This is a genomic window from Streptomyces sp. DF42 (assembly GCF_058267695.1).
In genome coordinates this window covers 5,245,073-5,301,519 of sequence record NZ_CM177859.1, presented here as the reverse complement: position 1 = coordinate 5,301,519, position 56,447 = coordinate 5,245,073, and the positions used below count along the sequence as shown (strand labels likewise).

General features: G+C 70.2%; 51 protein-coding genes and 5 pseudogenes (2 of these 56 running past the window's edge). 21 read left to right on the top strand and 35 right to left on the bottom strand.

Annotated features, from left to right (window positions below; genetic code table 11):
* Window positions 1–1,035: the 3' portion of an RNA-guided endonuclease InsQ/TnpB family protein gene (locus tag ACYUED_RS24295; RefSeq protein WP_491284965.1), read on the top strand. The gene continues 33 nt to the left of window position 1, outside the view; 1,035 of the gene's 1,068 nt are visible here — the last part of the coding sequence; the start codon falls outside the window, past its left edge; it ends in the stop codon at window positions 1,033–1,035.
* A gap of 57 nt (window positions 1,036–1,092) precedes the next feature.
* On the opposite strand, the gene ACYUED_RS24290 is transcribed toward ACYUED_RS24295, so the two are convergent.
* From ACYUED_RS24290 to ACYUED_RS24280, 3 genes are read right to left on the bottom strand one after another with little or no spacing between them, the layout of a single operon-like run.
* Window positions 1,093–1,755 (bottom strand): DUF5063 domain-containing protein, encoded by a 663-nt coding sequence (locus ACYUED_RS24290; RefSeq protein ID WP_491284963.1) that lies wholly within the window; start codon window positions 1,753–1,755, stop codon window positions 1,093–1,095.
* The gene (gene recR / locus ACYUED_RS24285; protein ID WP_266518689.1) at window positions 1,748–2,347 is read right to left on the bottom strand and encodes a recombination mediator RecR; all 600 of its coding nucleotides are present in this window, start codon (window positions 2,345–2,347) and stop codon (window positions 1,748–1,750) included. Before recR ends, ACYUED_RS24290 begins: the two co-directional genes overlap by 8 nt.
* Before the next feature lie 59 nt (window positions 2,348–2,406).
* Window positions 2,407–2,751: a YbaB/EbfC family nucleoid-associated protein gene (locus ACYUED_RS24280; protein WP_491284961.1), complete on the bottom strand. Its 345-nt coding sequence runs from the start codon at window positions 2,749–2,751 to the stop codon at window positions 2,407–2,409.
* Window positions 2,752–3,019: 268 nt separating this feature from the next.
* Between ACYUED_RS24280 and ACYUED_RS24275 the strand changes: the two genes are divergently transcribed.
* Complete coding sequence (locus ACYUED_RS24275) at window positions 3,020–3,769, top strand: SLATT domain-containing protein (protein ID WP_491284959.1); 750 nt, start codon at window positions 3,020–3,022, stop codon at window positions 3,767–3,769.
* Window positions 3,770–3,775: 6 nt separating this feature from the next.
* Here the strand turns inward: ACYUED_RS24275 and ACYUED_RS24270 are convergent, their stop codons facing one another.
* The gene (locus tag ACYUED_RS24270; RefSeq protein WP_491294402.1) at window positions 3,776–4,348 is read right to left on the bottom strand and encodes a hypothetical protein; all 573 of its coding nucleotides are present in this window, start codon (window positions 4,346–4,348) and stop codon (window positions 3,776–3,778) included.
* A 104-nt stretch (window positions 4,349–4,452) separates the two neighbouring features.
* Here ACYUED_RS24270 and ACYUED_RS24265 point away from each other — a divergent pair, with 104 nt between their 5' ends.
* Window positions 4,453–4,692, top strand: a complete 240-nt coding sequence (locus ACYUED_RS24265; protein WP_491284957.1) for a hypothetical protein — start codon at window positions 4,453–4,455, stop codon at window positions 4,690–4,692.
* The gene (locus ACYUED_RS24260) at window positions 4,689–4,874 is read left to right on the top strand and encodes an IS3 family transposase (protein WP_491284955.1); all 186 of its coding nucleotides are present in this window, start codon (window positions 4,689–4,691) and stop codon (window positions 4,872–4,874) included. Before ACYUED_RS24265 ends, ACYUED_RS24260 begins: the two co-directional genes overlap by 4 nt.
* A gap of 98 nt (window positions 4,875–4,972) precedes the next feature.
* Here the strand turns inward: ACYUED_RS24260 and ACYUED_RS24255 are convergent, their stop codons facing one another.
* The 13 genes and pseudogenes from ACYUED_RS24255 to ACYUED_RS24195 all read right to left on the bottom strand — a co-directional run bounded on the left by ACYUED_RS24255 (window position 4,973) and on the right by ACYUED_RS24195 (window position 19,837).
* Complete coding sequence (locus tag ACYUED_RS24255) at window positions 4,973–6,388, bottom strand: FGGY-family carbohydrate kinase (RefSeq protein ID WP_491284953.1); 1,416 nt, start codon at window positions 6,386–6,388, stop codon at window positions 4,973–4,975.
* On the bottom strand, window positions 6,385–7,080 hold the full coding sequence (locus ACYUED_RS24250; protein WP_491284951.1) for an HAD family hydrolase: 696 nt from the start codon (window positions 7,078–7,080) through the stop codon (window positions 6,385–6,387). Before ACYUED_RS24250 ends, ACYUED_RS24255 begins: the two co-directional genes overlap by 4 nt.
* Window positions 7,077–7,859, bottom strand: coding sequence for a class II aldolase/adducin family protein (locus ACYUED_RS24245; protein WP_491284949.1), 783 nt, complete (start codon window positions 7,857–7,859; stop codon window positions 7,077–7,079). Before ACYUED_RS24245 ends, ACYUED_RS24250 begins: the two co-directional genes overlap by 4 nt.
* The gene (locus tag ACYUED_RS24240) at window positions 7,856–8,998 is read right to left on the bottom strand and encodes an ABC transporter permease (protein ID WP_491284948.1); all 1,143 of its coding nucleotides are present in this window, start codon (window positions 8,996–8,998) and stop codon (window positions 7,856–7,858) included. Before ACYUED_RS24240 ends, ACYUED_RS24245 begins: the two co-directional genes overlap by 4 nt.
* Window positions 8,995–9,987, bottom strand: coding sequence for an ABC transporter permease (locus ACYUED_RS24235; RefSeq protein ID WP_491284946.1), 993 nt, complete (start codon window positions 9,985–9,987; stop codon window positions 8,995–8,997). The genes ACYUED_RS24240 and ACYUED_RS24235 overlap by 4 nt, the downstream gene beginning before the upstream one ends.
* The gene (locus ACYUED_RS24230; RefSeq protein ID WP_491284944.1) at window positions 9,984–11,573 is read right to left on the bottom strand and encodes a sugar ABC transporter ATP-binding protein; all 1,590 of its coding nucleotides are present in this window, start codon (window positions 11,571–11,573) and stop codon (window positions 9,984–9,986) included. Before ACYUED_RS24230 ends, ACYUED_RS24235 begins: the two co-directional genes overlap by 4 nt.
* Window positions 11,574–11,630: 57 nt before the next feature.
* Window positions 11,631–12,662 (bottom strand): autoinducer 2 ABC transporter substrate-binding protein, encoded by a 1,032-nt coding sequence (locus ACYUED_RS24225; protein WP_491284942.1) that lies wholly within the window; start codon window positions 12,660–12,662, stop codon window positions 11,631–11,633.
* Window positions 12,663–13,018: 356 nt separating this feature from the next.
* On the bottom strand, window positions 13,019–14,446 hold the full coding sequence (locus tag ACYUED_RS24220) for a rhamnulokinase (protein ID WP_491284940.1): 1,428 nt from the start codon (window positions 14,444–14,446) through the stop codon (window positions 13,019–13,021).
* The gene (locus tag ACYUED_RS24215; RefSeq protein ID WP_491284939.1) at window positions 14,443–15,198 is read right to left on the bottom strand and encodes a DeoR/GlpR family DNA-binding transcription regulator; all 756 of its coding nucleotides are present in this window, start codon (window positions 15,196–15,198) and stop codon (window positions 14,443–14,445) included. Before ACYUED_RS24215 ends, ACYUED_RS24220 begins: the two co-directional genes overlap by 4 nt.
* 711 nt (window positions 15,199–15,909) lie before the next feature.
* Window positions 15,910–16,728: pseudogene (locus ACYUED_RS24210) on the bottom strand (PstS family phosphate ABC transporter substrate-binding protein); the annotation flags it as partial.
* A 57-nt stretch (window positions 16,729–16,785) separates the two neighbouring features.
* A complete protein-coding gene (locus ACYUED_RS24205; protein ID WP_491284937.1) occupies window positions 16,786–18,687 on the bottom strand; it encodes a serine/threonine-protein kinase in 1,902 nt (633 codons plus the stop codon).
* Between the two features lie 86 nt (window positions 18,688–18,773).
* The gene (locus ACYUED_RS24200; RefSeq protein WP_491284935.1) at window positions 18,774–19,232 is read right to left on the bottom strand and encodes a MarR family winged helix-turn-helix transcriptional regulator; all 459 of its coding nucleotides are present in this window, start codon (window positions 19,230–19,232) and stop codon (window positions 18,774–18,776) included.
* Entirely contained in the window at window positions 19,229–19,837 is a 609-nt protein-coding gene (locus ACYUED_RS24195) for a type 1 glutamine amidotransferase family protein (protein ID WP_491284933.1), read from the bottom strand. Before ACYUED_RS24195 ends, ACYUED_RS24200 begins: the two co-directional genes overlap by 4 nt.
* 383 nt (window positions 19,838–20,220) lie before the next feature.
* Between ACYUED_RS24195 and ACYUED_RS24190 the strand changes: the two genes are divergently transcribed.
* From ACYUED_RS24190 to ACYUED_RS24175, 4 genes and pseudogenes are all read left to right on the top strand, one after another.
* On the top strand, window positions 20,221–21,576 hold the full coding sequence (locus ACYUED_RS24190) for an aspartate aminotransferase family protein (protein ID WP_491284931.1): 1,356 nt from the start codon (window positions 20,221–20,223) through the stop codon (window positions 21,574–21,576).
* 138 nt (window positions 21,577–21,714) lie between these two features.
* A complete protein-coding gene (locus ACYUED_RS24185; protein ID WP_491284930.1) occupies window positions 21,715–22,416 on the top strand; it encodes a GntR family transcriptional regulator in 702 nt (233 codons plus the stop codon).
* A gap of 57 nt (window positions 22,417–22,473) precedes the next feature.
* A pseudogene (locus ACYUED_RS24180) lies at window positions 22,474–22,898 on the top strand (glycosyltransferase family 2 protein); the annotation flags it as partial.
* Window positions 22,899–22,982: 84 nt separating this feature from the next.
* Window positions 22,983–23,633 carry a putative DNA-mimic protein gene (locus ACYUED_RS24175; protein WP_266592414.1) on the top strand — a complete coding sequence of 217 codons (651 nt, stop codon included), beginning with the start codon at window positions 22,983–22,985 and terminating at the stop codon, window positions 23,631–23,633.
* 3 nt (window positions 23,634–23,636) lie between these two features.
* On the opposite strand, the gene ACYUED_RS24170 is transcribed toward ACYUED_RS24175, so the two are convergent.
* From ACYUED_RS24170 to ACYUED_RS24155, 4 genes and pseudogenes are all read right to left on the bottom strand, one after another.
* A complete protein-coding gene (locus ACYUED_RS24170; protein WP_491284927.1) occupies window positions 23,637–23,930 on the bottom strand; it encodes a DUF3303 family protein in 294 nt (97 codons plus the stop codon).
* Window positions 23,931–24,042: 112 nt separating this feature from the next.
* Window positions 24,043–24,860, bottom strand: a pseudogene (locus ACYUED_RS24165) (sigma factor-like helix-turn-helix DNA-binding protein).
* Window positions 24,861–24,914: 54 nt separating this feature from the next.
* A complete protein-coding gene (locus tag ACYUED_RS24160) occupies window positions 24,915–26,732 on the bottom strand; it encodes a bifunctional metallophosphatase/5'-nucleotidase (RefSeq protein ID WP_491284926.1) in 1,818 nt (605 codons plus the stop codon).
* Between the two features lie 156 nt (window positions 26,733–26,888).
* Window positions 26,889–28,172 (bottom strand): adenylosuccinate synthase, encoded by a 1,284-nt coding sequence (locus ACYUED_RS24155; protein ID WP_491284924.1) that lies wholly within the window; start codon window positions 28,170–28,172, stop codon window positions 26,889–26,891.
* A gap of 195 nt (window positions 28,173–28,367) precedes the next feature.
* On the opposite strand from ACYUED_RS24155, the gene ACYUED_RS24150 reads away from it, so the two are divergent.
* Entirely contained in the window at window positions 28,368–29,219 is an 852-nt protein-coding gene (locus ACYUED_RS24150; protein WP_491284922.1) for a diacylglycerol kinase family protein, read from the top strand.
* Here the strand turns inward: ACYUED_RS24150 and ACYUED_RS24145 are convergent.
* The 3 genes and pseudogenes from ACYUED_RS24145 to ACYUED_RS24135 form a co-directional block, all read right to left on the bottom strand.
* Window positions 29,211–29,480, bottom strand: a pseudogene (locus tag ACYUED_RS24145) (Uma2 family endonuclease); the annotation flags it as partial. The gene ACYUED_RS24150 and the pseudogene ACYUED_RS24145 overlap by 9 nt on opposite strands.
* A 38-nt stretch (window positions 29,481–29,518) precedes the next feature.
* A complete protein-coding gene (gene eutC, locus ACYUED_RS24140; RefSeq protein ID WP_491284920.1) occupies window positions 29,519–30,289 on the bottom strand; it encodes an ethanolamine ammonia-lyase subunit EutC in 771 nt (256 codons plus the stop codon).
* Window positions 30,286–31,677, bottom strand: coding sequence for an ethanolamine ammonia-lyase subunit EutB (locus tag ACYUED_RS24135; RefSeq protein WP_491284918.1), 1,392 nt, complete (start codon window positions 31,675–31,677; stop codon window positions 30,286–30,288). The genes eutC and ACYUED_RS24135 overlap by 4 nt, the downstream gene beginning before the upstream one ends.
* Window positions 31,678–31,827: 150 nt before the next feature.
* Between ACYUED_RS24135 and ACYUED_RS24130 the strand changes: the two genes are divergently transcribed.
* On the top strand, window positions 31,828–33,339 hold the full coding sequence (locus ACYUED_RS24130) for an APC family permease (RefSeq protein ID WP_491284916.1): 1,512 nt from the start codon (window positions 31,828–31,830) through the stop codon (window positions 33,337–33,339).
* A 285-nt stretch (window positions 33,340–33,624) separates the two neighbouring features.
* Here the strand turns inward: ACYUED_RS24130 and ACYUED_RS24125 are convergent, their stop codons facing one another.
* Complete coding sequence (locus ACYUED_RS24125; protein WP_491284914.1) at window positions 33,625–34,014, bottom strand: hypothetical protein; 390 nt, start codon at window positions 34,012–34,014, stop codon at window positions 33,625–33,627.
* A gap of 268 nt (window positions 34,015–34,282) precedes the next feature.
* On the opposite strand from ACYUED_RS24125, the gene ACYUED_RS24120 reads away from it, so the two are divergent.
* Together ACYUED_RS24120 and ACYUED_RS24115 are read left to right on the top strand one after the other, a co-directional pair.
* Window positions 34,283–35,386, top strand: a complete 1,104-nt coding sequence (locus ACYUED_RS24120) for an alpha/beta hydrolase (protein WP_491284912.1) — start codon at window positions 34,283–34,285, stop codon at window positions 35,384–35,386.
* The gene (locus tag ACYUED_RS24115; RefSeq protein ID WP_491284910.1) at window positions 35,383–37,638 is read left to right on the top strand and encodes an NACHT domain-containing protein; all 2,256 of its coding nucleotides are present in this window, start codon (window positions 35,383–35,385) and stop codon (window positions 37,636–37,638) included. The genes ACYUED_RS24120 and ACYUED_RS24115 overlap by 4 nt, the downstream gene beginning before the upstream one ends.
* A gap of 12 nt (window positions 37,639–37,650) precedes the next feature.
* Here ACYUED_RS24115 and ACYUED_RS24110 read toward each other — a convergent pair whose 3' ends face one another.
* Window positions 37,651–38,145, bottom strand: a complete 495-nt coding sequence (locus ACYUED_RS24110) for a GbsR/MarR family transcriptional regulator (RefSeq protein ID WP_491284908.1) — start codon at window positions 38,143–38,145, stop codon at window positions 37,651–37,653.
* Between the two features lie 73 nt (window positions 38,146–38,218).
* Here ACYUED_RS24110 and ACYUED_RS24105 point away from each other — a divergent pair, with 73 nt between their 5' ends.
* Both ACYUED_RS24105 and ACYUED_RS24100 read left to right on the top strand, forming a co-directional pair.
* A complete protein-coding gene (locus tag ACYUED_RS24105; protein ID WP_491284906.1) occupies window positions 38,219–39,133 on the top strand; it encodes an ABC transporter ATP-binding protein in 915 nt (304 codons plus the stop codon).
* Window positions 39,130–40,737 (top strand): ABC transporter permease, encoded by a 1,608-nt coding sequence (locus ACYUED_RS24100; RefSeq protein WP_491284904.1) that lies wholly within the window; start codon window positions 39,130–39,132, stop codon window positions 40,735–40,737. The genes ACYUED_RS24105 and ACYUED_RS24100 overlap by 4 nt, the downstream gene beginning before the upstream one ends.
* Before the next feature lie 6 nt (window positions 40,738–40,743).
* On the opposite strand, the gene ACYUED_RS24095 is transcribed toward ACYUED_RS24100, so the two are convergent.
* From ACYUED_RS24095 to ACYUED_RS24085, 3 genes and pseudogenes are all read right to left on the bottom strand, one after another.
* Window positions 40,744–41,337: a Uma2 family endonuclease gene (locus tag ACYUED_RS24095; RefSeq protein WP_491294400.1), complete on the bottom strand. Its 594-nt coding sequence runs from the start codon at window positions 41,335–41,337 to the stop codon at window positions 40,744–40,746.
* 87 nt (window positions 41,338–41,424) lie between these two features.
* A complete protein-coding gene (locus tag ACYUED_RS24090; RefSeq protein WP_491284902.1) occupies window positions 41,425–42,630 on the bottom strand; it encodes a cytochrome P450 in 1,206 nt (401 codons plus the stop codon).
* A gap of 46 nt (window positions 42,631–42,676) precedes the next feature.
* Window positions 42,677–42,895, bottom strand: a pseudogene (locus tag ACYUED_RS24085) (transcriptional regulator); the annotation flags it as partial.
* A gap of 1,440 nt (window positions 42,896–44,335) precedes the next feature.
* Here ACYUED_RS24085 and dacB point away from each other — a divergent pair.
* Window positions 44,336–45,664, top strand: coding sequence for a D-alanyl-D-alanine carboxypeptidase/D-alanyl-D-alanine endopeptidase (gene dacB, locus ACYUED_RS24080; protein ID WP_491284900.1), 1,329 nt, complete (start codon window positions 44,336–44,338; stop codon window positions 45,662–45,664).
* An 83-nt stretch (window positions 45,665–45,747) separates the two neighbouring features.
* A complete protein-coding gene (locus ACYUED_RS24075) occupies window positions 45,748–46,158 on the top strand; it encodes a class I SAM-dependent methyltransferase (protein ID WP_491284898.1) in 411 nt (136 codons plus the stop codon).
* A 32-nt stretch (window positions 46,159–46,190) separates the two neighbouring features.
* On the opposite strand, the gene ACYUED_RS24070 is transcribed toward ACYUED_RS24075, so the two are convergent.
* Together ACYUED_RS24070 and ACYUED_RS24065 are read right to left on the bottom strand one after the other, a co-directional pair.
* Entirely contained in the window at window positions 46,191–46,376 is a 186-nt protein-coding gene (locus ACYUED_RS24070) for a DUF397 domain-containing protein (RefSeq protein WP_491284896.1), read from the bottom strand.
* Window positions 46,373–47,227, bottom strand: a complete 855-nt coding sequence (locus ACYUED_RS24065; protein WP_491284894.1) for a helix-turn-helix domain-containing protein — start codon at window positions 47,225–47,227, stop codon at window positions 46,373–46,375. The genes ACYUED_RS24070 and ACYUED_RS24065 overlap by 4 nt, the downstream gene beginning before the upstream one ends.
* 223 nt (window positions 47,228–47,450) lie before the next feature.
* On the opposite strand from ACYUED_RS24065, the gene ACYUED_RS24060 reads away from it, so the two are divergent.
* Genes ACYUED_RS24060 through ACYUED_RS24050 form a run of 3 tightly spaced genes read left to right on the top strand, consistent with a single transcriptional unit; the run spans window position 47,451 to window position 49,638 of the window.
* Window positions 47,451–47,870, top strand: coding sequence for an ATP-binding protein (locus ACYUED_RS24060; RefSeq protein WP_266588842.1), 420 nt, complete (start codon window positions 47,451–47,453; stop codon window positions 47,868–47,870).
* Window positions 47,867–48,979, top strand: coding sequence for a sensor histidine kinase (locus ACYUED_RS24055; RefSeq protein WP_491284892.1), 1,113 nt, complete (start codon window positions 47,867–47,869; stop codon window positions 48,977–48,979). Before ACYUED_RS24060 ends, ACYUED_RS24055 begins: the two co-directional genes overlap by 4 nt.
* Window positions 48,976–49,638: a response regulator gene (locus tag ACYUED_RS24050; RefSeq protein ID WP_491284890.1), complete on the top strand. Its 663-nt coding sequence runs from the start codon at window positions 48,976–48,978 to the stop codon at window positions 49,636–49,638. The genes ACYUED_RS24055 and ACYUED_RS24050 overlap by 4 nt, the downstream gene beginning before the upstream one ends.
* Here the strand turns inward: ACYUED_RS24050 and ACYUED_RS24045 are convergent.
* Both ACYUED_RS24045 and ACYUED_RS24040 read right to left on the bottom strand, forming a co-directional pair.
* Window positions 49,635–51,287 carry a transposase family protein gene (locus ACYUED_RS24045; RefSeq protein ID WP_491284888.1) on the bottom strand — a complete coding sequence of 551 codons (1,653 nt, stop codon included), beginning with the start codon at window positions 51,285–51,287 and terminating at the stop codon, window positions 49,635–49,637. The genes ACYUED_RS24050 and ACYUED_RS24045 overlap by 4 nt on opposite strands.
* A complete protein-coding gene (locus tag ACYUED_RS24040) occupies window positions 51,280–51,867 on the bottom strand; it encodes an IS607 family transposase (protein WP_491284886.1) in 588 nt (195 codons plus the stop codon). Before ACYUED_RS24040 ends, ACYUED_RS24045 begins: the two co-directional genes overlap by 8 nt.
* A 254-nt stretch (window positions 51,868–52,121) precedes the next feature.
* Between ACYUED_RS24040 and ACYUED_RS24035 the strand changes: the two genes are divergently transcribed.
* Window positions 52,122–52,760: a GOLPH3/VPS74 family protein gene (locus tag ACYUED_RS24035; protein WP_491284885.1), complete on the top strand. Its 639-nt coding sequence runs from the start codon at window positions 52,122–52,124 to the stop codon at window positions 52,758–52,760.
* Between the two features lie 65 nt (window positions 52,761–52,825).
* Window positions 52,826–54,403 carry a carboxylesterase/lipase family protein gene (locus ACYUED_RS24030; RefSeq protein ID WP_491284883.1) on the top strand — a complete coding sequence of 526 codons (1,578 nt, stop codon included), beginning with the start codon at window positions 52,826–52,828 and terminating at the stop codon, window positions 54,401–54,403.
* Between the two features lie 57 nt (window positions 54,404–54,460).
* Here the strand turns inward: ACYUED_RS24030 and ACYUED_RS24025 are convergent, their stop codons facing one another.
* Together ACYUED_RS24025 and ACYUED_RS24020 are read right to left on the bottom strand one after the other, a co-directional pair.
* A complete protein-coding gene (locus ACYUED_RS24025) occupies window positions 54,461–55,126 on the bottom strand; it encodes a response regulator (RefSeq protein ID WP_491284881.1) in 666 nt (221 codons plus the stop codon).
* On the bottom strand, window positions 55,123–56,447 hold the 3' portion of the coding sequence (locus tag ACYUED_RS24020) for a sensor histidine kinase (protein WP_491284879.1). The gene runs 43 nt beyond the window's last position; only the last 1,325 of its 1,368 coding nucleotides appear in the window; the start codon falls outside the window, past its right edge; its stop codon occupies window positions 55,123–55,125. The genes ACYUED_RS24025 and ACYUED_RS24020 overlap by 4 nt, the downstream gene beginning before the upstream one ends.

Below are 56,447 nucleotides of genomic sequence, written 5' to 3'. Positions count from 1 at the left end.
GAGCCGATACGGGCCTGGCTGGGTGAGGTCTCCGCGGTCGTGCTGCAGCAGGCGCTGCGCGACTGCGAGCACGCCTACACCAACTTCTTCGCCTCCCTCAAAGGGGAGCGCACGGGGGCGCGGGTGGGTGAGCCGCGCATGAAGTCCCGTAAGGACGCACGGCAGTCGATCCGTTTCACCGCGAATGCCCGTTGGTCGCTCACCGCGTGCGGGAAGCTGAACTTGCCCAAGATCGGTGCGGTGAAGGTGAAGTGGTCCCGCGCGCTGCCCGCCGTGCCTTCCTCGGTGACCGTCGTCAAGGACGCGGCCGGCAGGTATTTCGCCTCCTTCGTCATCGACACCGATCCGGCCGCCAACGCGACCCGGATGCCAAAGACCGACCGCACCATCGGCATCGATCTCGGTCTCATCCACTTCGCGGTGCTCTCCGACGGGACGAAGATCGACTCTCCGCGCTTTTGGCGGCGTGCGGAGAAGAAGCTGAAGAAGGCCCAGCGGGAGCTGGCCCGCAAGCAGAAGGGATCAAAGAACCGGGCCAGGGCCCGCCTCAAGGTCGCCCACGCCCACGCCGAAGTTGCGGACGCGCGCCGTGAGTTCCACCACCAGCTCTCCACGAAGCTGATCTCCGAGAACCAAGGGATCGCGGTGGAGGACCTGTCGGTGAAAGGACTCGCGCGCACGAAGCTGGCCAAGTCCGTGCACGACGCCGGATGGGCATCGTTCCTCAGCATGCTGGCGTACAAAGCCCAGCGCTACGGCCGTACATTGGTCAAGATCGGCCGCTACGAGCCGACCTCCCAGACCTGCTCCACCTGCGGCGCCGTGGACGGACCCAAACCCCTGAACGTCCGGGAATGGACCTGTGCCGCCTGCGGCACCGTCCACGACCGGGACACCAACGCCGCGATCAACGTGAAAACGGCCGCCGGACTGGCGGTATCGGCCTGCGGAGCGCCGGTAAGACCGGGAGTGATCCCGGCACAGCGCGAAGAAACAGGAAGCCACGGACTCCCGACCGAACCCCGTGCCGCGTAACGGCACAGCAACGATCGAGAAGGCCAGAATCCCCGGGCTTCAGCCCCGGGGAGCAAGTCAATTGCCCGGCTGCATCCCCAGCGGCCCGCCGATCTCCTCCGCCATCACCTTGCCGGCCTCGAACTCCAGCGTCTCGTCGCCCATGGGGGCCTGGTCCGTGTCCAGGCCGTCCAGCTCCTCCAGGGGCTGGTTCAGGCGCACGTGGGCGACGATCGACTGGAGCGCGCGCAGCGTGGCCGACGCCGTGGAGCCCCAGTTGGAGAAGTAGGAGAACTGCCACCACCACAGGGCCTCCGTGGTGCGGCCCGCACGGTAGTGGGCCATGCCGTGGCGGAGGTCGGTGATGACGTCGGTCAGGTCGTCGGAGATACGGGCCGGGACCGGTGCGGTACGGGGCTCGTACGGGTCGAAGACCTCGGAGTAGACGTCGATCGGCTCCAGCAACCGGGCCAGGTTCTCGCGGAGTTCGTCCACGTCGGCGTCCGGGCCCGTGTCGGGTTCGTAGCGCTCGTCGGGGACGATGTCCTCGTGCGCGCCGAGGCGGCCGCCGGCCAGCATCAGCTGGGAGACCTCCAGGAGGAGGAAGGGGACCGCCAAGTCCGGCTCGTCGCCCTTGGCCACCTCGGTGACGGCCACCAGGAAGCTCTCCATCTGGTCCGCGATCTGGACCGCGAAGTCGTCCGGGTCATGCGTCGTGGCATGCAGCGTCGCGTCAGACATCTAGGAGTCGTCTCCCCTCGAAGGCGCGGCCGAGGGTCACCTCGTCCGCGTATTCCAGGTCGCCACCCACCGGGAGGCCGCTGGCCAGGCGGGTGACCTTGAGGCCCATGGGCTTGATCATGCGGGCGAGGTAGGTGGCTGTGGCCTCGCCCTCCAGGTTCGGGTCCGTGGCCAGGATCAGTTCCGTGACCGTCCCGTCGGCCAACCGCGCGAGAAGTTCTCGTATACGCAGGTCGTCGGGACCCACACCCTCGATGGGGCTGATCGCTCCGCCCAGGACGTGGTAGCGGCCCCGGAACTCACGTGTGCGCTCGATGGCGACCACGTCCTTCGGCTCCTCCACCACGCAGATGACGGAGGCGTCGCGGCGCGTGTCGCGGCAGATGTTGCACAGCTCCTCCTGCGCGATGTTGCCGCAGGTCGCACAGAAGCGGACCTTCGCCTTGACCTCCATGAGGGCCTGGGCGAGGCGCCGTACGTCCGTCGGTTCCGCCTGCAGGATGTGGAAGGCGATCCGCTGGGCGCTCTTGGGACCGACGCCGGGCAGCCGCCCCAGTTCGTCGATCAGGTCCTGCACCACGCCTTCGTACAACGGACTGCCGTCCTTCCTGGGGTTCCTTCAGTGCGTACGGTAGTTGGCGGAGACCCGTCTTAGAAAGGCAGGCCGGGAATACCGCTGCCGCCGCCCAGGCCCTGCGCGAGTGGGCCGAGCTTCTGCTGCTGGAGGGTCTGGGCGTTCTCGTTGGCAGCCTGGACCGCCGCGACGACGAGGTCCGCGAGGGTCTCGGTGTCGTCGGGGTCCACCGCCTTCGGGTCGATCTTCAGCGCACGGAGCTCGCCGGAGCCGGTGACGGTGGCCTTCACCAGGCCGCCGCCCGCCTGCCCGTCGACCTCGGTCCGCGCCAGTTCCTCCTGCGCACGCTGCAGGTCCTCCTGCATCTTCTGGGCCTGCTGGAGCAGCTGCTGCATATTGGGCTGGCCACCACCGGGAATCACGATCAGCTCCTGGTTTCGTACGGCTGTCTGGGCGAGTTTTTCCCGCCTGGCACGAGCCTACGTGGTCCCGGCAGCCATCGCCCCAGCACTCTTTCGAGTGAGTCTTTGCCGAGTCCCATACCTGATCAAGGCCCACTTCCGGGCGGAAAAGATGCGAATCCCGGGGCTTCGCCACCCATTGGGCGGTAGGAAGGATCCGGCACATCAGCATCGGATGTCACGCAACGTGTTCGTTTGTGATCAGTCTCGTGATCAGTAGGGAGTGCCGGTGGGTCAGCCGGAGATGCAGCCCGAGGGTCCGCCCCAGGACGGGTGGGGTGAGGGTGCGGCCGGACTGCGGCCGGGCGATCTGACCGGGCGCGCGATGCCCCTCGGGGACTGGGGCGAGCCTGCCGAGCGGCTGCACGAGCTGTACCGGTGGGTGGAGCAGGGGGCGCTGGAGACGGCGGCCTGGTATCTCGCGGACCGGGCGTGGAAGCGGCGGGGCGCGCGGACGCTGCGCGCGGGGGCCGCGGCGGGGGCCGTCACGGGGGCCGCGCTGCCGCTGCTGGATCTGACCGGGATGGTCGCGGGGCTGGCCGCGTGGGGGTACCTGGCGCTGCTCCTCGCGGTGGCGTGCGTGGCCGTGGACCGGTTCTTCGGCGTGACGTCGGGATGGATAAGGGACGTCGCGACCGCGCAGGCCGTGCAACGACGGCTGCAGGCGCTGCAGTTCGAGTGGGCCTCGGAGAGTGTGCGGGAGGTGCTGGGGCCCGCGGAGGGGACGGCGAGCGAGGCCGCGGAGCGGTGTCTCGGGGTGCTGCGGCGGTTCTCGGAGGACGTGACCGAGCTGGTGCGCACGGAGACAGCCGACTGGATGGTGGAGTTCCGGACGGGGACCGCGCCGATGAGTATCCAGTCCGCCGGGACCGGCGCCGGGCGCCAGGAGATCGGCAGCGCGCAGGGCCGTTTCCCGCTGCCGCCGGGCGCGGGCGCACGACCCAACATGCCACGCCAGCGGCCACCCGAGCCGAGGTGAGCGCGGCTACCGCGGCGACAGCGGCTCCAGGCCCACCACCACGTTGACCACGGCGCACCGCTCCGCGAAGCTCGGGGCCACGAGGCACTTGGGACGTGCCGGCCGCGGGTGGCCGAAGTCCCGGACGCCGTGGAAGAACCAGCACACCGCCACCGTCGCCGCGTGACGCTCGGCGAGACCGCGCGGCGGTGATCGGCTCCGGCGCGCCGGCCGGACACAGCGCGGCTGTGAGCGCGGGCCAGGGCTACGGATCGAGTGGTGGTCGCCGCAACGCGCTCCGTCCGATCCGCACAGGCCCGAGGTCCGCGCCGCCGAGCACGGCAGGTGGCCGTGGGTGCGGATGACGTTCTCGTTGACGCCCTCGTCGAGGTAGGCGAGGAAGGCGGAGGCCAGGGAGCCGAGCGGCGGGTCGTCGTAGGTGTAGGCGTACTCCACGCCTCGGTAGGGGTACGCGCTGCGGCCGTACTCGATGTCCGCGACACTGGCCGAAGCCCTCCAGTACACCGACCAGGACAACGCCCCCACCCCGGACACCGACACCGACGCCCCGGAGACGACCGATCCGGCGTCCGACGCCACGGTGGACAACGACGGGATCGAGGCCCTCCGCCCGCGCGCACAGCGAGACTGTCCTGCGCGGTTTCTACGACTTCCACCTCGACCGCGGCACGGACACCGTGCTGGTGAACCCGTTCCCGCTGGACCGCTCGCGCCGGGCCCACGAGCACCACAACCCGATGGACACGTTCGCGCCCACCCGCACCGGCCGCTACCGCCCCAAGGTGTCCAGGCGGATCCCGAAGCGGATCCCGAAGCGGATCCCGGACGACAAGTTCAACGAGATCTTCGCCGGTCTACGCTCGAACCGCGACCGTGCCCTGCTGGCGTCCTGGGTCTCCACCGGCGCCCGGGCAACGCGATGATGGAGTCCTTCTGGGCGCGGGTCCAGGTTGAACTGCTCATCCGCAGACGGTGGAGGACGCGGCTGGAGCTGTCCACCGCGCTCTTCGAGTACCTGGAAACCTTCCACAACCGACAGCGCAGACACTCCGCCCTGGGCATGCTCCGCCCGGTGGAGTACGAACTCCGCACCCACCACCAGTAGCCTGAAACCAAGCAACTCGACTCCACCCAACTCGGGGCAGTCCGATGTCTCCATCAAACCCGGGGCGGTTCACTTCCACCGCCCAGCGTTTCCCCAGGTCAAGCCTCAAAATCCTGCTGGAGTACTGGGGGTGAGGTGAGCCAGCCGCGTCGTTGCAGTTCCCCGGTGAACTGCCGGTATCCCTCCTGAAGTGCGGAGAGTTGGGCGGGATCGGGTTCAGCGGTCACGGCCGTGCGGACCATGTGGTCAACCGCCTCCCCGATGTCGTCGTACAGGGTTCCCGCGGCGGCGAGCACCGCCGCCCCGAATCCGCTCGACGGCTCGGCGGGGACTTCCAGCGGACGGTCGAGGACCGTGGCCCGGATACGGAGCCACGCTGTGCTGCGGCTGCCGCCGCCCACGGCACGCAACGGTCCGGAGATGGCCGCCCCGGCCGCCGCGAGCACCTCCAGCCCCAGCCTTTCGGTGAACGCCGTCCCCTCCAGGAACGAGCGGAAGACGTCGGTCTCCCCTTCTGCGGTGCCGAGGGTGAAGCCGGTGGCGTCGGGGACCCGGAAGGGGAAGCGCTCACCGGTGCGGGTCAGGGGATAGCGCAGGTGCCGGGCCGGGCCGTGCAGCCAGGCCGCCTCGTCGAGAGCAGGCAGGTCACGCGCTGGATAGCGCGCCTGGAGCGCGCCGGCTCCGACGTTGCTGGCACCGCCGGGCCACCACAGCCCGTCCGGCGCACGATGGCTGTAGAAGGCGCCGTACGGGTCCGTGGTCTGCCGCCGGGAGACGGCCTTGATCACCAAAGTCGTGCCCAGGACGCCCACGCCCTGGCCCGGACGGACCGCTCCGGCGGCGATCTGTCCGGTGCAGCCATCCGTCATCCCCAGTACCAGTGGAGTGCCGCTCGGCAGCCCGGTGCGCTCCGCGGCCCTCTTGTCGACCGTCCCGACGATCCGCCCGGGCCTTTCCAGCTGTGGCAGTTGGGACGAGGCGACTTCGGCGGAGTCGAGCAGCACCTGTGGCCAGGTCAGGGTAACCGGGTCCGCTCCGGTCTTGAGGGCGTGGCTGGTGTCGGTCGGGAGCAGCCGTCCGGCGAGCGCGGCGGTCACGGTGTCGGCGACATGCAGATAGCGCGGGGCCGGGGTGTAGCGCTGGAGCCAGGCGACTCGGGCCAGCGCGTCCGGCAGGGCGGGGGCGGCCCCCGGCCCGGTCCGGGCGCGCTGGTCGTCGTACATCACGGCGGGTCCGGCCCGGTTGCCGTGCTCGTCGCACGGGACGACGGTGCCCGAGGTGGAGGTGACGCAGACACCGGCGACCGGGCGGGGGCCCAGCTGAGCGGTGAGCTCGGCAAGGACGTCGAAGGACACCGCGGCGTACACGGCATCCTGTTCGCTCCATCCGGTGCGGGGGTGGCTCGGTGGTGGCAGCGGCGCGCTCGCCACGGCGAGTACGCGGCCTTCGCCGGTGACGGCGACGGCCCGTACATCCGCTGTGGCGATGTCGACGCCGATGGTCACCGCCGTCATGAGGCTCCGCCGGACAGGAGCACCTGTGCCAGTCCGGTCAGGTCGTCCACGGCCAGGTCGGGTTCGGCGAGCTGTTCCGGCGTGGGGTGCGGTGGCGCCTCCCCGCGCAGCACCCAGACGGTGCCCAGGCCGACGGACCGGGCGGGGCGGACATCGGTGTCGAGCCGGTTGCCGACGTGCACGGCCTGCCCGGCCGCGACCCCGGCCTTGTCCAGCGCCCAGTGGAAGAGTTCCGGATCCGGCTTCTCCTTGCCGACCAGTGCCGAGACCCCCCATACGTCGATCAGATGGGCGACACCGTCGCGGGTGAGGGCGTCGACGACACCGGCCTCCTGGTTGGCGATGACTCCGGTACGCACCTGGCCGTGCAGTGCGCGCAGGCACGGGAGGACATCGGCGTACAGCGTTCCCGGGTGTTGTATCCAGTGCCGGCGGGTGCGTTCGTGCAGCAGGGCCCGTTCGTGCCGCCCGTCGAGGAACTCCTCGCTGAGCGCGCCTCGCAGCGAACCGCCCTGACGGGCCCGCGTCTCGTCGTAGAGGGTGGTGAAGCGGTCCCGGTCCGCCGGTCCCTCGCCGCGTTCCGCGCGGATCTCATCCAATGCGGTGAGCACGGCCGTGGCGAAGTTCGCGTCGTCGTAGACGGGGCCGCCGATGTCGAAGAAGACAGCCTCGATGCGTGTGGGCAGGCTCACTGGCCGGCTCCTCTCAGCAGCCGACGACGTAGGTCCTCGTCGGGTCGGGCGGCAAGGGCGTAGGCGGATTCCACCGCAAGAGTGGCCAACGAGCCGGACCCCAGGGCGATCCGCCGCACCCGGGCGGCCTTGACGCACATGGCGGTGATCGCCTCAACCTCCTCAGCGGTGCGGCCGAGGGCGACAATGCCGTGATTGCCCAGGAGTACCAGGCGGGGCGGGGCCCCGTGGGTATCGATGTGCCGGCGGATGGAGGCCAGAGCCGCCCTGCCCAGGTCCAGACCGGGCGGCAGGTAGGGGACCCAGGCCGGGCGGCCCAGGACGACGGCCTCATCGGGGAAGAGCGGAGCGGAGAACAACTCCTCCGCCTCCTCGGTGGACAGCATGCCGACCACGGCGGTCGGATGGGTGTGGCCCACCCAGGCCGCCCCGCCGGCGGCGATGGCCGCGAGGTGCACCAGGGTCTCGATCGACGCCGACCGGGCAGGGCCCGGTCGGCCGGCCGGCGAGGCCGACAGCAGAGCGGAGAGTTCGTCCTGGCTCGCGCCCGGGCGCTCCATCAGTTTCAGCAACGGTTCGGGTTCCACGACGACAAAATCGTCGGTGGAGGCGCGGTCCATCCGGGATCCGCTGGCCTTCACCACGAACCGGCCGTCGGGGAGCACCGTCGAGGTGTTGCCCTCGGCGAGGATCGCGAGGTCGGCGATCGGATCGCCGAGCCGCCGGGTCAGGGCGACGAGGCTCTCGGGGACAAGAGCGGGGTCGCTCAGGACATTCATCTCAGGCTCCCGTATTTGCGCATGGTCAGGCTGTTGAGCAGAGCGGACAGCAGAAGGACCGCGCCGAGGGCGAGCATCTGGTACTCGCCGCCCTCGGAGGTGTTGAACATCAGCAGGATTCCGGTGTTGAGCCAGGTGACCAGCAGAGCTGCGAGGACCACCCCGCCGACGCGGCCGATTCCGCCGGATACGGCGACGCCGCCGAGCACGGCGATGGTGATCGCGGGCAGGGCCATGCCGTTTCCCGCGGAGCCCGCGTCGGGTCGTGCCGAGGCGAACTGGGCCACGGTGAGGACAGCCACCAGCCCGGAGAGGAGCCCGGAGGTGGCATACGCCCGAAACCGCAGTCGGCGGACCGAGACTCCCGCGAAATGCGCCGCTGTCTCGTTGGTGCCCACGCCGTAGAGGCGCCGGCCGAATGTGGTCCGGTTGATCAGCAGCCACAGCACGACAGCGGTGGGCAGCATGAAGGTGAGGACCTGGGCGGGGAAGGGCGGAATCACCGATTCCAGCCCCGGCACGGTGCTGGAGTCGGTAATGCCGGAAAGGTTCTGGATGCGTTCCGTGGAGATGGGGTCGCTGTTGTGCAGGCTCAGCGCGAGGGAACCGAAGGCATAGCCGGCGGCGAGGGTCGCGATGAGCGCGGGAAACCTCAGGTAGGCGATGAGGAAACCGTTGAGCGCTCCGAGCACCCCGCCCAGCAGTACGGTGACAGCCAGTGCGGGCAGCAGCGGCCAGTGCCAGATTCCATAGAGGTAGCCGAAGGCCATGCCGGCCAGGCTGACGATGCCGCCGACAGACAGGTCGATGCCGCCCCGGCCGGCGACCATGACCACCAGCTCAGCCAGGGCCAGCAGGCAGACCGGCACCATCGAGTCGAGGTTGGCTCCCAGATAGGTGCTGTCGTACGGGGCGATCAGATAGCCGCCGAAGTCCAGCGTCTTCATCCAGATGAGGAGAACGACGAGCAGCACGCCCAGCAACGCCACCCGCTCGGTCAGCAGGAAGTGCACGGCCCGCGCGGCCGGGCCGGCCTGCGCCGGCCCCGTTCGAGTGTCCGAGGGGGGCTGTTGCCGCGGCTCCGGTGTTCCCTCGGTCGTACTCCGGGTCTCCTGGAATTGCTCGGTCCGCCGGCTCACAGTGCACTCCTCCGGCGCTCGCGCAGCAGGTCCGCACCCACCGCGATGATGATGAACACGCCGACGAACAGGTTCGCCAGTTGTGACGGCCAGCCGAGGAGTGTGACCGCGCTGGACACGGTGCCCACCAGGACGGCCCCGAGCAGGGTGCCGAGCACCGAGCCGCGCCCGCCCAGGACACTGGTGCCGCCGATCACCACTGCGGCGATGACCTGGAGTTCCAGACCGCTTCCGATGTTGCGCTGGACGGTGCCGCCGCTGCCGACCACGAAGCAGGCGGCCACACCCACCAGCGCACCGGTCAGGACGTAGGCGCCGATCTGGCGCCGGGTGACCTTGATGCCCGCGAGCCGCGCGGCGGACGCGTCCCCGCCGACCGCGTACCAGTGTCGCCCGGTGACCCGGTGGCGCATGTGGAACCAGACGACGGCGCCGATGACCACCGTCAGCCACCAGGCCACGGGGACGCCGAGAAACAGGCCTTCCCTGCCTCCGCCGAGGAGTCCGAAGGTGCCCGGGACGTTGTCCACGTTGGCTGATCCGAACAGTTGCAGCGCGACGAAGCGGAAGACATAGAGGGTGCCGAAGGTGACCACGATCGGATGCACGCGCCCGTAGGCCACCAGTGATCCGTTGACGGCGCCCAGCAGCGCTCCGGCGAGAACGGCGACGAGCATCGCCGCGTACCCCGGCACCCCCTGGTCACGCACCAGTCTGGCGGCGATCACGGCGACGACGGCGACGCCGCTGCCCACCGATACATCGATTCCCGCGGTGACCATCACCGCTGTCATACCGACGCCGATGACAGCGACGGGTGCCACCGCGAACAGAATGCTCTGCAGATTGCCCGCGGTCAGAAACGTGTCGGTGGTGAGCGCGAGGAACGCCCAGAGCGTGCCGAGCACCACGGCGAGGACGATCTCCTGGCCCTCGACGGGTCGGGCAATCGGACGTCTCGGTGCGCGGGGAGCGATCGCTGTCGTCATGACCGTTCCACCTCCTCTCCATCCTGTTGGTTGTCAGTGGACTGCCGGGTGGTCCCCGCTGCGGCCCGTTCCTGGGATTTCTCGCCCGCGGCCGATGCCAGGACATCCGCCTGACTCGCGCCGCGGCCGAATTCGCCGACCACCCGTCCGCCCCGGAGCACCAGGAGCCGGTCGGCCAGCTGGAGCACCTCGGGCAGGTCGGTGGAGACCAGGAGGACCGCGTTGCCTGCGTCGGCGAGATCGAACACCAGTTGGTGAATCTCCGCCTTGGCGCCGATGTCCACGCCCTGGGTCGGCTCCTCCAGCACCAGGACGCGTGGTTCTCCGGCCAACTGGCGGGCCAGGACGACTTTCTGCTGATTGCCGCCGGACAGCCGGCCGATCGGGGTCTTCGCCGTGGGCGCCTTGACGGCCAGGCGTTTCATGAAGTCGGCGGCCAGGGATGCCTCCGCTCCGCGGTCGAACCAGAAAGCACGGCTGAGCCTGCGCAGATGCCCGACCGAGATGTTGAAGGCGATGCTCTTGTCGGCGAAGACGCCCTGCACCTGCCGGTTGGCCGGCAGCAGGGCCAGCCCCGCCCGCGCGGCAGCTTCCGGGATGCCGGTGGCGACCGGCTCACCGTCGATTCGGACACTGCCGCGGGCCGCCGGGTCGAGGCCGGACAGCGCGTGTGCCACGGCGTCGGTGCCGGAACCCACAAGGCCGTACAGGGCCACGATCTCCCTCGGCCGTACGTCGAGGTCCACGTTCTCGAAACGTCCGGACCGGCTCAGCCCACGGACCTCCAGGACACGCCCGTCTCCGGGCCGCGGACGGGTGACAGCCGTCTCGGACAACGGCCTGCCGACCATCAGTTCGGCGATCTGGCGCACCGTGGTGTCCTGTGTGGAACGGGTGGCCACCACCTGACCGTCGCGCAGCACGGTCACCCGATCGGCGATACGGGCGATCTCGTCGAGCCGGTGGCTGATATAGATCACGCCGACACCGTGCTCACGCAGTCCGCGCAGCGCGGTGAAGAGCCGGTTGATCTCACGATCGGTCAGAATGGCCGACGGCTCGTCCAGGATGAGGATGCGGGCGTCGCGGGCGAACGCCTTGGCTATGGAAACGAGCTGCTGCTCGGCCACCGCGAGGTCGGCGACGCGTACATCGGCCAGTTGCGGATCGACACCGAGCCGCGTGAACACCTCGGCGACCCGCTGTCGTTGCCGTGCCCAGTCGACCCGGCCCCGACGGCGCAGCTCACGCCCGATGAAGACGTTCTCGGTAACGGTGAGTTCACCGAAGAGCCGGGGATCCTGGTAGACGGTGGCGATCCCGGCGTCCAGGGCGTCACCGGTGCTGCCGTGGACGAGCACGGTGGAACCGAGCAGGACCGTGCCCGTATCCGGGCTCTCCGCACCAGAGATGATCTTGATCAGGGTGGACTTGCCGGCGCCGTTCTCGCCGACCAGGGCGTGGATCTCGCCACTGTCGACGGTGAACTCGACGCCACGCAGCGCCTGAACCCCTCCATACGCCTTGCGGATACCACTCAGGCGCAGGCCCTCGCCCGCCGGGGCGACGGGTGTGGTGGTCGTCACGTGTACTCTCCCTCGGTCGGTCGGGCGGGCCGTACGACGGCCCGCCCGACCCGGCGGTCAGTAGTCGAACTCGCCGGCGTTCGCCTTGGTGATGATCAGAGGCTCACCGAGGAGCAGCATCTTCTGGTCGGCGGTGTAGGTCACGGCCGGCATGGAGGCGTTGACCTTGTTCGATGCCTCGAAGGACTTGTCCGCCGCGAGCTGGGCCCCCGCCCAGGCCGTGAGATAGCCGAGGTTCTGGACATCCCACAGCACGGACGCGCTGGACGAGCCGTCGTTCAGGAAAGGCTTCATGCTGGTCGGCGTCCCTACGCCGACGGTGAAGACCTTGCCGATCTTCCCGGCCTCCTTCACCGCCTGCGCCACGCCCGGTGCCGAAGTGGTGCACTCACCGACCAGACCCTTGAGATTCGGATGGGCGCTCATCAGGCTCTTCGCCATGGTGACCGCCTGCGCCTGGTCCTCACCCGCGTAGACGATGTCGGCGATCTTCAACTTGGGATACTTGCTGGCGGTGTACGACTTCTGCTCCGCGATCCACGAGTTCAGATTGGCCGCGGTCTGACCGCAGGAGACGATCGCGTACTCGCCCTCACCACCCGTCGCCTTGGCGATCTGGTCGGTGAGCGCCCGGCCGACACCCTCGGCGGTGGCCTGGTTGACGAAGACCTGGCGGACCGAATTGGGGGCGTCGGTGTCGGTCGTCATCACCTTGATACCTGCCTGCTTCGCCAGCTTGAGTACAGGCGCCAGCGAATCGGGGTCATTGGGCGCGACCGCGATCACATCGACCTTCTGCTGGATCAGCGACTTGACGATATCCGCCTGGGCCGCCGCGTCGCCGGTGGTGGCGCCCTGGTAGATCCACTGGATCCCCAGCTTCTTGGCCGCCGCCTTGCCGCCCGTGTTCATCGCCTCGAAGTACGGGATGCCCTGCACCTTGGGGACGAACGCGACCTTCACCGCGCCCGAGGAAGCCGTGGCGGCCCCCGAGGTGTTCTCGTCCTTCTTGCTGCAACCGGTGAGAACCAGCGCCCCCGCCGAGGCGGTGGCGATGACCGTGCTCATCCAACGCCGGGAATATCTCATTGCTGCTCCGTTCAGGCCTCGCCAGGGGCGAGGCCGTCTCTGTGGGATGGACCGATACGGTCGGCCGGCCGCCAGGGGATCAAAACCCCTGTTCTCGACGGCGACGGCCGAACAGGGCCGCGCCTTACAGATCTGGGCCAGCGCCCCGGGAGGGAAGCTGGTGCCGCTTCCGGCAGAATCCGCACATCAGGAACCGGCGGTCGGTGTCCGTGATCGCAGAGCGGCCGGAAGCCCTCGTAGGGCAGCCGCCCGGGTTCTCCACCGACGCCGCGAGCGCGCCTACCGGGGGCACGAGAAGCGGAGACGACCGGTCAGGGGGTGGCCAGGGCCGGTGCCAGTGATCACCGGCCCTGGTGTCAGGGGAGGTGAACGACGGTTCGGTTGCTACGCCGGGACACCTCGCGCATCTGGTCCAGGCCGTTCAACTCACCGAGTGCCGCGAGTTGGACCAGGATGTTCCCGTCAGAGGCCGCCTCCACCGGGCCGGCGTGCACGGGAACTCCGGCGGCCCGTGCGGTCAACTCATTGAGCAGCTGGTTCCTGGACCCGCCGCCGATCACCTGCACCAGCGGCGCCGGGCGGCCGGTCGCGGCGGCGAGATCGCCCAGAACCCTCCCGTAGCGCAGGGCCAGACTCTCCAGCACACACCGGGTGACCTCACCGACACTGCCCGGGACGGGCTCGCCGTGCTCACGGCAGTACGAGCGGATCCGCTCCGGCATGTCACTGGGACCGGCGAAGACGGGGTCGTCCGGGTCGATGACGGACCGCTCCGGCGGGGCCTGTGAGGCGAGGGTGACCAGGTCACCGTACGCCAGCTCGTTCCCCTCCCTGGCCCACTGGCGACGGCACTCCTGGAGGATCCACATGCCCATCACGTTGCGCAGGAGACGGACCGTTCCCTCCACCCCGCCCTCGTTGCTCAGATTCGCCGTGCGCGCCGCCGCGCCAAGGACTGGTTGCCGGGTCTCGACCCCCACCAGCGACCAGGTACCGGAGGAGATGTATGCCGCTGACGCGTCGACCAGCCCGGCACCGACCACGGCACTGGCGGTGTCGTGGCCGGCCGGGGTGATCACCCGGGTCCCGGCCAGTGCGGGCGAGCCGATCAGCCCTGGCAGAAGCGGGCCGAGGTCCGTGCCCGGGTCGACGATCTCCGGCAAGGACGCTGTCGGAATCCCCAGCTCGTCCAGCAGGCCCGTCGCCCAGCGCCTGCTCCGGATGTCGTACGCGCCGCTGGTGGTCGCCACGGTGTGTTCCACGACCGCGGTACCGGAGAGCAGGTAGTGGAAGAGGTCAGGGATCATCAGCAGCGTCGCGGCGCCGTCCTGCCGGGCCCGGCCCCGCGGAGTGCGTCGTTCGGCCAGCAACTGGTAGACGGTGTTGACGTCCATCAGCTGGGTGCCCGTGGCCTCGTAGAGCCGCTCCGCCCCGACGGTACGCACCGCCTGATCGAGTGCTCCCTCGACGCGCAGATCCCGGTGGCTGACGGGATCGTCGACGAGGGCGCCCTGCTGGTCCAGCAGCGCATAGTCCAGGCCCCAGGCGTCCACACCCACCGAGGCCAACCGGTCGACGCGGGCCGCCGCCATGTTCAGGCCGGTCCGGATCCCGGACCAGATCCGCGCGACGTCCCACCGCAGTGCGCCGTCGGTCTGCCGTGCGCCGTTGGCGAAACGGTGCACCTCCTCGCTCTTCAGCCGGTTCCCGTCGAAGTGCCCGAGGATCACGCGGCCGCTCTCCGCACCCAGATCCACTGCGGCGACATGCTTGACAGCGCTCATGGCTGCCCCTCGGCGGACGGCGCGATCCGGTGCGTCGTGACACCCTTTTCGTCCCACTCGGCGACCGTCTCGTCGTTCACCTGGCTTTCGGTGAACAGGCCGGTGACGCGGTCCACCGGTGCGAAGGCATGCAGCGCGAACGTGTTGATCTTCGAAGAGTCGAAGAGTGCGTAGACATCACGGCAGGCCGCGGCGAGCTTTCGCTTGGCTGCTGCCTCCTCCGCGCTCAGCTCCAGCAGCCCGTGCACGGGGGACACCGACCGTACTCCGAAGAACCCGTGCAGCAGTGGACCGCCCCGGGACAGGGAATCGGTGAAATCCCCGATGAGCGACCAGGACGAGCGCCGCAACGTCCCACCGGTGAGAATCACCGTCGCAGAATCGCTCAGCACTTCGGCCGCGCGCAGACCGTTGGTGACCACCACCAGTCCTTGCCGTTCGCGCAGAAATTCTGCCAGGAAGTAGCACGTGGTGCTGCAGTCCAGCGCGATCGCGTCGCCGTCGTGCACCAGACCGGCAGCCGCACGGGCTATTGCCCGCTTGGTCTCAGCGCGATGCCGAAGCCGCAGCTCAAAGGCGCCCTCGTCGGATCCCTCGTATCCGATCGCGCCCCCGCGGACCCGGCGCAGCAGACGACGGCGTTCCAGCGACTCCAGGTCCTTGCGGGTCGTGACGGGCGACGTGCCGAATCGCACGCTGAGATCCGCCACCGCCACTCGGGATTCGCTGTCGAGTAGACGGAGGATTTCCATTTCGCGTTCGTGCGACGAGAGGGCCAACACGTAACCTCCGTGTTTCCGATGGATGGCTTGGCGCGTAACCTAAGTCGGCGGAAGTCACGCGGTCAATGCTCGAAATAGAAGTGGCCCTTTAACGAGTTTCGAAAGACATCGCTCGGCTTTCGCTTCGCAGGCGCAGTCCGTGGTCGCCTGGCGACGCGTCGGTGCACGCGCTCACCAACTTGGCGAGCAACTGGCTCCGGGGCCGGGCGGATTGGAGGTCCGGCTGATCATGAGGATGGGCAGATCCACGGCTGGGCCTGATCCACTGTGGGTACGGCGACGCTCCGGAGCTCGCGGGACCGGTGACGTCCCGAGGTCGCCGGACCACGCAGGGGCCGTGGCCCCTGCGGCACGCACGGCGGCCCCGACCGTATGTGCGACATCCCGCGAGTTCCCCTGAGCCCTGCTGAGCCCTTGCCCCTGTGGCCAGGGCGTTCTGTCTCCTTGGAAGCAACAGCTCGCAATGGGCGAGAGAACAGGCGGCAAGCACCGTGCACGCGGCCTCACCGAACTCCTTGCGCGAGCACTTCGCGGCCGCGGCCGCGAAGTCGAAGTCGAGCACCTTCACCGCCATCTGCCGCGCGTGCTCAAGACACCCGACAACGGCACCGCCCACCCCACCGACAAGCAGGAGGCCACCCGAAGAAGCGTCTCTTCCGCCGCTGCGGCCACGCGCAAGGCGGAGGCGCCGTCGAGGGGGACCGTGCGCAGTCCGCGGTGGCCGCCGGCCAGGGTGGTCTCGGTGTAGCCGAGGGCGCCGGGCAGTCGGGCCACCCTGGCGAGCACATCCTCCGTGGAGTCCAGTTCGCAGCGCATGACGGGCGCGGACGCGTCGTCCTTGTGGACGCAGTCCAGCGAGGTGCTGGGCACCCGCTCCCAGGTGCCGAGCACCCGGCGCTGGAAGATCTGCCGCGTCCCGGAGTCGGCGTTGCGGCTGACCAGCACGATCGGGAGGTCGGGGAGCGACGGGTCGACCTGCTTCCAGCGCGTCAGATCGCCCCGGTAGATCCGGCGTACGTCCTTCAGGGACAGCACGAGCAGCTTGAAGTGGTCGCCGTGGTTGAGCGGGACGCGCGGGATGCGCAGCGAGTTGCCGTCGTAGCCGAAGCCCCGGGCGGCGGTGAAGTGGTCCATCAGGTGGTCGGTGTCGGACGGCTGGGTGACCGAGACCCCGCGGATGGTGCGGTCGGTGAACACCGCGGTCAGGCCGTGGACTTCGGGGCTGGTGTAGTCGTCGCGGTCGATGCCCTGGGAGCCGTCGTTCTCGAAGCGGAGCAGGACGAGGGTGGCGTCGGACATCTCTGCCCATCCGGACGTCATCGCCTATCGGGTTGTCCATCTGGACCCGGTAGCCGATCCTCCCCCACTGCCTCAAGGGCGTGGGCGGTGCCCCCAGCGCCGCGGCACCCGGCGCTCGTACCAGACCATGATCCCGGACGCGACGATGCCCAGCACCGCGGTGCCGACGGCCACGACGTTCTCTGCGCTCAGCCACTCCACCGGGGTCACCGTATGGCCGGGTGATCTCAACGGCCTTGCGGAGAAGGGGACTTGAGGTTACTCCTTGGTGTACGTCAGCTTCTCGCCGTTGCTGCTGTTCTCGCGGCTCAGACTGCCGTCCGGCAGCAGACTGAGCACGGTGGCGTCGCCCGGCTTGCAGTAGCCCGAGTCGCCGGACGTCACGGTGGACGGGCCGATCCGGAGCATGCCGCCGCTGCCCGGCGCCGAGGTCAGGTCGGCCTGGAAGACACAGTGGTAGGTGCCGTTGCTCGTGGGTCCGTCGGCGACGAGGGAGAGGACCGTGTCGCCCACCTCGCCCTGCTGGATGGTGAGTTCGCGGGTGTTCTCGCCGTCGGCGTTGGTGATGGTGGTCGTCCAGGTGCCCAGGTAGGCGGTCGGGATCGCGCCGTCGGCCGGCGCGGAGGTGGTGGGGGGCGGGCTCGTCGGGTCCGGCGGGGACGTCGTCGGGCCGGACGTCCGGGGTGCGCCGGTGGTCGGGGCCGGGCCGGACTTGTCGTCGGACTTGTCGCCGCCGCTCATGAGGGCGTACACCGAGCCGCCGGCGCCCAGCGCGACGACCAGGGCGACGGCGATCAGCGCCGCGGTGGAGCGGCCGCTCCTCCTCGGCGGTTCCTGCGGGGCGGGCGGGGGCGGGCCGGCGTAGGGCGGGCCGTAGGGCGGGGTGGAGCCCAGGCCTCCGTAGGCGCCGGGCTGTTGGGGGTAGCCGTAGGCACCCGGCGGCGGCTGCTGCGGGTAGCCGTAGCCGGGCTGCTGCTGGGGATGCTGCTGCGGATGGCCGTAGGCCGGATGGGCCGGGTGGCCGGGCGGGGGTGTCTGGGTGCCCTGTCCGCCGACCATCGTCGGGAGGTGGTTCAGCGGCGCCCCGGTCCCCGGCTGCCCCGGCGGGGGCGGCGCTGCGGGGGCGCCCGGCTCCGGTGCGGAGTCGGCGGCGGGGGCGTGCTCGGGCGAGGCCTCGGGTGCCGCCTTCTCCAGCGAGGGCCCTCCCGCACTCTGCGAACCCTCGGGCCCGGTCGCCTCCTCCGGGTCCTCGGAGTCCAGCAACTGCACGGCGTGACGGCCCAGTTGGGCGACCAGCGCGCTCGGCAGCCACGGGTCCCGCGAGCGACCGCCGAGCACGGTGTCCTCGGCCCCGGTCCGCTCCAGCACGTCGTCCAGCGCCGGCCGGGCGCCGGGGTCCTTCTTCAGACAGGCCCGGACGAGGTCGGCGATGCCCTCCGGCACCCCCTCCAGGTCGGGCTCCTCCTGGGCGATACGGAACATCAGGGCGTGCACACCGCTGTTGGCGCCGCCGAAGGGAAGGTGGCCGGTGGCGGCGTACGCCAGCACCGAGCCCAGGCAGAAGACGTCGCAGGCGGGCGTGATCCGGTCGCCGCGCACCTGCTCGGGCGCCATGAACCCGGGCGACCCGACGAGCGCGCCGGTTCGCGTCAGCCCGCCGTCCGTCACGGTCTCCAGTGCCCGCGCGATCCCGAAGTCGATGACCCGCGGACCGTCGATCGTCACCAGCACGTTGGACGGCTTGAGGTCGCGGTGGATGATCCCGGCGGCGTGGATGTCCTGCAGCGCGTGCGCGAGCCCGGCCGCGAGGATGCGCACCGAACGCTCGGGCAGCGCCCCGTGGTCGCGCCCGACGACCTGCTGCAGGCTCGGCCCGGCGACGTACCCGGTGGCGACCCAGGGCACGGCGGCCTCCGTGTCGGCGTCCAGGACGGGTGCCGTCCAGTGCCCGCCCACCTGCCGCGCGGCCTGCACCTCCTGCCGGAACCGCGCCCGGAACTCCTCCTGCGCGGCCAGCTCCTCCCGCACCAGCTTCACGGCGACGGTACGGCCCCGGTCCGACCGGGCGAGATACACATGCCCCATCCCACCGGCCCCGAGCCGCGCCAGCAGCCGGTACGCCCCGATCCGCTGCGGATCCCCAGCCCCGAGCTTCTCCATCGCAGGTCCCCCCGAAATCCCCCGATACGCGCTGTGCAACATCCCAACGATAGTGCGGGCGTACGGGGAGGTGGACGGAGCGGTGTCTACGGTTCCGTAACGGGCGGCCCCAGCTGGTCCAGCACCTTGGACAGCCGTTCCAGTACGCGGACGGCCTCGGCGAGTTCGGCCTCCCCGAACTCCTCCGCGAGCCGGTCGGCGAAGGCCGCGTGACCCGGGCCGACACGCGCGATCGCCGCGCGCCCCTGCGCCGTCGGCGCGAGGAGCTTGGCGCGGCGGTGGGCGGGGTTGGGCCGGTACTCGGCGAGGTCGCGCTGTACGAGCAGGTCGGCGATCCGCTGGACGCTCTGCCGCGTGATGCCCATGGCGCGGGCGATCCCGGCGACGGACAGCGGCTCACCGAGAACCGCGCCGAGCACCTGCCACCAGGCGGCGGTGAGTCCGGCGGGCCGGGCCAGCTCCTCGGCGACACCGAGGAACCGGCCGTTGAGCCCGAAGACTCCGAGGGCGCTGCGGCTGAGCAGGTCCTGGCGTTCGCGGCTCACCGGCCGGCCTCCTCCAGGACGGCGTACGCCTGCGCGTCCGAGTCGTGGAACAGCCGGTACCAGGCGTCCAGTACCTCGCCCTCGTACACCCCGAGCAGCCGGAATACCTCGCGCGCGAAGGCGACGGGCTCGGTGGGCCCGGCGGTGATCAGCTTCCCGTCGGTGACGGCGTCGGCGTCGACGTACCGCTCGCCGCCCCGGTACCCGGTCGCGGCGAGGTAGAAGGAGACCGCGCCGGTGTGGTCGCGGCCGTCGAGCAGTCCTTCTCGCGCGAGCCCGGCGGTGGCCCCGCAGATGGCGGCGACCGGGACGCCGGCATCGAGGAAGGCGCGGGCCCTGCGGGCGAAGGGGGCGAGCGCGTCGCCCGCGTCCCAGAGGTCGGCGCCCGGGAGGATCAGCAGGGAGCTGTCCTCGGGCCGCACGTCGTCCAGGGCCAGGTCGGGCTGGACGCGGAGGCCTCCGATGGAGCGCACCGGCTCCCGGGTCGGCCCCACGGTGCGGATCTCGTACCCGGCGCGGGCGAGATACGCGGTCGTGTGCCCCGTCTCCCAGTCGGCGAGGGTGTCGTACACGGCCAGATGGACGGGCTTGCGGCTGCTGTTCATGGCTCCGCCTCCGAACAGAGAGCTGTTGACAGCATGCTGCCCATTGGACAGCTTGCTGTCAACATGCCTCCTGGCACACCGCTCCGGACATGCGACTGCCGCATGGTCACCGTCGACATCCGTGACGTCCCCGAAGGGATCCGGGACCTGCTCGCAGCCATGGCGGACGAGCGTGGGCAGTCGCTGCAGGACCACCTCCTCGCATGGGTGACGGCCGAGGCCCGGCGCCCGACAGCCCCGCCGTTCCGCACCGGTTGGGACGCCGGCGGATCACCGGCTGAGGGGCTCCCCCGGCAACCCGTCGACAACCTGTCGCAGAAACCCCCACTTCACAGACAGGAAGCCGATACCGAGCGGGCACCTCGGACATCTACGCTCGCGCCATGACCCCTCAGCCAAACCCCGAGGCCGGCGCCGCCGTGAAGGCCATGGACCGTGCTCATGTGTTCCACTCCTGGTCCGCGCAGGAGCTCATCGACCCGCTCGCCGTCGCCGGTGCGGAGGGGTCGTACTTCTGGGACTACGACGGCAAGCGGTACCTGGACTTCACCAGCGGGCTCGTCTACACCAACATCGGCTACCAGCACCCGAAGGTCGTCGCCGCGATACAGGAGCAGGCCGCACACCTGACGACGTTCGCGCCCGCCTTCGCGATCGAGGCCCGTTCGGAGGCGGCCCGGCTGATCGCCGAGCGGACACCCGGCGACCTGGACAAGATCTTCTTCACCAACGGCGGGGCCGACGCCGTGGAGCACGCCGTGCGGATGGCGCGGCTGCACACCGGGCGCCCGAAGGTGCTGGCGGCGTACCGCTCGTACCACGGCGGCACCCAGCAGGCGATCAACATCACCGGCGACCCGCGCCGCTGGGCCTCCGACGGCGCCGCGGCCGGTGTCGTGCACTTCTGGGCGCCGTACCTGTACCGCTCCCGCTTCTACGCCGAGACCGAGGAGCAGGAGTGCGCGCGGGCGCTGGAGCACCTGGAGACGACGATCGCCTTCGAGGGGCCGGCCACCGTCGCCGCGATCATCCTGGAGACCATCCCGGGAACCGCCGGGATCATGGTGCCGCCGCCCGGTTACCTCGCCGGCGTACGTGAGATATGCGACAAGTACGGAATCGTCTTCGTCCTGGACGAGGTGATGGCCGGGTTCGGGCGGACCGGTGAGTGGTTCGCGGCGGACCTGTTCGGCGTGACACCGGACCTGATGACCTTCGCCAAGGGCGTGAACAGCGGTTATGTGCCGCTGGGCGGTGTCGCGATCTCGGGTGCGATCGCCGAGACCTTCGGCAGGCGGCCCTACCCCGGTGGTCTCACCTACTCCGGGCACCCGCTGGCCTGTGCCGCCGCCGTCGCGACGATCAACGTCATGGATCAGGAGGGCGTCGTCGACAACGCGGGGCAGCTCGGCGCCACGGTCGTCGGGCCGGCCCTGCGCGAGCTGGCCGAGCGGCACCCGAGCGTCGGCGAGGTGCGCGGTGTCGGCATGTTCTGGGCGCTGGACCTGGTGAAGGACAAGGAGACGCGCGAGCCGCTGGTGCCGTACAACGCGGCCGGCGAGGCGAACGCCCCCATGGCCGCCTTCGGTGCCGCCGCGAAGAAGCACGGCATCTGGCCCTTCATCAACATGAACCGCACCCATGTCGTGCCCCCGTGCAACGTGAGTGAGGCCGAGCTGAAGGAGGGGCTCGCGGCGCTGGACGCGGCGCTCTCGGTGGCGGACGAGTACACGCGCTAGCCGTCCGCGGCCGCTCGGCCGCCGCACCGCCCGTCGAAAGCTACGCGGGTCAACCCGCCAAACCCGAACGCGTAAGGTGGCGTGCTCGTACATATGGACGTGCACGCCAGCCGATCGCGACGAGGAGACGCCCGACCCATGCCCGGCAGCAGCGGAAACGGCCCCGTCACCCGCAGCACCCTGCGCCAGCAGATCGCGGACGCGCTGCGCGACGAGGTACTGGCGGGGCGGCTGCAGCCGGGCCAGGAGTTCACGGTCAAGGAGATCGCCGAGCAGTACGGGGTCTCCGCGACGCCCGTGCGCGAGGCGCTCGTCGACCTGTCCGCGCAGGGGCTCCTCGACGCCGACCAGCACCGTGGCTTCCATGTCCACGAGTACTCGGCCGGCGACTACCGCGGCATCGTCGAGGCCCGCACCCTGGTCACCGACGGCATGTTCCACGAGCTCGACATCAGGCCCGAGCGCAACCGGCGGTTCGACGAGCCCCGCGCGGTCGCGGCCCTCGCCGGGGTGCGCCGCCGCGGCGAGGAGGCGCAGCGCGCCGCGGCCGCCGGCGACCTCACCGTGCTGATCGGCTACGACCTGCGCTTCTGGCGCGAGCTCGGCGCCCTCTTCGGCAACCCGTACCTCGCCGACTTCCTGCACCGGCTGCGCGTGCAGTCCTGGGTGTGCGCGGTGCAGCATCTGCGGCGGCTGACCGATCTGCGCGGCGTCCTGTGGTGCGCCCACACCGATCTGGTCGACGCCCTGGCGCAGCGCGACACCACGGCGGCGCGTGCGATCGTCGCCGAGTACAACGCGCACTCGCTGAGCCTCGTCGAGGGGCCCGCGGACGAATGAGCACCCTGGCCAGGGTCGTGGACCTCTCGGTCGTCATCCCCGCGTTCAACGAGGAGCGTCTTCACGGACGGGGCGTGGAAGCCGTACGTCCGCAAGGGCGAGTCCCTCGTCCCCGTGCCGCTGCCCGATCCCGGCGGCGCGGAGGCCCTGCACCGGCAGGAGGGGGCCGGCCTCGGCTTCAGCGTCCCCGGCGGCTACTTCAACGGCCCTACGGCGAGGACCGCGTCGGCATCTACGGCGCCTCCCCCCGCTACACCTCGCAGATGCTGCGTGATGTCCGCTACACCGGCGTGATTCCCACGATCGGCAAGAACTGGCGGGCGCAGGCCGAGCGGGATGTCGCGTACTGGAAGGCAGGAGCGCTGGTGGTGGTGTCGCAGCCGCACGACGACGCCCTGCGCAAGGCCGTGACCGAACTGGTGGGCCGTGACGGGAAGTGGGTGCACGGTGTGTGGGTATGGGACCTGCACAAGGGCAGCTGACCTGTCCTGGAGGGGGTCACCCGAAGCCGTACCGACTACCCTGCCTTCTGCCCGGCCTTGACCACCCTGTCTGAGGAGCCCTCTTTGGCCTGTGACCTGTGGCTGGTACCGCTCGTCGACGTGTTGTGCCACACCCCCGACAATCCGTTCGCCGAGGAACTCGCGCAGTACAACAGCGTGCTGAACGCGGCCGGCCTTCCGCCGGTGCCCGTGTACCAGTACATGCCGGGTCTGTCCGGCGAGGTCGCCCCGGTGGCCGGCTTCGACTACGACGCGCTGCACTTCCTGCGCCGCGTGTATCTGCTCCAGGTGTGCGGTCTGCCGGTGACGCCGGTGGACGAACTGGGCGGCGACTACGAGCAGTTGCTGGAGATGTTCGAGTCGACGGCCCAGCAGTCGCATCTCGTCTGGCACTACGACCACGCGGGTGCGTACGTCCCGGTCGACTTCCCCCAGCCCCTGTCCAACGACGAACTCCTCGCGGGCGGCGGTCCGCTGGGCTCCGCGCAGGCCCTCCTGCGCGAACTCGAATACGTCGCCCCGGCGATCGGCATCGACCCGGCCAATCCGCCGGCGGCGCCGGAACCCCCGCGCGCCCCCACGGAGTTGGAGGAGCCGGCCGTCCCGGCGCCGTACGACCCGAGCCCCTTCGCCCGCGAACGCCACGTCTGGCTCGGGCTGCACGCGGCGGCGACGCGGAGTCTGGCGCAGGGGTCGATGATCGTCTTCAGCTGAAGGTCAGCGTCCGATCTGCGACAGGCCCTTCTGTACGTCCTCCATGTTCATCACCGGCGTGTAGGAGATCTTGGCGTCGAGGTTCAAGAAGAACGGCTCGCTGAAGGCCGGCATCTGGGAGCTTTCCTGCATGTCGAAGACGATGAAGGCGGTACGCCGGCCCTCGTCGGCGGTGAAGTAGGCCGCCTCGGGCTTCATGTGTTCCGCCGCCTCCTGGACCATCTTCGTCAGGGTGCCGTTCCTGATGGCCTCGTTCGCCTTCTCCGTGTCGAAGGACGCCTTGAGCAGCATGCGCATGGCACTCACCTTCCTCTGCATCCCGCGCTTGTCGCATCCACAGGTACACCCTCAGCGTATGCCCGAAATGACCGCCTCGTTCTGTCAGGGATCAGGGGTGAGGGGTGAGGGCTCAGGGGCAGAGGGCGAGATCCAGCTCGCGCAGCCGCTCCCGTTCCGCGATCACGTCGACCTCCGTGATCAGGCCGTCTCGAAGGTGAAGCGCAGGACCAGGCGCAGGCGGCCCGATTCCAGCATCGCCATGCCCACGTGTCCGTCGACCAGGACGACGTCCGCGAACCGCGCACGGCCCATGGAGGCCATCGCGCCCCTTCGCGACCGGCTGGGCGCCGGAGATGCGGACGGGTTCCGGGGTCGGCACGACCGCACGGTCGGCGCGGAGCACCACGTCCGGGTGGAGGAGGGCGACCAGGGCGTCGAAGTCGCCGCCGCGCGTCGCGGCCACGTAGGCGTCCACGGCCCGGCGCCTGCGCGCCGGATCGGCCTCGGGACGCGGGGCGCCGCGCACCCGGCGGCGGGCACGGCCGGCCAACTGCCGTACCGCCGCCGGGTTCCGCTCGACCATGGGTGCGATCTCGTCGAAGGGCACGCCGAACATGTCGTGCGGCACGAACGCGAGCCGCTCCGCGGGCGACAGGGTGTCGAGCACGACGAGCAGCGCCACACCCACCGAGTCGGCCAGCGGGCCTCCTCCTCCGGATCGGCCACCGCCCCCGCGCGCCCGGCCTCCCCCGCCTGCCCCGCCTCCAACGGCTCCTCGCGCCGGTGCTCGCGCGTGCGCAGCATGTTCAGGCACACACGCGCGACCACCGTCGTCAGCCGGCCCGCCGGGTTCTCGACCTCACCCGTGTCGGCCCGGCTGCCGCGCGAGCAGGCGTCCTGGAGGGCGTCGTCGGCCTCGGTGAGCGAGCCGAGCATGCGGTGGGCCATGGCCCTCAGCCGGGAACGCTGCTCCTCGAAGACCTGCTCGATCACCGGGGCCGCCTAGAACACGGGCGTACCGCCCTGCGTCAGCTTCCAGTTGACCGCCGCGAAGTCCTTCGGGTCCAGGGCGCCCTTGGCGGTGACGTAGTCGATCATCAGCTGGCGGATCTCGTTGGTGGAGCTGTAGGCGATGTCGGCCGACGCGATGTGCGGGTAGCCGGAGCCGCCGTTCGCCCGGTAGTTGTTGACCGCCACGACGAAGACCTGGTCGTCGGCGACGGCCGCGCCCTTGTACGTCAGGTTCTTGATCCGCGAACCCTCCGCCTGCGCGATGTCGATGTCGTACGAGACGCCGGCCGCCGTGTCGTACATGTAGTCCCAGAAGCTGTTGGCGTTCGTCACCGTCGCGGTGTCGACCTTCGTGCCGACCGGCACCTGGTGGTAGTACTTCGCCGCGAACTCCAGGTAGTCCTTGAGCTGGGCGCCGGTGAGCTTCTTGCCGTACAGGGTGTTGTCGTAGATGTAGAGGCCGGCGATGTCCTTGATCGTGACGTTGCCCGCCGGGATGTCGGCGGTCCGGCTGAAGGGCGCGGCGACGGAGAGCAGCGGCAGCGCGGCATCGCTCGCCGACAGGCCCGCCTTCACCGTGTCCATCTGGACCTGGTGGATGAAGTCCATGATCGGCACGTCCTTCCAGCAGGCCTCCGCCCCCGAGAGGTCCTGGGTGCAGGTGCCGACGGTCGTGTTGACGTACTTCACGACCAGCTCGTGGTCGGCCTGGAGGAGCTTCTTGATCTCCGGGTCCTCGTCCACGGTGTTCGGGTTGAGGGTCTGGGCCGTCTTCTTCGTCACCTTCCACTGCCCGTGGTGCAGTTCGAGCTCGAAGTCGAAGACGCTGAGCCGGTAGCCCCAGCAGTACGGCTCGGAGAGCAGGACGTCCGCGCCGGTCTCCTCGTTCTTCACCGTGTACGAGGGCACCTCGACGTGCGTGTGGCCGACCAGGATCGCGTCGATGCCGGGCACCTGCTCGGCGACGAGGTTGGAGGCGTTCTCCACGTACGGGAGCGCGTCACCGTACGAGGTCGATCCGTCGAGCCCGGAGTGGTCCGTCAGGAAGACGACGTCACAGCCGAGCGCGCGCAGCCTCGGCACGTACTTCTTCGCCTGCTCGACCAGGCCGGGGAACACCATCTTGCCGGCGACGTTGTCCTTGTCCCACAGCGCGATCCCGGGGTTGGTGAGTCCGAGGATGCCGACCTTGATGTCGGGCGCGCCCGGCACGCAGATCCGCTTCACGGTGTACGGAGCGAAGGCGGGGCGCAGGGTCTTGGCGTCCAGCGCGTTCGCGCCCAGCAGCGGGAAGTGACACTGCTGCTCGAACTTCCGCAGCACCTCGATGCCGTAGTTGAACTCGTGGTTGCCGAGCGCGGCGGCGTCGTAGCGCATGTGGTTCATGGCGACGGCCATGGGGTGCCGCGGCCCCTTCTTGCCGTCCTTGCCCGTGATCGGGTCGACGCGGGCGAAGTAGTAGGCGAGCGAGGTGCCCTGGATGATGTCGCCGGCGTCGACGAGCAGGACGTGCTCCTCGCCCTTGGCCGCGCGCTGCTGCTTGATGAGGGTGGCCACGCGCGCGACGCCGACGGAGTTGCCGGCCTTGTCGCTGTAGGCCTTGTCCAGGTAGTAGTCCCAGTCGAAGACGTGGCTGTGCAGGTCGGTGGTGCCCAGGATGGAGAACGACCAGGTCTTCGGGCACTTCTCGGGCTTCCGCTCGTTGGCCTCGGCACTGCCGGTGCCGACCGCTCCCGCCGCGGCGACGGCGGCACCGGTGACGGCCGACTTCTTCACGAACTCCCGGCGGTTCAGGGGACTGACGGGCATACGGGACTCCTGGTGCTGGAGACGAATGAGAGGGACGGGTCGGCGGCTACCCGCGTAGATAGTTGCGCCCCATCACTTCCGCACGGAACCAGGAGCAAGCCATGGGCCGGTCAAGGAAGTCCATGACCGGCCCAATACCCGCAGAACAAATGGGATTTACAGGAACGAGTTGATCTCGATCGTCTCGTCCCGGCCCGGGCCCACGCCGATCGCGGAGATCGGGGCGCCCGACATCTCCTCCAGCGCCTTCACGTAGTCCTGGGCGTTCTTCGGCAGGTCGGAGAAGGACTTCGCCCCGGTGATGTCCTCGGACCAGCCCGGCAGGTTCTCGTAGACCGGCTTCGCGTGGTGGAAGTCCGACTGCGAGTACGGGAGTTCCTCGACGCGCCTGCCGTCGATCTCGTACGCCACGCAGACCGGGATCTGCTCCCAGCCGGTGAGGACGTCGAGCTTGGTGAGGAAGAAGTCCGTCAGGCCGTTGACCCGGGTCGCGTACCGGGCGATCACGGCGTCGAACCAGCCGCAGCGCCGGTCCCGGCCCGTCGTCACACCCCGCTCGCCGCCGATACGGCGCAGCGCGTCGCCGTCCGCGTCGAACAGCTCGGTCGGGAAGGGGCCCGAGCCGACCCGGGTCGTGTAGGCCTTGAGGATGCCGATGACCCGGCTGATCTTCGTCGGGCCGACACCGGCGCCGGTGCAGGCACCGCCCGCGGTGGGGTTCGACGACGTCACGAACGGATACGTGCCGTGGTCGATGTCCAGGAGCGTTCCCTGGCCGCCCTCGAACAGCACCACCTTGTCGTCCTCCAGGGCCTGGTTGAGGACCAGGACCGTGTCGGCGACGTACGGCGCGAGCCGGTCGGCGTAGGTCAGCAGCTCCTCGACCACCTGCTCGATCGCGATCGCGCGCCGGTTGTAGAGCTTGGTGAGGACCTGGTTCTTGATGTCGAGGGCCGCCTCGACCTTCTGGGTGAGGATCGACTCGTCGTAGAGGTCCTGGACCCGGATGCCGACGCGGTTGATCTTGTCCGCGTAGGTCGGGCCGATTCCGCGGCCCGTGGTCCCGATCTTCCGCTTCCCGAGGAAGCGTTCCGTCACCTTGTCCACCGTCACGTTGTAGGGCGTGATGATGTGAGCGTTACCGCTGATCAGGAGCTTGGACGTGTCGACGCCACGCTCGTTCAGCCCGTTCAGCTCGGAGAACAGGACCGACGGGTCGACGACGACACCGTTGCCGATGACCGGGGTGCACCCCGGGGACAGGATTCCGGAAGGGAGCAGGTGGAGGGCGTACTTCTGATCGCCCACGACTACCGTGTGGCCGGCGTTGTTGCCGCCCTGGTAGCGCACCACATAGTCAACGGATCCGCCTAGCAGGTCCGTCGCCTTTCCCTTGCCTTCGTCACCCCACTGAGCACCGAGCAGCACAAGTGCGGGCACGCGCGTACACCCCTTCCGGGCGGGGCATGTCCAAGGTCAGGGGCGTACGCGTAAGGTTCACCGCCGCGTGCACCGCGACCGTCGTTGGCCGCAAACCGTCGGACCGGATGCCCCGGAATAGACGAAGCCCCTGGCGCAATAGCGCAAGGGGCTCTTGCACAAAGATGCTACCCGAGGAAGCGAGGCAGGACCGAGGTGGTGACTTCCGCGACTTCCGATCAGCTCCTGGTGGTCATCGATCCGGTCGCCCGGCGAACGGACGGGGAGTCGGTACGCATTGCAAAAGACGTGCTCAGCGCGGGTGCGCAGGCGAAGGTGTGCCTGCCGGACGGGCCGGAGGAGTTCGCCCGGGCGCTGGCCCGGCGGGGCTCGCGCCGGCCGGTGGTGGTCGGCGACGACCGCGCGCTGGTGCGTGCGGTCTCCCTCCTGCACCGGCAGCGGGAGCTGACCGGATGTGCGCTGTCGATGGTGCCGGTGGGCGGCGCGCTGTCGGTGGCGCGGTCGCTGGGGGTGCCCATAGGGGCGGTCGCGGCGGCGCGGGCCGTGCTCGAAGGGGTGGAGCGGCGACTGGACCTGCTGGTGGACGACAGCGACGGGGTGGTGCTCGGCGCGCTGCGGATTCCCCCGCTGACGCCGCAGGCGCAGGTGCAGACGCAGACGCAGACGCCGTCACTGGAGGCGGGGCACCCGTGGCTGCGCACGGCCCAGTCCCTCGTACGCACCCTGGTGCCCGCCCGCGAGACCACGGTCCCCGGGCCCCGGCCCGCCCGGCTGCGGGTGGAGGTCGACGGGGTCACGCTGGTGGACCTGGACCAGCCGGTGGAGGCGGTGTCGGTGACGCCCGGGGAGGCGGGGGTCGCGGAGATCGAGGTGCGGCCGCTGTCGGTGGGCGCGGAGGCTTCGCCGGTATTCGCTCAGGGGCGGACGGTGAGCGTGTCCGGGGCGGACTTCCGGTACCGGGCGGACGCGGGGGTGTGGGGACCTGTGCGGAGGCGGACGTGGACGGTCTGGGAGGGGGCCTGGGGGCTGACGGTGCCTTCAGCGTGAGGCGGGCGCCTCGAAGCCGCCGATGTCGAGGGTGCAGTCGAACGGCGCGGGCATCGGGAGCTTCTCGCCGAACGGCCTCGTGCAGTGTGACTCGTAGCCCTTGGCCGAGGGCGTCCAGAACACGGTGGCCTGCTCTTCCTGCATGTCGAGGAGGAGGTACACGGGGACACCTGCCCTGCCGTAGACACGGACCTGGTCCGTCAGATCGTCATCGCGGGTGGAAGTGCAGGTCGGCTCAGCGACGAACGAGAGGGCTTCAGTCATGATGCGCCCTCCCCATGATGCAGACCAGCCGCCACTCAGAGCATCTGGGCGATCACACTGTCATGATCGCTTTCATCCTTCAGCCCCACCCCGGTCCGCCCCAACTCCCGCCCCCTCCCCATCAACCCCGCCAACTTCCCTGCCGCCGCCTCGTACGACTGCCCCAACGGCGGCCGGATGTTGGACAGGCAGTTCCTGTCGGCGTCCGTCGTCACCCCCGGCACCGGCCGGTACGTCAGATACGCCCCCAGCGAGTCCGCCGCCGACATGCCGGGCCGCTCGCCCACGAGTACGACCACCATCGCCGCCCCCATCGCGTGCGCGACGTCGTCACCGAGGGCCACGCGGGCCTGTTCGGCGAGGATGACGGGCGCGATGCGCCAGTCCGGGAGCCGCACCGCCGTCTCCCGCACCATCGCCGCCGCATGCTCGTGCACCGCCCGGCTGGACAGCCCGTCGGCGACGACGAAGACGACGTCCCAGTCACCGGCGGGGAGGTGGGCGCGGTCCGTGGGGTCCAGGCGGCGGCCCAGGTCGGGGCGCTGGAGGTAGGTGAGCCGGTCACCGGCCCCGCTGCGGACCCGTACCGTCGGCATGCCCGCCAGCCCCGCCGCGACCACGCCCGGCTCGAACGGCGAGTGCACCGCGTCCCGGGCCGCCGCGTGCGCCGACTGGAGTTCCAGGCGGTGCCGGGTGGGGAGCGCGGAGCCCACGCGGCCGAGGCCGATACGGGCCTGGGTGTGCCGGCGCAGCGCGGCCCACAGCGCCAGGTCCGCGGTAGAAAACGCGAGTTGATCGTTCGTCATGCTGCAAGCTCCCGCCCGATCGCCGTCAGGGGGTGCGCCCCCGACACGTCCCTGATCGCTCCTCGCTCGTCCAGCAGCCCGATCGTCTCCAGCCACGTCTCGAACTCCGGGGCCGGGCGCAGGCCCAGCACCTCCCGCAGGTACAACGCGTCGTGGTACGAGGCCGATTGGTAGTTGAGCATGATGTCGTCGCCGCCCGGGGTGCAGATCACGAAGGACGCGCCCGCGACGCCGAGCATGGTCAGCATGGTCGCGATGTCGTCGTCATCGGCGTCGGCGTGGTTCGTGTAGCAGATGTCGAGGCCCATGGGCAGGCCGAGCAGCTTGCCGCAGAAGTGGTCCTCGAGGGCGGCTCGCAGTATCTGCCGGCCGTCGTAGAGATACTCCGGGCCGATGAAGCCGACGACCGTGTTCACCAGCAGGGGATCGTAGCGCCGGGCGACCGCGTACGCCCGTGCCTCGACCGTCTGCTGGTCCACACCGTGGTGCGCGTCGGCCGAGAGGGCACTGCCCTGGCCGGTCTCGAAGTACATGACGTTCTGGCCCACCGTGCCCCGGTCCAGCGCCAGCGCCGCCTCGTAGGCCTCGTCCAGCAGTCCCAGCGTCACCCCGAAGGAGGCGTTGGCCGCCTGGGTGCCCGCGATGGACTGGAAGACGAGGTCGACGGGCGCGCCGCGCTCCATCAGGCCCACGCTCGTCGTGACATGGCACAGGACGCAGGACTGGGTGGGGATCGAGTACCGAGTGATCACGCCGTCCAGCAGTTCCAGCAGGTCGCGAACCGCCTTCGGGCTGTCCGTCGCCGGGTTGATGCCGATCACCGCGTCGCCGGAGCCCAGCAGCAGGCCGTCCAGGAGGGCGGCCGCGACTCCCGCCGGGTCGTCCGTCGGGTGATTGGGCTGGAGGCGGGTGGCCAGCCGGCCCGGCAGCCCGATCGTCGAGCGGAACGCCGTCACCACCCGCACCTTGCGGGCGACGGCCACCAGGTCCGCGTTCCCCATCAGCTTGGACACGGCGGACACCATCTCCGGGGTGAGCCCGGGCGCCAGCGCGCCCAGCGTCCTCGCGTCCGCCTCGGCCGACAGCAGCCACTCCCGGAAACCGCCGACCGTCAGCCCGGCCACCGGCGCGAACGCGGCCGCGTCATGCGTGTGGACGATCAGCCGGGTCACGTCGTCGGTCTCGTACGGGATCACCGGCTCGGTCAGGAAGGTCGCGAGGGGCACCTCCGCCAGGGCCCAGCGCGCAGCCACCCGCTCCTGGGCGCTGTCCGCCGCCAGCCCGGCCAGCCGGTCCCCGGAGCGTTCGGGGCTCGCGGCGGCCAGCAGGCGCGCGAGGGAGTCGAAACGGAAGCGGTGGCCACCGACGGTGGAGGAGTACGAGCTCATGGCGGCGACCGTACGAGCCTCATGTTGCCATTGAATTTCTAAAGGTCTGGTTGACAAACATTTAACGCGCCGACACCCTTGAGCGACTCATTCGGGCTACAGAGTTCCGGTCCAGTGCAACCAGCGACCAGCAGGAGAGGGGCCAACCCGATGGCAGTGGAAGAGGGCGTCGCCGCTGAGGCGAAGACCGATGGCGACGGGACGGTTCACCGGCTCAAGCCCAACGCCATCGGCCTGCTCGGCGTGGTGTTCATGGCCGTCGCGACCGCCGCCCCGATCACCGCGATGACCGGGAACGTACCCTTCATGGTGTCGTCCGGAAACGGCATCGGCGCCCCCGCGAGCTATCTCGTCGCAATGGTCGTCCTGGCAATCTTTTCCGTCGGATTCACGTCGATGGCGAAGCACATCACCTCCACCGGCGCCTTCTACGGCTTCATCTCCTACGGTCTCGGCCGCACCGCCGGCCTCGCCTCCGGCCTCCTCGCCACGTTTGCCTACGCCGTCTTCGAGCCGGCCCTCATCGGCATCTTCTCGACGTTCGCCACGACCACCCTCCACGACCAGACGGGCGTCCACGTCCCCTGGTGGGCCTTCGCGGCCCTGATGCTCGTCGTCAACGCGACCGGCACCTGGTTCGGCGTCTCGGTCGCCGAGAAGCTCCTCGTCGTCCTCCTGGCGACGGAGGTCACCGTGCTCGCCGCGATGGCGGTCTCGGTCGCCCTGCACGGCGGCGGCCCGCACGGCTTCACCTTCGGCCCGGTCAACCCGGTCAACGCCTTCAAGGGGACGTCCGCGGGCCTCGGTCTCTTCTTCGCCTTCTGGTCGTGGGTCGGCTTCGAGTCGACGGCGATGTACGGCGAGGAGTCCCGCGACCCGAAGAAGATCATCCCCAAGGCGACGATGATCTCGGTCCTCGGCGTCGGCGTCTTCTACGTCTTCGTCTCCTGGATGGCCATCATCGGCAACGGCGAGACGGAGGCCGTGAAGGCGGCCTCGTCGGCGAACCCCCTCGCCATGTTCTTCAACCCGACCGAGCACTACGTCGGCCACTGGGCGGTCGACGTCATGCAGTGGCTGATGATCACCGGCTCGCTCGCCTGCGGCATGGCCTTCCACAACTGCGCCGCCCGCTACATGTACGCGCTGGGCCGCGAGGGCGTCCTGCCGTCGCTGAAGAACACGGTCGGCCGCACCCACGCCCGGCACGGCTCCCCGCACCTCGCGGGCCTGGTCCAGACGGTCGTCTCCGCCGTGCTGATCGGCGCGTTCTGGGCCGCGGGCAAGGACCCGTACAACGCGCTCTACGTGCTGCTGGCCATCCTCGGCACGATGGCGATCCTCATCGTGCAGGCGGTGTGCTCGTTCGCGGTGCTGGTCTACTTCCGCACCCACCACCCCGAGAGCCGGCACTGGTTCAGGACCTTCACCGCTCCGCTCGTCGGCGGCATCGCGATGCTCGCGGTGGTCGTCCTGCTGGTGTCCAACATGGGGGTCGCGGCGGGCGCCGAGTCCGGCTCGCTGGTGCTGAAGGCGACGCCCTGGCTGGTCGCCCTGGTCGCGGCGACGGGCGTCGGCTACGCCCAGTACCTGAAACGGCGCGCCCCCGAGCGGTACGCGCTGCTGGGGCGGACGGTGCTGGAGGAGACGAAGGAGCGGTAGGTGCGGGTGCGGTGACGCGGGAGCGGTAGGCGCAAGCGCTGCGAGGTAGGAGCCGTAGAGGATACGGGGGAGCCGTAAGGGCTCCGACGTTCCGGTGGTGCCGTACGGGCAGGGCTTCGTACCCTGCGAAGCATGGTCGCTGGTTTATCGTCCGCCGGCTCACGGCGGCGCGTCACCCGGTACGTCAAGGCAGTTGCCCTCTTGGGGAGCGCCGGTCTTCTCGGAGCCGGGTCCGCGACGGCGGCCCCGGCTCCGCGCTCAGCGGTGCCCCGGCGCCGCACCGGCTCAGCCGAGGTTGATCGTTCCGTGGAAGTCCCGGTTTATGACGACCGGACCGTGCGAGGTGCCGGAGAACTCGACGTGCACATCACCCGCGCCGGTCTGCTCGCCCCGCGCCGCCTCGGTCTCCTGCCACCACACCTGCAACTGCTGCGCGAACTCGCGATCCCGCTCGGCTCGCACCGCCAGCGCATGCGCCAACGCCCGGGCACGCTCGACGCTCTCCGGCTGCTCGTCCAGGGCCGCCAACTCCCGCCGCCCGCCGGTCGCTTCGTCCCCGTCCTCCTCCGAGCTCCGGGTCACCAGGCCGCGCAGCGACTGCCACGCCTGCTGACCCGCCGCACTCGCCGTACTGCCCGCGAACGCCATGAGCAGTCCCACCGCGATCGTTTCCACGAACACCTCCGGGCTCGGATGTTGCCCCTCTCCCATTGACCGCCAGGAGAACGCCGGTGTCCATTCGTCGACGATTTCCTCACCACACCTCAACTTCCTTGCCACACAAGGCAGTTGACTCAGCCCGGCGGACCGCCGCACCATCTGAGGTCCACGTCAGGCCAGTCACGGCAGCACCGCACCACACCACCCCGCGCTGCCGGTGCTCCCGGCACACCACACCGGTGAGAGCTTCGGCCTGACCTGCCCGCACAACGGGAGACGTCGTATGCAGACCCTGTCCAAGGCCGTCTTACGCAGCCGCACCCCCGTACTCCTCGGCCTCGCCGCCCTCATGGGCCTGTTCTTCGCACCGCCCGCCTCCGCCCGGACGGCACCGGCGCCACCGCACTTCGCGAACGGCCACGGCATCAGCGTCGTGGGCCAGCCGAAATGGACGGACGACAACCACCGCACGTTCGTCCTCACCGTGAAGTCCGCCCAGGTCCCGGCCTACGGCGCGATGTCCGGCCAGGTTTCGGGCGAGCACGCCGTCATGGTCACCCTCCCCAGGGGATACGACGGCGCCGCGAGCACCCGCTACCCGGTGCTGTACGACCTGCACGGAGCCGGCGAGCTCCCGAACAGCACCCGGTACATGGGCATGGCCGAGGGGGCGACCAAGGACGTCCCGCTGATCACCGTCACGCCGAACGGCTCCGGCCGCGGCTGGTACACGAACTGGGTGAAGCCCGGCTCACGGGGCCCCCAGAACTGGGAGACCTTCCACCTCGACCAGGTGATCCCGTTCATCGACGCCAACCTGAGGACCGTCCCCACCCGGCAGGGCCGGGCGATCACCGGCCACTCGATGGGCGGCTTCGGCGCCTTCCACTACGCCGAGGACCGGCCCGAACTGTTCAGCTACGTGGGCAGTTTCTCCGGCGACCTCGACATGCGGGATCCGGTGATGCGCGCCGCCGTCACCGGCAGCGAGCTGCTGCCGGGCTTCGGCACCCCGATCGCCGCCCCCGACGCGGTCTTCGGGCCGCCGGTCTGGCCCCTTGACGGCGTGTGGAACAAGGTGAGTCCCGCCCAGCACGTCGCGAAGCTGCGCGGTATGGGCGTCGCGATGTACGCGGGCGACGGCGGCGCACTGACCCTCGACCCGAACGAGGACATCCAGGCTCTGAGCGAGAAGGCGGTCCGGCAGACGGCCTTGACGACCGCGGCCAACCTCGACGCGGCAGGTGTCCCGTACCGCTTCGCGGACTACGGCGACGGCAGTACCTGGGCCAAGGGCTGCACCGGCAGGCACGCCCAAGATGCCTGTCTGCAGGCCGACATGAACGACTTCGTGGGCCTGATCATGAAGCGGCTGCACCACCCGTGACGGGGCCGGGCGACGTGCACGGCGAGTTCTCGGGGGTCGCGCACGGCCCGGTCTTCGTGAGCCGGGACATTCGCGACACCACCATCAACATCACTCCTCCCCCGAGCTCCAGCACGACGATCGCCCTCGACGAGGCCGCGGCCGAACTCGCCCAGGCGCTGCGCGAGCAGTGGTGGAGGGAATCGGAACGGCAGCGGCTGTGGGCCCCGGACTCGCTGCCGGTCCGCTGGCGGACGATCCGTCGCTCACCGGACGACGAACAGCTGCCGCCGGATGGTGAGTTGCGGGGGATCGCGGATCTCCACAGCCGGGTGCCCACCGGACGTCTGGTCGTGCTGGGCCGGGCGGGATCGGGCAAGTCGGCCCTGGCCATACGGTTCGTGCTGGAGATGCTGGGGCCCCCAGATACCCGTGTCGCCGTCGTACCGGTGATCTTCGGCCTCGGCTCCTGGGACCCCGAGACGCCTCTACGGGACTGGCTGGCCGCACAGTTGAAGCGCGACCACCCCGGTCTGGCGGCGGAAGGCCCCGGCAACTCGACGCTGGCCGCGGCACTGGTCGGCCACGGCCGCATCCTGCCCGTCCTGGACGGCTTCGACGAGATCGCCGAGGGCCTGCGGCCGTCCGCCCTGGTCAAGCTCAGCGATACGGCCAGCTCCAAGATGCCACTGCTGCTGACCAGTCGCGACGACGGATACCCCACAACCGGTGGTGTGCTGTCCGCCGCGACGATCGAACTGGAGCAACTCTCCCTGGACGACCTGGAGACATACCTGCCGTACACCAGCGCGGACGCCAAGACGACCGAGTGGAACGAGGTCCTGCACCGCCTGCGTGACGACCCCGAAGGCCCGGCGGCCACGGCCCTGAGGACCCCCCTGATGGTCGCCCTCGCCCGCACCGTCTACAGCGACGTCCCCGACCACGACCCACGCGACCTGCTGGACGGCCCGTTCCCCACCGCCGAGGCCCTGGAGAACCACCTCCTCGACAGCTTCGTCCCGACCGTCTACCGCGACAAGCCCCCCGCCCAGCGCGAACGCGTCCAGGACTGGCTCACCCACCTCGCCCGCCACCTCGAACTGCTCGACACGACCGACCTCAAGTGGTGGCAGCTGGGCAGCACCCTGCGGCGGCCGGTGCGCATGGTCGTCGTCGGGCTGGTGACCGGGCTGGTCTTCGGGTGCATGGACGCGCTCGTGACGGAGTCCGTGGCCTGGCTCGCGTGGTCGTACGGTCCCGTGGACGGGCTCCTGATCGGACTCGCGAACGGGGCCGTCTTCGGCGTGGTGTCGGGCCTGGCCTTCGGCCTGGTTTACGGGCTCCTGGACGGGGGTGCGGCACGCGAACCGTCGCGCGTGAGCATGCGGATCCTCGGCAGGAGGACACGGTCTCGCAAGACGTATGTCCCGCGCCTGAAGGCCGGGTTCACGGGCGGGTTCGGATTCGGGTTCGTGTCCTGGCTCGTGAACGCGCTCGTGGGCGGGCTCCTGTTGGGGTCGACCCCCATGGAGCTGCTCCGGTACGGGCTGCTGAACGGCGTCATCGGCGGTCTCGTCAGCGGGCTGCTCCTGGGGTTCGCGTACGCGGGCGGAGCGGGTGAGCCGCCGGACGAGCCCCTGCGGTTCGCCGACGGCATGAGGGAGTTTCGTCAGCGGCTCGCGCCCCAGCTGGCGATCGGGCTCGCGGGCGGGTTCGGGGTCGGGTTCGCGTTCTGGTTCGTGGACACGCTCGCGTTCGGGCTCGCACTGGGAACCCCGGGCGGATTCACGACCCTGCTGATCAACTCACTCGAATTCGGACTCAGCAGCGGCGTCGAATACGGCCTCGTGGTCGGGCTCGTGTACGGACTGGTCGTCGCCCTCTCCGACCCCGTCCCCGTCAGCTCCGCGGTCAGCCCCTCCGACCTCCTGAGGACCGACCGCAGGACGGTGCTCCATCGATCGCTCGTGAGCACGCTGGTGTTCGGACTCGTGGGATGGCTCTTCTACGGCCTCAAGGGCCGATTCGTGGACTGGCTGGTGTTCACGACCATGGGCGGCCTCGGGCTCGGCCTCGCATTCGGCCTCGGCCTCACCGCCTGGGGCCACTGGGTGACCCTCGCCCGCATCTGGCTACCGCTGACCGGCCGGCTGCCCAGAAACCCGGGCGCCTTCCTGGAGGACGCCCACCGCAGAGGCGTCCTGCGCCAGGCAGGCGCCGTCTACCAGTTCCGCCACGCGCGGCTCCGCGACCGCATCACCAAGCCCTGACGCCACGACTGCTCACGCGCCGAACGTCTTCTCCCGGTGCACCCGCCACCGCTCCATCATGGCCGCGACCTCGCCCTGGACGAACTCGAAGAAGGCGAGCGTCTCGGCCATGCGGCGTCCGGCGGGCGTATCGGGGCCGAGGCTGGTCACACCGTCGCGCAGGGCGACCTCCCACCGCTTGATGACGGCCTCGCGGTTGGTCAGGGCCTCGTACCACTGGTCGCCGTGCACCCGGTAGCGCTCCCGGCGCGAGCCGGGCTCCCGCTCGCGCGAGACCATGTGCGTCTGGGACAGGTAGCGCACCGCCCCGGAGACGGCCGCGGGGCTGATCTGCAGCTGTTCGCCCAGCTCGACGGAGGTCATCGAGCCGGCGTCGGAGGAGAGCAGGGCGGCGAAGACCCGGGCGGGCATGCGCTGCATCCCGGCCTCGACGAGCTGGGCCGCGAAGGACTCGACGAACTTCGACACGGCCTCCGGGTCACGCCCACCACCAGCTGTTTCCGTCATGCCGTCATCCTATCCGGGCTTCATACGGTTCCTTAACTTCACAAATTTCTGAAAGAAGCGTACGTTCAGAATCATGACGAAGGCAAACCCCGCCATTGAGGTATCCGGACTCCACAAGTCGTTCGGCGGCACCCACGCCCTGGACGGCCTCGACCTATACGTCGACACCGGCGAGGTCCACGGCTTCCTCGGCCCGAACGGCGCCGGCAAGTCCACCACCATCCGCGTCCTGCTCGGCCTGCTGCGCGCCGACGCCGGCGCCGCGCAGGTGCTCGGCCGCGACCCGTGGCGGGACGCGGTGGAGGTGCACCGCCGGATCGCGTACGTCCCCGGAGACGTGACGCTCTGGAGGAACCTGTCGGGCGGTGAGGTCATCGACCTCTACGGCCGTCTGCGCGGAGGTCTGGACCCGGCCCGCCGTGCCGACCTGATCGAACGGTTCGAGCTGGACCCCACCAAGAAGGGCCGCACGTACTCCAAGGGCAACCGCCAGAAGGTCGCCCTGGTCGCGGCGTTCGCCTCGGACGTGGACCTGCTGATCCTGGACGAGCCGACCTCGGGCCTGGACCCGCTGATGGAGGAGGTCTTCCAGCGCTGCGTGGAGGAGGAGCGGGACCGGGGCAGGACCATTCTCCTGTCGTCGCACATCCTCAGCGAGGTCGAGGAGCTCTGCGACCGGGTGAGCATCATCCGCAAGGGCCGCACCGTGGAGAGCGGCTCGCTGGCCGAGCTGCGCCATCTGACCCGGACGAGCGTGACGGCCGAACTCGCGGGCGCGCCCAACGGGTTGGCGCACCTGCCCGGCGTCCACGACCTCGACGTACAGGGCCGTCGCGTCCGTCTCCAGGTCGACACCGACAAGCTGGACGCCGTGCTGCGCTCGCTGAGCGAGTCGGGCGTACGGTCGCTGACGTCGACGCCGCCGACCCTGGAGGAGCTGTTCCTGCGGCACTACCAGGGGGAACAGGACGAGGTGGCGGCCCGATGACCACGACGACGACACTCGCGATGCCGAGGTCGGGCAGCCGCCAACTGGCAGGCACCGCAACCCTGTTGCGCTTCGCCCTGCGCCGTGACCGCGTGATGGTCCCGGTCTGGGTCGGCGTGAACGCGCTCATGGTCCTCTCCATGCCGAACACGCTGGTGAACCTCTACGGCACCCCGGCCGAACGCGCCGACCTGATCCACCAGGTGGCGACCAACGCTTCCTTCCGCGCACTGATCGGCCCGGTCTTCGACACCTCGATCGGTGCACTGACGGCCTGGCGCGTCGGCGTGTACGCGGGTGCGCTCGCCGCCGCGATGAGCCTGATGGTCGTCGTACGGCACACCCGGGACGAGGAGGAGAGCGGCCGCCAGGAGCTGGTGGCGTCCGGGATGGTGGGCCGCCGGGCCTCGCTGACGGCGGCCCTGCTGGCGGCGGCGGTCGCAAACGCCGTACTGGCACTGCTGGTTGCGGGTGGCCTGGCCGGCCGGGGAGCCACCGGGGCGCTCGCCCTCGGTCTCGGGATCGCTGCGGTGGGCATGGTCTTCGCCACGATGGCGGCGATCGTCGCCCAGCTGACGGAGGGCGCGCGGCTGGCGCGGGGGCTGACGGCGGGGGTGCTGGGCGCGGCCTTCGTCCTCCGGGCGGCGGGTGACGCGGCGACGACCGACGGCTCGTCGGTGTGGACCTGGCTGTCCCCTCTCGGCTGGCTGGAGAACCTGCGCCCGTTCGCCGACGAACGCTGGTGGGTGCTGCTTCTGTTCGCGGCGGCGGTGCTGATCCAGGGCGCGGTGGCCTACGGGCTCGCGGGCCGCCGGGACATCGGCATGAGCTTCCTGCCGACCCGCCCCGGACCGGCGGTCGGCCGGCTGGGCACGGCGGGCGCGCTGGCCTGGCGGCTGCAGCGCGGCAGCGTGTACGGCTGGGGCATCGCCTTCTTCGTCGTCGGCGTCGTCTACGGCGGCCTGGCGGACGGCGTGGCCGGCCTGGTCGGCGACAACGAGAAGGCCCGCGAGATCTTCGAGCGGATGGGCGGCCGAAGCGGGATCACGGACGCGTTCCTGGCATCCATGGTCGGGATGATGGGCCTGATCGCCGCGCTGTACGTCGTCGGCTCGGTCCTGCGCCTGAACGGCGAGGAGACGTCGGGCCGGGCGGAGCCGGTCCTGGCGAACGCGGTGGGCCGCCTGCGCTGGGCCGCCGGCCACCTGGTGATCGCCTTCGGCGGCTCCGTCCTGCTCATGCTCGTCACGGGCCTCGGCTTCGCCGTCGGCTACGGCAGGGAGGTCGGGGCGATCCTCGGAGCGTGCCTGGTGCAGGTCGCCGGGGTCTGGGTGATCGGCGGGATCGCGGTGCTGCTGTACGGCGTGGCACCGCGGCTGGCGATGGCGGCCTGGGGAGTCGCGGGTGCGGTACTGCTGATCGGCTGGGTCGGCCCCGCGCTGGATGCTCCGCAGGCGGTGCTGGACGTGTCGCCGTTCGGCCGTCTGCCCAAGCTGCCCGGCGGGGCGATGGAGTGGGGCCCGGTACTGATCCTGCTGGGGCTGGCGGTGCTGTTGGTGGCGGCCGGGCTGGCGGGGTTGCGGCGGCGGGACATGTCGACGTGACGGGGTTCAGTCGACGTACTGCTTGAGGTGCTTGGTATCGAGTTCGATGCCGACGGGATCCGGGAGAGTGACTGTGCCCCCGAGCTTGACGATGCGGATGTCGCGGTAGCCGTCTTCCACGTCCGGGTTGCTGTGCACGAGGACCGAGTGATTGTCCCGGTCGATCAGCAAGTAGACAGGGATCCCCGCCCCGGCATAACCCTTGGGCTTGTCCACGCGGTCGCGGTTGTGGGTGTCGGAGTCGAACGAGGTGATCTCGACCACCATGAGCACTCCGTCGGGTTTGGCCCAGTCACCCTGCTTGACGAAATGGTCCACCGGCGCGAGCACACCGTCGGGCCGGGCACGGCCCTTGCGATACGCCTCGATCTCCAGGCCCTGGGTGGGATTGAGGTCCAGGTCGGGTCGGGCCTTCATGCAGTGGCGGATCAACCACATGATGGCCGCTCCGTGATTACCGTTCGTCACCTTCTTGAGCCCGATCCGTCCGTCGATGAACTCGAACCTGACGGTCTCGTCCTCGCGCTCGGCGAACTCAGCGATCCGCTCGAACACGTCCACCGACATCTGAGACGACGCGCGCTCTGCCATAACCGTCATGGTGCCTCCCTTCGCAGGCAGGCACCAGCTTGACGAGCCACCGGAGACGATCGACCGGAATCGCTCGGCGACCATCCGAACGGGTGATCACCCCACTTCCACGCTCAGCCCCTCCAACCCCCTGATCACGAAGTTCGGCTTGCGCTCCGGCTCGGCGGCCAGGGCGAGCGTCGGCGCCTTCTCCAGCAACGCCGTCATTGAGGCCGCCAGTTCGATACGGGCCAGCGGGGCGCCGATGCAGTAGTGGAGGCCGGCGCTGAAGGAGATGTGCGGGTTGTCCTGACGGGTGAGGTCGAGGCGCCCCGGGTTCCGGAACACCGCAGGGTCGTGATTCGCCGATCCGAAGAGCATCGCGACCTCCGCGCCCCGGGGGATCGTGGTCCCGTCGATCTCGATCTCGTCCAGCACCCAGCGCTCGAAGAGCTGGAGCGGGGTGTCGTAGCGCATCAGCTCCTCGACGGCGGACGGGACGAGGGAGCGGTCGGCGCGCAGGGCCGCGAGCTGGTCGGGGTGGCGGAAGAGGGCGTACCAGCCGTTGACGGTGGAGTTCACGGTGGCCTCGTGACCGGCGTTCAGGAGCAGCACGCAGGTCGAGATCATCTCCTGCTCGGTCAGCCGGTCCCCCTCGTCGTACGCGGCGATCAGCCCGGAGATGAGATCCTCGCCCGGCTCCTTGCGCCGCTCGGCGATCAGCTCCCGCAGGTACTGCGAGAACTCGACCGAGGCCCGCACCGCCTTCCGCGCCGTCTCCTGCGGCGGGTTCAGCTCGTACATCCCGCAGATGTCCGCCGACCAGGGCCGCAGCGGGGCTCTGTCCGACTCCGGGATACCCAGCATCTCGGCGATGACGGCGACGGGGAGCGGCTCGGCGACATCGCTGAGCAGATCCCCGCCGCCCTTCTCGACGAGCCCGTCCACGAGGTCCGCGGCGAGACCGGTGACATACGGCCGGAGCCGCTCGACCGTCCTCGGCGTGAACGCCTTCGACACCAGGCGCCGGATCCTGGTGTGGTCCGGGGGCTCCAGGTCGAGCATCCCGTGGTCGTTGAGGGTGTGGAACGGCTCGTGCTCCGCCGGAGGTGCGGTCCGTCCGAAGTCCTCGTGGCTGAAGCGGTGCAGATACGTCCGCCCCAGGCGCCGGTCCCTGAGCAGCGCCGAGACATCGGCATGGTGCGGCACGAGCCACTGGTCCGTGGGCTCGAAGTAATGCACACGGCCCTTGGCACGCAGCTCGGCGTAGGCGGGGTACGGGTCGGCGAGGAACGCCGGGTCCCAGGGGTCGAAGGCTGCCATGCAGGGACGCTAGCCCGGGTCCTCCCTGTCTGACCAGGGTGTCTGTCTACTCGACGGTCGGAGGCCGGTCGCGAACACCCACCGCAGCCGACCGTTCACGCACCCCGGTCACCCGGGGGTGTCGTGCGGAGAGGTCGCTGACGATCTGCCGGATCGCAGGGCGGTCGCGCACCTCCCCGGGGGAGACCCGCAGAGCGGACAGCAGTTCGTTCGCCGTCTGCTCCGGCTTGCCCCACTGCCACCACGCCCGCCCTGGATCGGTATAAGGAGGCGTCGACGCCGGTTCCTCGCGTACTGCTTTCCGTCTCGCTCGCGGAACCCGCACCATCCGGCAGTGCCGATACGTACCGGATTCGTCAGGGCCGCTTGCCGCCCTCCCCGGCACCTCCAGGGTCGGGCCGCCCTCAGCTTCGACCGCGCTGCTGCGACAGGACGGCGGTGGCGTCCCTTCACCGCCACTCGAAAAACTCGTACTTCATGGGGCACCCATGTCTTTCGTCAGGCGAGGCGGGCGGTTCGGGGTTCGTAGCGGTGATCCCGGCTTTGCGGAACGTCAGTTTCGTGGACGAAAGAAGCATTTGCTCTCCGGCGGTTTATCCACCGAACGGGAGAATGAGCTCACGCCCCGGCGAATGCGTGCAACCTTTCGGAGTGCATATTGCGTAGCCGGTCTCCTTGGAATATTCGAGGCGGTCTCAAATAATCTGTGCACGCAGAAGTTTGGATAACCGGTCCGGCCTGGTCGGCCCCGCAGGGTCGGCCGAAGTTCACAACGAATGGCAGACCTTCGACCGGGGTCGCAGTGTTGAAATGTCAGCTTTTGGTGGGTATCGCACTATGTCTCGACGGCGCCCTCCGGCATGGGATGGAATTGATTGCACCCATGGAGCGGGGTGGAAATCAACCCCCCACCTGTCATCGTGGATCTTTGCAGGCCGTGGCTCGTCCAGGTGCCTCGACCTGCGGCCCGGGGCGAACTCGCGTCCGTAGGGAAGATGCCCGACGTCTATCAGCTGCCCCCGAAGGAAACAATTGGGAGCGGCTGGAATCATCGGACGGTACTTTTCATGCCGCATGAAAGGAAAGATTGCGTGCCGATGCCGTCGCGCCATCACAACAGGATTTCTGCGCGCGTACCTTTGACCGCATACCGTCTCGCGGCAGCGCCCCTGGCGCCTGCGGCCGTACCGGTCGTCATGACGGGTCTCTTCGACTTCGTGAACCTGCCCGACACGGGCCCCTCCGGGAGGCCGGGCGATCACATGCTTTCACGGTTTCCCACCGCATCGACTCGACGGCCGACCAGGTCGTGGCCCGCAGATCCTCGTGGAGTCTCCAGACGCCGGACTCTTCCTGGCGCCTGCGGGCATCGAGGTGGCACGGCGGGACCCGGACGGTTCCTGCCCCGGCAGTGCCCAGCGGAAGCCGGAGCGGCGCGCTGCTCGCAGATCCAGTGGCCGCACGGCGCACCCACACCTGGGCGGGACGCGAACGGAGCGTTACCGGGCCCCTGTGATCACCCCCAGAGCCGCTCTCCAGGCGCACCCGCTCTCGCGTCACCTGTCCCTTGGGAGTCGGCCCGCCTCCATGCGAGTACCGCAGGACAACATACTTCAATGATCAAGTACTGTTCGCAGGCACGATGAGTTCAACCTGAGTGTCTGCCAACTGCCAATCCCCCCTCACCACTTCGGGAAGTCTTCACGTGTCCAGTTCCACAGGCCGTCACCGTAAGCCCAAGCCCGCCGGCGTGGCGGTACGCCGTGCCCTCGTGGTCGCCGCGAGCGCGCCGGTCGCCACCGCCATGCTCCTCGGCCAGGGCTCCGCCTTCGCCGCCGATCAGCCGACGGCCGCAACGGCCCCCGACCACGCCACCGACTCCGCGGACGAGCAGATCGCCAAGAACCTGGACACCCGCGTCCAGAACGCGGCCTTCACCAACTCGACGTTCAGCGGCCTCGTTATCGACGAGGCGAGCGGCAAGGCGGTGTGGAACCACGGCGCCGCCGGCGCGTTGATGCCGGCTTCCAACGCCAAGCTGGCCACCGCCACGGCCGCGCTGACCATCCTCGGCCCGAACCACCGCTTCACCACCAGGGCCCTCTACAACGATGGCGTAGTCACCCTCGTGGGCGGCGGCGACCGGCTGCTGAGCACCGCCGACCTGACCTCCATGGCCGCCGAGGTGGTCTCCCACCTGCAGTACGCCGGGGTGAAGTCGGTGCAGGTGCAGGTGGACGACAGCCTCTTCCCGGAGCCCGCCTTGGCCCAGGGCTGGGACCCGAGCTACTTCACCGATGTCATCCCGCCGGTGCGCGCCCTCTCGGTCGACGAGAACTTCAGCCAGGACACCTCGCTCGACGCGGGCCAGGTGTTCGCCAAGCAGCTCAGCGCCAAGGGCCTGACCGTCACCGGCAGCATCACTCGCGGCACGGTCCACCCCGGCGAGGCCCTCCCGATGGCCGTCCACCAGTCCCCGACGGTCGCTGACACCGTCCACCGGATGCTCAAGAAGAGCGACGCCCAGATCGCCGAGTCCCTGCTGCGGATGACCGCGCTGCACACCGGCCGCCCCGCCACCTTCGAAGCCGGCTCCGAGGTGGTCACCGAAGTGCTGCGGAACTACGGCATCTCGCTGGAGAACTTCAAGCTCTACGACGGCAGCGGTCTCTCCCGCGACGACCGGATCTCCGCCGAGACGGTCGCCCAGATCCTGGAGACCGACGCCGACCCCCGTTACCGCGCGATCCTGCAGCCCGTCATCGACGGCCTGCCGGTCGCGGGCGAGGTGGGCGCCACGCTCGACACCGCGCTGGATCGCTTCGACACACCGGAATCCAAGTGCGCCGTCGGCAAGGTGATGGCCAAGACCGGCACCCTGACCGGCGCGATAGCGCTGAGCGGGCTCACCCGGGGCTCCGACGGCCAGTGGAAGATCTTCTCCTTCATCGAGAACGGCTCCACCGCCAAGACGACCGACATCCGCCACGCACAAGACGGCCTCGCCGCGACCGTCAACGGCTGCTGGGCCTGACCAGGGACATCCGACGGGCGGGCCCGAAAGGCCCGCCCGTTCTCCGTATCCCGTCGGACTCTCGTGACCCTCGGCCAACGGACATGAACAACGGACATTCCGTCGTCAACGGAGAGGCCTGTGCCCACCTCCCGTCGGCATCTGCCACGTACGACGCGATCTGTTCGGTGTGGGGCGCCGTGTGGTTCACGGACCCCGAGGACCTGTTCCCCCGCGTCCTCGAGCGGCTGACACCCGGCGGAGTGTTCGCCTTTTCGCAGGCCGAACCAGTCGCTGGTTCCTACGGCCCTCAGCAGATGCGAGGCAAGTGGCTCGAAGGCCGCGAGCGTGAACTGACCGTCCTCCGCCGGCAGTACACCGCCGAGACGTGGGCGGACATCCTCAAGAGGCACGGTTTCACCGACGTCGACGCACGCGTTCTCAAGGCCCCGGAGCCGGGGAACCTGGGCACTCTCCTGGTACGCGCCCACGCACCTGGACGAGGAAGAGAGTGACCTCCCCGGCGTCGGCACCTCTGGACTGAGCCTCAGGGCGCGGGCTTCCGTGCCTTGAGATGGTCGATCAGGGCCGTGAAGGCGGGGGTGGGGAAGGTGAGGGTGGCGCGGGCCGGGGCCTTTGAGTCGCGGATGGCTACGCCGGTGGGGAGGGGGGCGATCTCGACGCAGGAGTCGCCCGCGCCTCCGCCGGAGTAGCTGGACTTGTGCCAGTTCACGACAGCTCCTTCGTCAGGCGGTGGATGAAGTCACGTGAAGCGGTGGGATTTAGGGACGCTGACTGCACCCTATGGAAGAGCGTACGAAGCTGTTCCAACTGTGGCTGCGCCTCGATGTACCTCACGCCGGTGGGGGAGTCTCGGAGCGCTGTGTCCAACTGGGGCACTGGACCGCCCAGGTACAGCATCGAGGCCCCGGCGCCCGCGAAACCTTCGCGCTCGACGGGGACAACACGCACGACTGCCTGGCCCGCCTCGATCTTGTCCAGGATGAAGCGGAGTTGAGCGAGCGATGCCTGACGGTCGGACACGTGCACACGCAAGGCGAACTCGTGGACGATCACCTCGTACGAGACCGGAGTGTCACGCTCGATGACCGCCCGGCGCTTCATCCGGTGCTCCGCCCTGAGGGCCACATCCCTTTCAGAATGGCCCGGGTTCGTATAGGCGAACACCGAGCGGGCGTATTCGGCGGTCTGAAGCAGCCCCGGAACGTAGTAGGTCACAACCTCGCGCAGGTAGGTGGCGTGATGCTCAACCTCGGCGGTGTCCAGGAACACCTGGTCGAGGACGCCGCGGTACTCCTCCCACCAGCCACGCGTGCGATCGCCCGCCATCGCCACCAGGGCATCGATGAACGCCTCGTCCTCACAGGAGTAGTGAGCCGCGAGCCTGCGGATCCGCTCCGCGCCGACAGCCGCGATACCCGCCTCCACCTGGCTCATCTGGGCCGGGGTCGAATTCAGGAAGGCCGCCACCTCACGCGATTTCAGGCCCGCGGCCTCGCGCAGCTTGCGCAGCTCCGAACCCAGGCGGATCTGTCGCGCGGTGGGATGAGTCCTCGCCGCCATGCACGCTCCCGTCCCAACGGCCCCATTGGCAGGCCCCGTTCGTACCCCAGATTACGGCAACGGCTTGCGCAGGCAGAATATTTCGCCTTACCTTTAGTGACGCGACGCACACGCTGCGAAACGCCGGGACACCGGAAGCGCACCGCCCCGCCATGCCACGACGGACGCGGCACTGCCACCGACCGTTCCCTCCAACCCCCCTCTCCCCCACAGGAGTTCAGTCGTGCCCGAAAACGATCCCGAGTCCTGGGAGTACTCCCTCTACATCCCCAACGACCCCCGCGCCGTCACCGTCTGTCGTCGCACCCTCCGTCTGATCCTGACCATGCACGGCCTGATCACGCTGGTCGACACCGCGGAGCTCCTCGCCACCGAGCTGATCTCCAACGCCGTACTGCACACCAAGGGCCCCGCCGCCCTCCGCGTCCGCTACTCCCCCGGCGTACTCCGCCTCGGCGCATGGGACGCGGACCCCGAACCGCCCGACTCCCCGGCCGAGGCGGCGGACCTCACCGCCGAGGGCGGCCGGGGCCTCACCCTCGTCCGGGCCTGCTCCGACCTCTGGGGCTGGCAGCCGCTGTCCAGATTCGGCAACCGTGGCAAGTACGTGTGGTGCGAACTGCTCGGTAGGGTCGGGGCGTGAGTCGGGACGCGCGTTGGCTGTGGTGCGGGTCGGCCGGTCTGGTGCTCGGGGTGCTCGGCACGTCGGTGCTCGCCGTCGGCACGGGCCGACGGCTGGCCGTGGGTGTCGTTCTGGTCGTCGCGCAGGCCGGTGCTCTGAGGTGGGTGCTGCGCGAGCCCCTCGCCGTACTCGGCGTCGGCGTGATGACGGGTGTCGCCGTGTGGGCGCTGCTTCCCGCCGTGACGCTGACGGGGGCGCTGCTCGCGGCGCAGGTCGCGTTGTGCGTGCTGTCGGCCACGCGGTCGAGGCGGGTGTCGGTGGCGGCGCTGGCGGGGATGTGCGCCCTGTCGGGGCTCGGGTTCGTCTCCGGTGGTCCGGGGGCAGTGGCCGTCTGTCTGCTGGCGGTGCTGCTGGCCTGGACCGTGGGGCAGTGGCGCCGGGCGCAACGGGCGCGGGCGGCGGCGGAGACACGGCGGGCGGTGGCGGAGGAACGGGCCCGTATCGCGCGGGAGGTGCACGACGTGGTCGCCCACACCCTGTCGGTGATGGTCATTCAGGCGGGCGCCGCGGAGGACGTGTTCGGCGACCGTCCCGAGCAGGCCCGGCAGGCGTTGCGGGCGATCGACACCGCGGGGCGCTCGGCGCTGGACGAACTGCGGTTGCTGCTACGGGCGTTCGGTCCGGAGGATCCGGCGGAGGGGGAGCCGGTCGGCGGGGAGCGGGCTCCGCGGCCCGGGCTCGCGCGGCTGGACGAGCTTGCCGATGCCGTGCGGGCGGCGGGCATGACCGTGCGTCTCGACCGCGAGGGCGTTCCGGCCGGTGGTCTGCCGGCGGCCGTGGATCTGGCGGCGTACCGGATCGCCCAGGAGGCCGTGACCAATGCGCTGCGGCACGCCGTCGGCGCCGACGAGGTGCGCGTGTCGGTGACGGCCGACGGTGGGCGGATCCGGATCACCGTGGCCGACAACGGGCGTACACCGCCCGCCCGGTCCGCCAAGTCGGGCGCGGGACGGGGGCTGGTGGGGATGAGGGAACGGGCCCGCATGCTGGGCGGGAGCCTGCGGGCGGGCCCGGCCGCCGGGGGCGGGTTCGCGGTGGAGGCGGAACTGCCGATGGAGTACGCGACGTGACCCTTCGCGTGGTGGTGGCCGACGACCAGGCCCTGGTGCGTACCGGCTTCCGGATGATCATCGACGCGCGGGACGACCTGGAGGTGGTCGGCGAGGCGTCCGACGGTCAGGAGGCCGTGCGGCTGACGCGGGAACTGCGGCCGGACGTAGTGCTGATGGACGTACGGATGCCCGTGCTGGACGGCATCGAGGCGACCCGGGAGATCGTGGCCTGCGGCAGCCCGGCCCGCGTGCTCGTGCTGACCACCTGGGATCTGGACACGCACGTGGTCGCGGCGCTGCGTGCCGGGGCCAGCGGGTTCCTGCTGAAGGACATCCGGCCCGCCGAACTCGTGGAGGCGATCCGTCTCACGGCCCGCGGGGACGCCCTGCTGGCGCCCTCGGTGACGCGCCGTGTCCTGGACCGCTTCCTGCGCACCGCGCCCGACCTGCCGCCGCCGCCGGATCTGGAGCGTCTCACCGGCCGGGAGCGGGAGGTGCTCACCCTGATCGGGCAGGCCCTGTCGAACGCGGAGATCGCCCAGCGGCTGGACCTGTCGGAGGCCACCGTCAAGAACCACGTCACCGGCGTACTGCGCAAGCTGGGCCTGCGGGACCGGGTGCAGGCCGTGGTCGCCGCGTACGATCACGGCCTCGTCCGGCCGAGAAACCGTTCCTAAACAGTGTCCAGGAGTGACATTTGCTGCCAGCTCCTGGAACTGCGCGCATCCCGAACGGTGTTGGATGCGCTGGTCTCCCGCGTTCGCTGTGTCCCCGTCCGGCTGCGTGCATCGTGTGCACGCTCCGTGACGGGTGGGCGGGTTCCCTCATGCCCTCGTGCGCCTGGTCCGGCCTGGGCGGTCCGATGCCCCACAGCATCGCTCTGGTGCTGCGGGGGCGGTGCCGTCCGTCGCCGGATCGGGTGCCCGAGGGCGCGTCGCCCGATCGCGACGCTCGCGGCGTCGTGTCGGGACATCTTGCGAGTCTTGCCGGCCAGGGGCTTACGCCAATGCTGGTCGCCCCACATCGACGTGTACGCCGGGTCGACCGCGACGATCGACAGGCCGTGCTCGGCGGCCATGGACACCAGACGGGCCTTGAGCTTGCCGGTGGGGATGCCGGAGATGAGCTGCCGGAACCGCTTCTTGCGGCCGTGCTTCTCGCGGGTCTTCTCGGCGGTGAAGTCCAGGTTCTCGATACCGATCGCCTTGACGCCGCACCGGTTGGCCCAGTGCAGAAGTTGGCTGATGGCGTGCCGGATCTGCGCGTCGCGGTGGTCGGCGGTGCCGGACAGGTCGTAGAAGAACCGCTTCGGGTCGCCGACCGGGTTGCCGTTGCGGTCGAGCCGGTAGGCGGCGAAGTGGTCAGCGTTCGTATCGACGCCGACCATGCCCTGGGCGCGGGCTGTCTCCAACGGGACCGTCTTCACCACGGGCTTCGTCCACGAGGCGGTGATGTACCAGCGCCCGCGCTCCACATCGAGGTGGATGCGGTAGGCGACAGCACGGTTGGCTTCGACGCGGTCGCGCCACTGCGCGCCCCGGTGCTGGAACTGGACCCTGCAGGAGAGGACGTACCGGCCGAACTTGCCGTTGGCCAGATGGGCCAGTGGTGCGGGCAGCTTGATGGAGACCTCGCCATCGGGGGTGACGCGGATCGTCTCGTTCCCGTACCGCTTGCCGGACTCGCCGTCAGCAGCGAGGAACCAGCGTTCGGCTTCCCAGCGCCGGCGCCACTGGGCCTCGCTGAGCTGCGCATCCTGGAGGTTGTTGCGGTTGCCCAGCAGGCGCCGGCCGCCGCGCACGACGTGCACGACACCGGCCTCACGCTCCACGCGGGCGACATCGAGGCGGTGTTCCAGGGTCGCCAGACGGCGGGACTTGTGGCACCACTCGCCCCGACTGCGGTATCCGCCGGGTGCCCGCTTGGTGCCTTTCTCCCCGACCGGCTGCGCCAGTCGGTGCATCAGCGTCCGCACACCGGCCTCAAGCCCTTGGATGTGGGCGAGCTGACAGCGGCGGGACAGCGCCCACTGATCGTGAGTGGCCTTCGTGATCGAACCGGCCCACCGGGACGAGGAGTCGGCCGTCAGGCCCTGCTTGCGGGCGGCCCACGTGTCGCTGTCGTGGTCCAGGCCGTCGGCGCAGCGGTTCTTGAGGTCCAGCGAGGCGAGGCGTCCGAGGTGTTCACCGACCAGCCGCAACACCTTGTCGTCCACGTCGGTGAGGTGCTTGAGGCGGTCGCGTATCGCCACCCCGGACGGCCCGGGCGCGACGAACGGTGCGTCGATGGTGCGGAGCTGCTGCTTCTTCTTCTTCGGCTCACTCATCGCCGGCCGCCGCTTCGAGAGCCTTCCTCGCCCGGTTCTTCGCCGACCGACGGCCGTACAGGCGGGCGCAGAACGACGTCAGTACCTCCACCATGTCCCGGACCAGGTCGTCTTCGTCGTCTTCGACTTCGCCGTCATCGAGGACGACCAGTCGGCGGCCAGTCGCGGACAGGGCGGCCTCGATCAGCTCCACGTTCATCCGCCCGAGGCGGTCCTTGTGCTCGACCACGACCGTGGTCACCGCCGGATCGGCCAGCAGCCGCTTCACCTTCGCGCGGCAGCCGTTCACACCCGAGGCGATCTCGGACTCGATCCGCACAACCTTCTGTCCCGCCTCCGCCGCCCATGCCGACAGGCGAGCGGTCTGCCGCTCCAGGTCCGGCTTCCGATCGTGCGAGGAAACGCGGGCATACAGACCTACACCACCGGTCACCGAGGGTGAGGCGTTCGCTTCGATGTTCACCAGGATCGTGCGCGGCCCCACCCGGCGCGCGGGCACCGGCAAGGCGCCCTCACGAAACCAGCGATACGCCGTATGCGGGTTCACCCCCTGCGCCCGCGCCCACTCCGTCAGGTTCATATGCTGATAACGCCACCACTCCCTCATGGTTACGCACACTCAACAACCTTCCGCGGCCAGCAGTTGGCAACCCCTGAGCGAGCACACTCCGAGGCTGAAAACCCTGAGCGCGCAAACCCCGGGAGCGGCTCGCGGGACCGCTGGGCGGCTCATCCTTGAGGAGGAGAAACCGCGCCGCTCCCTCCTGTGCTCCCAGAGCGGATCCGTTCGCACGGCCGATCAACGGCGCGCTGCCGGACCGTAGCGTCATCGGTATGACCGAATCGCTCCATCACCGCATGTACCTGCTCGCCCACGACGAAGAGGCCCGGGGGCCGTACGACCGCTCCCGGACCGGGCTGCTCGTCCGGACCGCCGTCCTGGTCGAACTCGCCCTGCGCGGGCGGCTGGTGGAGACCGGCGGCGGCAGCGTGGCGGTGGCCGGAACGGGATCGACGGGGGATCCCGTTCTGGACGAGACGCTGCGGGAGGCTCCCGGGCACGGCTGGAAGCAGCTGGTCCGGCGGCACAGCGGGCGCACCCTGGCGGCCGTGGAGGACGAGCTGGCCGCGCTCGGGCTCCTCAGCGTCGAGTCGTCCCGGCTCCGCCTGGGCGGTCGGCGCGTGACCGTGTCGGACCCGGCCACGCTCCGGGCGGTGCGCGACCGCGTGTCGGCCGTCCTGCACGGCGATGCGCCCGTCGCCGGGATTCCCGTCGCCGACGCCGCCCTGGCGGCGCTGGCCGCGGCCGGCAAGGACCGCTCGGTCGTCTCGCGGCAGGACGCCCGAGAGCTGCGGGACCGCATCGACGCCTGCACCGGCCGCCTCGGCACCCTCGCCCCCGGCCTGGAGAAGACCGTACGCGGACTGTCCATGACCATGATCGCCGCCCAGGGCGGGATGGGCGGCAGCTGACCGAGGAAACGCACGAACCGGGGAAATGCACGAACCGGGGGAAACGCATGAAACGGGGGAAAAGCATGAACACGCACCGTGTCCTGACCAGCCTGACCACCCTGGCTGCCTGCGCGCTGACCGCCGTGCTCGCCACGGCCGCCGGGCCCGCCCTGCCGACGCAGGAGGTGCATCGTCCGGCCGTCGGGACGGTGGTCCGCACCCACGACGGCGCCGTGCGGGGCACCGCCCACGACGGCTACCGCACCTTCGAGGGCCTGCCCTACGCGGCGCCTCCCAAGGGCCGCCTGCGCTGGGCGCCGCCCCGTCCGGCACAGCCCTGGGCGGGGACCCGGGACGCGACCCGGCCCGCGAGCGCCTGCCCGCAGGCGGCGGGCGAGGTGCCCGGTGGCAGCACCGACGAGGACTGCCTCCACCTGAACGTCACCGCGCCGGACGCCGCCACCCCGCGGCACCCGCGGCCGGTGATCGTCTGGCTGCACGGCGGCGGCTTCACGACCGGCGCGGGCAGCTCCTACGACGCCCATCGCATGGCCACCCGTGGCGACGCCGTGGTCGTCACGGTCAACTACCGCCTCGGCGCCCTCGGTTTCCTCGCCCACGCCGGACTGCCCGGCTCCGGCACCTTCGGCCTGGCCGACCAGCAGGCGGCACTGCGCTGGGTCAGGGACGGCATCGGCGCCTTCGGCGGCGACCCGCGCAACGTGACGCTGGCCGGCGAGTCGGCCGGCGGCTACAGCGTCTGCGCCCAGCTCGCCTCGCCCGCCGCCGCGGGGCTCTTCCAGCGGGCGATCATCCAGAGCGGGCCGTGCACCGGCCGCCCGGACCGGCCGTTCGCCCCGTCCGCCGCGTCACTGCCCACAGCGCGTGCGACCGGCGCGCAGTTCGCCGCCAAGGCCGGCTGCTCCTCCGCCCGGCACGTCCTGGCCTGTCTGCGCGGGAAGAGCGTCTCCCGTGTACTGGCCGCCCAGGCGACCGACCAACAGCCCGCCTACGGAACGCCGTTGCTGCCCCACGACCCGGCGGCCGCCGTCGGCGCCGGCCGCTTCCCGCACGTGCCCGTGCTCATCGGCGGCAACCACGACGAGGGCAACGGCTGGGCCGCCGGCATCATCCAGGCCGGCAATCCCGTCACCCCGGAGACCTGGCCCGACGTCGCCGCCACCTTCTTCCCCGGCCCGGACCGGGCCGGCGCGATCGTCCACGAGTACCCGGTGACGCCGTCGAACGGCGGCCCGGTGTTCGGCGCGGTCATCGGCGACGCCGACTTCGCCTGCCCCACCCTGCGCACCGGCGACCTGCTCGCCACCCAAGTCCCCGTCTGGCGCTACGAGTTCGCCGACGAGCACGCCCCGCCGCTCACCCCGGGCACGCCCCCCTTCCCTCTCGGCGCACCCCATGCCAGTGAGCTTCCCTACCTGTACGACCTCGGCGGCCGCCCCCGCACGATGACCCCGGCCCAGCACCGCCTGGCCGACACCATGATCGACTACTGGACCCGCTTCGCCCGCACCGGCGACCCCAACGCCACCGGCACGCCGCACTGGCCGAGCGGCGCCGTCCAGTCCCTGGCCCCGGACCGAACCGGCCCCTCCCGGACCACCACCCACCACCACTGCGCCTTCTGGAACGCCCTGCCCTGAGCACCACCCCGCCGGTCAGTCGGCCGGGGAGCGCCACCCCGGCGGCCGGCGGGCCGGTCAGCCCGGTGTCACCAGTCGCGCCTCGTACGCGAACACCGCCGCCTGTGTGCGGTCCCTGAGGCCCAGCTTGACCAGGATGCGGCTGACATGGGTCTTGATCGTCGACTCGGCGACCACGAGGCGCCCGGCGATCTCCGCGTTCGACAGGCCCTGCGCGATCAGGACCAGGACCTCCGTCTCGCGCTCGGTCAGATCGCCGTACGCCGCCTGGGCGGACTGCATGAGGCGGGGGGACGTGGACAGCTTCGAGAACTCCGTGATCAGCCGCTTCGTGACGGTCGGCGCGAGGAGCGCCTCGCCGGAGGCCACCACCCTTACGCCGTCCGCGAGTTGGCGGGCCGAGGCATCCTTGAGGAGGAAGCCGGAGGCTCCCGCGCGCAGCGCCTGGTACACGTACTCGTCGAGATCGAAGGTCGTCAGGACGAGGACCTTCGACGCGCCGTCGGCGGCCACGATCTCCCGGGTCGCCTCGATGCCGTTGAGTTCGGGCATGCGGATGTCCATCAGGACGACGTCGGGGGCCAGTTCGCGGACCCGGTCGACCGCCTCTCGCCCGTTGACCGCCTCGCCCACGACCTCGATGTCCGGCATCGCGTTCAGCAGGACCGAGAAGCCCTCGCGCACCATCATCTGATCGTCCGCGATCAGGACGCGGATGGTCATGCCTCGCCCTCCGTCACGCCGGCGACCGGCAGGAACACCGCCACCTCGTAGCCTCCCTCGTTCGTACGGGCCGCCGTCATCTCGCCGTTCAGCATCGAGACGCGCTCGCGCATCCCGGTGATGCCGTGGCCGGCACCCGGCGAGGGCTTCACCAGGTTCGGTGCGGGCGGCGGACCGTTGACTATGCGCAGGCCCAGGCCACCGAGGACGTAGGAGACCTCCACCTTGGCGCTCGCGCCCGGCGCGTGCCGCAGGCTGTTGCTCAGCGCCTCCTGGACGATGCGGTACGCCGACAGCTCGACGCCCTGCGGGAGGTCACGCACCGCCCCGGTCACCGCCTTGTCGACGCTCAGGCCCGCGTCCCGCACATTGGCGAGCAGTGCGTCCAGGTCCCCGAGGGTGGGCTGCGGGGCGTCGGGTGCCTCGTAGTCCTCGGCGCGGACGACGCCCAGCACCCGGCGCAGTTCGGCGAGCGCCGCGACCGCGTTCTCCCGGATGGTGACGAAGGCGCGCTCCAGCTCCGGCGGCGGGTTCTCCACCCGGTAGGGGGCGGCCTCCGCCTGGATGGCGACGACCGACATGTGGTGCGCGACCACGTCGTGCAGCTCGCGCGCGATCGTCGTGCGCTCCTCCAGCAGGGTGCGCCGGGAACGCTCGTGCGCGGTCACCGTCTGCTGCGCGGTCACCTCCTGCCGGGCGTCCCGGCGGATGTGCCAGACGGTGACCGCGAGGAGGGCGATGGCCGAGACGAACAACAGCTCCATGGTGTTCGAGCCGAAGTAACGGCCGCTGCTGAAGCTGCCGGCCAGGAACCCGTACACCCCCGTCAGCGCCCACATCCAGGCGGCCGTGCGGGGCCTGGTGCGTATGGCCACGATCGTGAGCACCATCAGCTGGCAGGCGAAGCTGCCGGCCGGCCACGGCCAGTCACTCTCCCAGGAGCCGTCGAGCACCGCTGCGACCGGGGTCGCGACCATCGACAGCCAGAACGCGCCGACCGGCCGGACCATGGTCAGCAGGACCGGGGCCAGGGCGAGCAGCCCGAGCGCCAGGTTGGTGCCCGCGCCACGGAAGCCGACGTCCGAGGCGATGAGCATCGCGAAGAAACCGGCCGCCGTGATCAGGGCGTGCGGCGCCCACCTCACGTACTCGCCCATCCGGCCGGGCAGCCGCCGGGCGAGCCGGCCGTCAGCGCTCACGCGAGGCAGCGGGCGGTAGGCGAACGCGTCGTGGAACAGGTCCTGCCGCAGCCCGCCCAGGGCGTCCATCGCGGCCCGGAACTCAGGGCTGCGCGGCTTGTACGGCTCGAAGGCGCCGTCCG

Coding starts and splice junctions, on each gene's coding strand:
- ACYUED_RS24110 (WP_491284908.1), bottom strand. CDS start 38,145: ATGACGGAAACAGCTGGTGGTGGGCGTGACCCGGAGGCCGTGTCGAAG.
- ACYUED_RS24260 (WP_491284955.1), top strand. CDS start 4,689: ATGATGGAGTCCTTCTGGGCGCGGGTCCAGGTTGAACTGCTCATCCGC.
- ACYUED_RS24105 (WP_491284906.1), top strand. CDS start 38,219: ATGACGAAGGCAAACCCCGCCATTGAGGTATCCGGACTCCACAAGTCG.
- ACYUED_RS24090 (WP_491284902.1), bottom strand. CDS start 42,630: ATGGCAGCCTTCGACCCCTGGGACCCGGCGTTCCTCGCCGACCCGTAC.
- ACYUED_RS24035 (WP_491284885.1), top strand. CDS start 52,122: ATGACCGAATCGCTCCATCACCGCATGTACCTGCTCGCCCACGACGAA.
- ACYUED_RS24170 (WP_491284927.1), bottom strand. CDS start 23,930: ATGCGCATGCTGCTCAAGGCGTCCTTCGACACGGAGAAGGCGAACGAG.
- ACYUED_RS24225 (WP_491284942.1), bottom strand. CDS start 12,662: ATGAGATATTCCCGGCGTTGGATGAGCACGGTCATCGCCACCGCCTCG.
- ACYUED_RS24290 (WP_491284963.1), bottom strand. CDS start 1,755: ATGTCTGACGCGACGCTGCATGCCACGACGCATGACCCGGACGACTTC.
- ACYUED_RS24045 (WP_491284888.1), bottom strand. CDS start 51,287: ATGAGTGAGCCGAAGAAGAAGAAGCAGCAGCTCCGCACCATCGACGCA.
- ACYUED_RS24235 (WP_491284946.1), bottom strand. CDS start 9,987: ATGACGACAGCGATCGCTCCCCGCGCACCGAGACGTCCGATTGCCCGA.
- eutC (WP_491284920.1), bottom strand. CDS start 30,289: ATGACGAACGATCAACTCGCGTTTTCTACCGCGGACCTGGCGCTGTGG.
- ACYUED_RS24030 (WP_491284883.1), top strand. CDS start 52,826: ATGAACACGCACCGTGTCCTGACCAGCCTGACCACCCTGGCTGCCTGC.
- ACYUED_RS24160 (WP_491284926.1), bottom strand. CDS start 26,732: ATGCCCGTCAGTCCCCTGAACCGCCGGGAGTTCGTGAAGAAGTCGGCC.
- ACYUED_RS24245 (WP_491284949.1), bottom strand. CDS start 7,859: ATGAATGTCCTGAGCGACCCCGCTCTTGTCCCCGAGAGCCTCGTCGCC.
- ACYUED_RS24065 (WP_491284894.1), bottom strand. CDS start 47,227: ATGGCGGCGAGGACTCATCCCACCGCGCGACAGATCCGCCTGGGTTCG.
- ACYUED_RS24095 (WP_491294400.1), bottom strand. CDS start 41,337: ATGACGGTTATGGCAGAGCGCGCGTCGTCTCAGATGTCGGTGGACGTG.
- ACYUED_RS24185 (WP_491284930.1), top strand. CDS start 21,715: ATGCCCGGCAGCAGCGGAAACGGCCCCGTCACCCGCAGCACCCTGCGC.
- ACYUED_RS24190 (WP_491284931.1), top strand. CDS start 20,221: ATGACCCCTCAGCCAAACCCCGAGGCCGGCGCCGCCGTGAAGGCCATG.
- ACYUED_RS24135 (WP_491284918.1), bottom strand. CDS start 31,677: ATGAGCTCGTACTCCTCCACCGTCGGTGGCCACCGCTTCCGTTTCGAC.
- ACYUED_RS24100 (WP_491284904.1), top strand. CDS start 39,130: ATGACCACGACGACGACACTCGCGATGCCGAGGTCGGGCAGCCGCCAA.
- ACYUED_RS24040 (WP_491284886.1), bottom strand. CDS start 51,867: ATGAACCTGACGGAGTGGGCGCGGGCGCAGGGGGTGAACCCGCATACG.
- ACYUED_RS24075 (WP_491284898.1), top strand. CDS start 45,748: ATGAACAACGGACATTCCGTCGTCAACGGAGAGGCCTGTGCCCACCTC.
- ACYUED_RS24220 (WP_491284940.1), bottom strand. CDS start 14,446: ATGAGCGCTGTCAAGCATGTCGCCGCAGTGGATCTGGGTGCGGAGAGC.
- ACYUED_RS24025 (WP_491284881.1), bottom strand. CDS start 55,126: ATGACCATCCGCGTCCTGATCGCGGACGATCAGATGATGGTGCGCGAG.
- ACYUED_RS24215 (WP_491284939.1), bottom strand. CDS start 15,198: ATGGAAATCCTCCGTCTACTCGACAGCGAATCCCGAGTGGCGGTGGCG.
- ACYUED_RS24205 (WP_491284937.1), bottom strand. CDS start 18,687: ATGGAGAAGCTCGGGGCTGGGGATCCGCAGCGGATCGGGGCGTACCGG.
- ACYUED_RS24120 (WP_491284912.1), top strand. CDS start 34,283: ATGCAGACCCTGTCCAAGGCCGTCTTACGCAGCCGCACCCCCGTACTC.
- ACYUED_RS24130 (WP_491284916.1), top strand. CDS start 31,828: ATGGCAGTGGAAGAGGGCGTCGCCGCTGAGGCGAAGACCGATGGCGAC.
- ACYUED_RS24255 (WP_491284953.1), bottom strand. CDS start 6,388: ATGACGGCGGTGACCATCGGCGTCGACATCGCCACAGCGGATGTACGG.
- ACYUED_RS24195 (WP_491284933.1), bottom strand. CDS start 19,837: ATGAACAGCAGCCGCAAGCCCGTCCATCTGGCCGTGTACGACACCCTC.